This window comes from Desulfoluna butyratoxydans, from assembly GCF_900699765.1.
GTDB classification, from domain to species: domain Bacteria; phylum Desulfobacterota; class Desulfobacteria; order Desulfobacterales; family Desulfolunaceae; genus Desulfoluna; species Desulfoluna butyratoxydans.
The window spans coordinates 172,829-230,499 of the sequence record NZ_CAADHO010000007.1 but is presented as its reverse complement, the minus strand read 5'-3'; the positions used below and the strand labels follow the sequence as shown (position 1 = coordinate 230,499).

General features: G+C 58.9%; 48 protein-coding genes (2 of these 48 running past the window's edge). 28 read left to right on the top strand and 20 right to left on the bottom strand.

The window, feature by feature from the left end; genetic code table 11:
* The 11 genes from MSL71_RS19005 to MSL71_RS18955 all read left to right on the top strand — a co-directional run.
* Positions 1-52, top strand: partial view of an AAA family ATPase gene (locus tag MSL71_RS19005; protein WP_180143432.1) — the end only. It extends 1,736 nt beyond the left edge of the window; the window shows 52 of its 1,788 coding nt (coding positions 1,737-1,788); its start codon lies off the left edge, out of view; its stop codon occupies positions 50-52.
* A 115-nt stretch (positions 53-167) separates the two neighbouring features.
* The gene (gene ahbC / locus MSL71_RS19000; protein ID WP_180143430.1) at positions 168-1,355 is read left to right on the top strand and encodes a 12,18-didecarboxysiroheme deacetylase; all 1,188 of its coding nucleotides are present in this window, start codon (positions 168-170) and stop codon (positions 1,353-1,355) included.
* A 159-nt stretch (positions 1,356-1,514) separates the two neighbouring features.
* Positions 1,515-2,492 (top strand): porphobilinogen synthase, encoded by a 978-nt coding sequence (gene hemB / locus MSL71_RS18995; RefSeq protein WP_180143428.1) that lies wholly within the window; start codon positions 1,515-1,517, stop codon positions 2,490-2,492.
* 243 nt (positions 2,493-2,735) lie between these two features.
* Positions 2,736-3,860 (top strand): heme b synthase, encoded by a 1,125-nt coding sequence (ahbD, locus tag MSL71_RS18990; protein WP_425484445.1) that lies wholly within the window; start codon positions 2,736-2,738, stop codon positions 3,858-3,860.
* Positions 3,861-4,352: 492 nt separating this feature from the next.
* Positions 4,353-5,729 carry a heme anaerobic degradation radical SAM methyltransferase ChuW/HutW gene (gene hutW / locus MSL71_RS18985; RefSeq protein ID WP_180143426.1) on the top strand — a complete coding sequence of 459 codons (1,377 nt, stop codon included), beginning with the start codon at positions 4,353-4,355 and terminating at the stop codon, positions 5,727-5,729.
* On the top strand, positions 5,726-7,831 hold the full coding sequence (locus MSL71_RS18980) for a TonB-dependent receptor plug domain-containing protein (RefSeq protein ID WP_180143424.1): 2,106 nt from the start codon (positions 5,726-5,728) through the stop codon (positions 7,829-7,831). The genes hutW and MSL71_RS18980 overlap by 4 nt, the downstream gene beginning before the upstream one ends.
* A 59-nt stretch (positions 7,832-7,890) precedes the next feature.
* Positions 7,891-8,430: an MptD family putative ECF transporter S component gene (locus MSL71_RS18975; RefSeq protein ID WP_180143422.1), complete on the top strand. Its 540-nt coding sequence runs from the start codon at positions 7,891-7,893 to the stop codon at positions 8,428-8,430.
* Complete coding sequence (locus tag MSL71_RS18970) at positions 8,408-9,187, top strand: energy-coupling factor transporter transmembrane component T family protein (protein WP_180143420.1); 780 nt, start codon at positions 8,408-8,410, stop codon at positions 9,185-9,187. The genes MSL71_RS18975 and MSL71_RS18970 overlap by 23 nt, the downstream gene beginning before the upstream one ends.
* Entirely contained in the window at positions 9,184-10,617 is a 1,434-nt protein-coding gene (locus MSL71_RS18965) for an ABC transporter ATP-binding protein (RefSeq protein ID WP_180143418.1), read from the top strand. The genes MSL71_RS18970 and MSL71_RS18965 overlap by 4 nt, the downstream gene beginning before the upstream one ends.
* Entirely contained in the window at positions 10,599-11,123 is a 525-nt protein-coding gene (hutX, locus tag MSL71_RS18960; RefSeq protein WP_180143416.1) for a heme utilization cystosolic carrier protein HutX, read from the top strand. Before MSL71_RS18965 ends, hutX begins: the two co-directional genes overlap by 19 nt.
* Positions 11,124-11,128: 5 nt before the next feature.
* Positions 11,129-11,626 (top strand): flavodoxin family protein, encoded by a 498-nt coding sequence (locus tag MSL71_RS18955; RefSeq protein WP_180143414.1) that lies wholly within the window; start codon positions 11,129-11,131, stop codon positions 11,624-11,626.
* 428 nt (positions 11,627-12,054) lie between these two features.
* Here the strand turns inward: MSL71_RS18955 and MSL71_RS18950 are convergent, their stop codons facing one another.
* Positions 12,055-12,513 (bottom strand): metal-dependent transcriptional regulator, encoded by a 459-nt coding sequence (locus MSL71_RS18950; RefSeq protein ID WP_092212086.1) that lies wholly within the window; start codon positions 12,511-12,513, stop codon positions 12,055-12,057.
* A gap of 163 nt (positions 12,514-12,676) precedes the next feature.
* Here MSL71_RS18950 and MSL71_RS18945 point away from each other — a divergent pair, with 163 nt between their 5' ends.
* From MSL71_RS18945 to MSL71_RS18935, 3 genes are all read left to right on the top strand, one after another.
* The gene (locus tag MSL71_RS18945) at positions 12,677-14,428 is read left to right on the top strand and encodes an ABC transporter ATP-binding protein (protein WP_180143412.1); all 1,752 of its coding nucleotides are present in this window, start codon (positions 12,677-12,679) and stop codon (positions 14,426-14,428) included.
* 389 nt (positions 14,429-14,817) lie between these two features.
* Positions 14,818-15,954, top strand: coding sequence for a flavin monoamine oxidase family protein (locus MSL71_RS18940; protein WP_180143410.1), 1,137 nt, complete (start codon positions 14,818-14,820; stop codon positions 15,952-15,954).
* Positions 15,951-16,316 (top strand): hypothetical protein, encoded by a 366-nt coding sequence (locus MSL71_RS18935; RefSeq protein WP_180143408.1) that lies wholly within the window; start codon positions 15,951-15,953, stop codon positions 16,314-16,316. The genes MSL71_RS18940 and MSL71_RS18935 overlap by 4 nt, the downstream gene beginning before the upstream one ends.
* 132 nt (positions 16,317-16,448) lie before the next feature.
* On the opposite strand, the gene MSL71_RS18930 is transcribed toward MSL71_RS18935, so the two are convergent.
* Genes MSL71_RS18930 through MSL71_RS18910 form a run of 5 tightly spaced genes read right to left on the bottom strand, consistent with a single transcriptional unit; the run spans position 16,449 to position 19,101 of the window.
* Positions 16,449-16,952, bottom strand: coding sequence for a GNAT family N-acetyltransferase (locus MSL71_RS18930; RefSeq protein WP_180143406.1), 504 nt, complete (start codon positions 16,950-16,952; stop codon positions 16,449-16,451).
* A 36-nt stretch (positions 16,953-16,988) separates the two neighbouring features.
* The gene (locus MSL71_RS18925) at positions 16,989-17,309 is read right to left on the bottom strand and encodes a DUF6916 family protein (protein ID WP_180143404.1); all 321 of its coding nucleotides are present in this window, start codon (positions 17,307-17,309) and stop codon (positions 16,989-16,991) included.
* A gap of 11 nt (positions 17,310-17,320) precedes the next feature.
* On the bottom strand, positions 17,321-17,896 hold the full coding sequence (locus tag MSL71_RS18920; protein ID WP_180143402.1) for a phage tail protein: 576 nt from the start codon (positions 17,894-17,896) through the stop codon (positions 17,321-17,323).
* An 11-nt stretch (positions 17,897-17,907) separates the two neighbouring features.
* Positions 17,908-18,492 (bottom strand): phage tail protein, encoded by a 585-nt coding sequence (locus MSL71_RS18915; protein WP_180143400.1) that lies wholly within the window; start codon positions 18,490-18,492, stop codon positions 17,908-17,910.
* Positions 18,493-18,504: 12 nt separating this feature from the next.
* Positions 18,505-19,101: a phage tail protein gene (locus tag MSL71_RS18910; RefSeq protein ID WP_180143398.1), complete on the bottom strand. Its 597-nt coding sequence runs from the start codon at positions 19,099-19,101 to the stop codon at positions 18,505-18,507.
* Between the two features lie 679 nt (positions 19,102-19,780).
* Between MSL71_RS18910 and MSL71_RS18905 the strand changes: the two genes are divergently transcribed.
* The 7 genes from MSL71_RS18905 to MSL71_RS18875 all read left to right on the top strand — a co-directional run bounded on the left by MSL71_RS18905 (position 19,781) and on the right by MSL71_RS18875 (position 28,080).
* Positions 19,781-20,038, top strand: a complete 258-nt coding sequence (locus tag MSL71_RS18905; RefSeq protein ID WP_180143396.1) for a hypothetical protein — start codon at positions 19,781-19,783, stop codon at positions 20,036-20,038.
* A 489-nt stretch (positions 20,039-20,527) separates the two neighbouring features.
* Positions 20,528-22,315: a fatty acyl-AMP ligase gene (locus tag MSL71_RS18900; RefSeq protein WP_180143394.1), complete on the top strand. Its 1,788-nt coding sequence runs from the start codon at positions 20,528-20,530 to the stop codon at positions 22,313-22,315.
* Positions 22,254-23,327, top strand: a complete 1,074-nt coding sequence (locus tag MSL71_RS18895; protein ID WP_180143393.1) for a radical SAM family protein — start codon at positions 22,254-22,256, stop codon at positions 23,325-23,327. The genes MSL71_RS18900 and MSL71_RS18895 overlap by 62 nt, the downstream gene beginning before the upstream one ends.
* 83 nt (positions 23,328-23,410) lie before the next feature.
* On the top strand, positions 23,411-23,659 hold the full coding sequence (locus MSL71_RS18890) for an acyl carrier protein (protein ID WP_180143391.1): 249 nt from the start codon (positions 23,411-23,413) through the stop codon (positions 23,657-23,659).
* A gap of 2 nt (positions 23,660-23,661) precedes the next feature.
* Entirely contained in the window at positions 23,662-25,371 is a 1,710-nt protein-coding gene (locus MSL71_RS18885; protein WP_180143389.1) for a carbamoyltransferase family protein, read from the top strand.
* The gene (locus tag MSL71_RS18880; protein WP_180143387.1) at positions 25,371-26,954 is read left to right on the top strand and encodes an MBOAT family O-acyltransferase; all 1,584 of its coding nucleotides are present in this window, start codon (positions 25,371-25,373) and stop codon (positions 26,952-26,954) included. The genes MSL71_RS18885 and MSL71_RS18880 overlap by 1 nt, the downstream gene beginning before the upstream one ends.
* Positions 26,955-26,967: 13 nt before the next feature.
* Positions 26,968-28,080, top strand: coding sequence for a hypothetical protein (locus tag MSL71_RS18875; protein ID WP_180143385.1), 1,113 nt, complete (start codon positions 26,968-26,970; stop codon positions 28,078-28,080).
* Between the two features lie 82 nt (positions 28,081-28,162).
* Here MSL71_RS18875 and MSL71_RS18870 read toward each other — a convergent pair whose 3' ends face one another.
* The 7 genes from MSL71_RS18870 to MSL71_RS18840 form a co-directional block, all read right to left on the bottom strand.
* Positions 28,163-29,452 carry a TRAP transporter large permease gene (locus tag MSL71_RS18870; protein ID WP_246317830.1) on the bottom strand — a complete coding sequence of 430 codons (1,290 nt, stop codon included), beginning with the start codon at positions 29,450-29,452 and terminating at the stop codon, positions 28,163-28,165.
* Between the two features lie 26 nt (positions 29,453-29,478).
* Positions 29,479-29,970, bottom strand: a complete 492-nt coding sequence (locus MSL71_RS18865) for a TRAP transporter small permease subunit (RefSeq protein ID WP_180143383.1) — start codon at positions 29,968-29,970, stop codon at positions 29,479-29,481.
* A gap of 3 nt (positions 29,971-29,973) precedes the next feature.
* Positions 29,974-30,954 (bottom strand): TRAP transporter substrate-binding protein, encoded by a 981-nt coding sequence (locus MSL71_RS18860; RefSeq protein ID WP_180143381.1) that lies wholly within the window; start codon positions 30,952-30,954, stop codon positions 29,974-29,976.
* 127 nt (positions 30,955-31,081) lie between these two features.
* Complete coding sequence (locus tag MSL71_RS18855) at positions 31,082-32,041, bottom strand: 5-oxoprolinase subunit C family protein (protein WP_180143379.1); 960 nt, start codon at positions 32,039-32,041, stop codon at positions 31,082-31,084.
* Complete coding sequence (gene pxpB, locus MSL71_RS18850) at positions 32,038-32,769, bottom strand: 5-oxoprolinase subunit PxpB (RefSeq protein WP_180143377.1); 732 nt, start codon at positions 32,767-32,769, stop codon at positions 32,038-32,040. The genes MSL71_RS18855 and pxpB overlap by 4 nt, the downstream gene beginning before the upstream one ends.
* Positions 32,766-33,530 carry a LamB/YcsF family protein gene (locus MSL71_RS18845; protein ID WP_180143375.1) on the bottom strand — a complete coding sequence of 255 codons (765 nt, stop codon included), beginning with the start codon at positions 33,528-33,530 and terminating at the stop codon, positions 32,766-32,768. Before MSL71_RS18845 ends, pxpB begins: the two co-directional genes overlap by 4 nt.
* A gap of 617 nt (positions 33,531-34,147) precedes the next feature.
* Complete coding sequence (locus tag MSL71_RS18840; RefSeq protein WP_180143373.1) at positions 34,148-36,226, bottom strand: 6-phosphofructokinase; 2,079 nt, start codon at positions 36,224-36,226, stop codon at positions 34,148-34,150.
* Between the two features lie 411 nt (positions 36,227-36,637).
* Between MSL71_RS18840 and smc the strand changes: the two genes are divergently transcribed.
* The 3 genes from smc to MSL71_RS18825 all read left to right on the top strand — a co-directional run bounded on the left by smc (position 36,638) and on the right by MSL71_RS18825 (position 42,744).
* Positions 36,638-40,246: a chromosome segregation protein SMC gene (gene smc, locus MSL71_RS18835; RefSeq protein ID WP_180143371.1), complete on the top strand. Its 3,609-nt coding sequence runs from the start codon at positions 36,638-36,640 to the stop codon at positions 40,244-40,246.
* 187 nt (positions 40,247-40,433) lie between these two features.
* Entirely contained in the window at positions 40,434-41,678 is a 1,245-nt protein-coding gene (ftsY, locus tag MSL71_RS18830) for a signal recognition particle-docking protein FtsY (RefSeq protein ID WP_246317829.1), read from the top strand.
* 199 nt (positions 41,679-41,877) lie between these two features.
* Complete coding sequence (locus MSL71_RS18825; protein WP_180143369.1) at positions 41,878-42,744, top strand: glutamate cyclase domain-containing protein; 867 nt, start codon at positions 41,878-41,880, stop codon at positions 42,742-42,744.
* A 539-nt stretch (positions 42,745-43,283) separates the two neighbouring features.
* On the opposite strand, the gene lipA is transcribed toward MSL71_RS18825, so the two are convergent.
* From lipA to MSL71_RS18790, 7 genes are all read right to left on the bottom strand, one after another.
* Entirely contained in the window at positions 43,284-44,180 is an 897-nt protein-coding gene (lipA, locus tag MSL71_RS18820) for a lipoyl synthase (RefSeq protein ID WP_180143367.1), read from the bottom strand.
* A gap of 198 nt (positions 44,181-44,378) precedes the next feature.
* A complete protein-coding gene (gene lipB / locus MSL71_RS18815) occupies positions 44,379-45,080 on the bottom strand; it encodes a lipoyl(octanoyl) transferase LipB (protein ID WP_246317828.1) in 702 nt (233 codons plus the stop codon).
* Positions 45,081-45,465: 385 nt separating this feature from the next.
* On the bottom strand, positions 45,466-46,926 hold the full coding sequence (gcvPB, locus tag MSL71_RS18810; RefSeq protein ID WP_180143363.1) for an aminomethyl-transferring glycine dehydrogenase subunit GcvPB: 1,461 nt from the start codon (positions 46,924-46,926) through the stop codon (positions 45,466-45,468).
* Positions 46,923-48,254 carry an aminomethyl-transferring glycine dehydrogenase subunit GcvPA gene (gene gcvPA, locus MSL71_RS18805; protein ID WP_180143361.1) on the bottom strand — a complete coding sequence of 444 codons (1,332 nt, stop codon included), beginning with the start codon at positions 48,252-48,254 and terminating at the stop codon, positions 46,923-46,925. Before gcvPA ends, gcvPB begins: the two co-directional genes overlap by 4 nt.
* A 118-nt stretch (positions 48,255-48,372) precedes the next feature.
* Positions 48,373-48,771 (bottom strand): glycine cleavage system protein GcvH, encoded by a 399-nt coding sequence (gene gcvH, locus MSL71_RS18800; protein ID WP_180143359.1) that lies wholly within the window; start codon positions 48,769-48,771, stop codon positions 48,373-48,375.
* 149 nt (positions 48,772-48,920) lie between these two features.
* The gene (locus tag MSL71_RS18795; protein ID WP_180143357.1) at positions 48,921-50,195 is read right to left on the bottom strand and encodes an aminomethyl transferase family protein; all 1,275 of its coding nucleotides are present in this window, start codon (positions 50,193-50,195) and stop codon (positions 48,921-48,923) included.
* Between the two features lie 335 nt (positions 50,196-50,530).
* Complete coding sequence (locus MSL71_RS18790; protein WP_246317827.1) at positions 50,531-51,019, bottom strand: Lrp/AsnC family transcriptional regulator; 489 nt, start codon at positions 51,017-51,019, stop codon at positions 50,531-50,533.
* A 227-nt stretch (positions 51,020-51,246) separates the two neighbouring features.
* Between MSL71_RS18790 and lpdA the strand changes: the two genes are divergently transcribed.
* The 4 genes from lpdA to MSL71_RS18770 all read left to right on the top strand — a co-directional run.
* Positions 51,247-52,680 (top strand): dihydrolipoyl dehydrogenase, encoded by a 1,434-nt coding sequence (gene lpdA, locus MSL71_RS18785; protein ID WP_180143355.1) that lies wholly within the window; start codon positions 51,247-51,249, stop codon positions 52,678-52,680.
* Between the two features lie 635 nt (positions 52,681-53,315).
* On the top strand, positions 53,316-54,938 hold the full coding sequence (locus MSL71_RS26735) for a sigma 54-interacting transcriptional regulator (protein ID WP_180143353.1): 1,623 nt from the start codon (positions 53,316-53,318) through the stop codon (positions 54,936-54,938).
* Between the two features lie 390 nt (positions 54,939-55,328).
* The gene (ald, locus tag MSL71_RS18775) at positions 55,329-56,444 is read left to right on the top strand and encodes an alanine dehydrogenase (protein WP_180143351.1); all 1,116 of its coding nucleotides are present in this window, start codon (positions 55,329-55,331) and stop codon (positions 56,442-56,444) included.
* Positions 56,445-56,930: 486 nt separating this feature from the next.
* Positions 56,931-57,671: the 5' portion of an alanine/glycine:cation symporter family protein gene (locus MSL71_RS18770; protein WP_180143349.1), read on the top strand. 606 nt of this gene lie beyond the right edge of the window; only the first 741 of its 1,347 coding nucleotides appear in the window; its start codon is at positions 56,931-56,933; its stop codon lies beyond the right edge, outside the window.

Sequence of the window (57,671 nt, the reverse complement as noted above, 5' to 3'; positions counted from 1 at the left end):
GCTCGTGGGAAAAACCGACGCCATCCGCCTTCCCGACAACACTAAGACATAACGAGTCCCTGTCGGCAGCCCTCGTTTCGCCCTGGGATTCGACACCATTCAAACGAGATACCAACAAAGGCCCCGTTTTGAGGGCCTTTGCTGTCACAACCGGAGAGTATACGTAGATGATCGGAATATCCAAACTCTACTGCGGAACCGTGGAACCCTCAGACGCCCTGCGCTACGGACGCCATTCCGGGAGCCTTCCTTCCCACCTGCTTCAGTTTTCCAAAGACAAAAAGCCTGTGGTGGTCTGGAACTGCACCCGGGCATGCAACCTCAAATGCATCCACTGTTACGCCCAGGCCAAGGCAACCGGCGAAGACAACGAAATGACCACCGAAGAGGGTAAAGCCCTCATCGACGACCTGGCGGCCTTCGGTGCCCCGGTGATCCTCTTCTCCGGCGGCGAGCCCCTCATGCGCAAGGACATGCCTGAGCTGGCCGAGTACGCCGTCTCCAAAGGAATGCGCGCCGTCATCTCCACCAACGGCACCCTCATCACAAAAGAGGTGGCCCAGAACCTCAAGCGCATCGGCCTCTCCTACGTGGGCATCAGCATGGACGGCATGGAAGCCACCCATGACCACTTCCGCGGAGAAAAAGGTGCGTTCCAGGCAAGCCTCGAGGGCATCCGCAACTGCCAGGAGGCGGGCATCAAAGTGGGCCTGCGCTTCACCATGAACCGCATGAACGTCCGTGACATCCCCGAGGTTTTTAAACTCCTCGAAGAGATGGACATCCCCCGCATCTGCTTCTACCACCTGGTCTACGCCGGGCGTGGCGTCAAGATCGGCGACGAGGTGCTCTCCCACGAAGAGACCCGCAAAGCCGTTGACCTCATCGCCACCGAAGCCAAGCGCCTCCACGACGCGGGCAAGCCCAAGGAAGTCCTCACCGTGGACAACCATGCCGACGGTCCCCACATCTACCTGCGCATGCTCGAAGAAGACCCCGAGCGCGCCAAGGAAGTGCTGGAACTTCTCCAGATGAACGAAGGCAACAGCTCCGGCCACGGCATCGGCTGCGTCAGCTGGGACGGCTCCGTCTACGCCGACCAGTTCTGGCGTCACCACAGCTTCGGCAACGTGCGCCAGCGCCCCTTCTCCGAAATCTGGACCAAGCCCGAGGACGATCTTCTCCTGAAACTCAAAGAGAAGAAAAAGCACGTCACCGGCAGGTGCGCCAAGTGCAAATGGCTCGATATCTGCGCCGGCAACTTCCGCGTCCGCGCCGAAGCCGCCACCGGCGATGTCTGGGCCCCGGATCCCGAATGCTACTTAACCGATGAAGAGATCGGCTTGACCGAATAACCATAAGGGCCCGGTCAGAGACGCGGTATACACCTGCCGCCTCCGGACCGGCAGCCCATGTCGAAGGCGACGGCAAGCACGCGGCGGCCACTTCCGGTGAGCCGCCGTCACCTTAAAAGCCGGACCACCGGCCCTCGCCTTCACTGTAAGGAGTACCCGATGCTGTTCCCCCAATACCGAGGACGGCGCCTGAGAGCGTCTTCCAGCCTGCGCCGCATGATCCGCGAAACCTCCCTCTCCGTCGACGACCTGATCCTGCCCCTCTTCGCCATCGGCGGAAAAGGCGTGAAAAACCCCATCGACTCCATGCCCGGACACTACCAGTTCTCCGTGGACAACCTCGTCAAGGTTGCCAAAGAGGCCTCTGACCTTGGGATCCCCGCGGTGATGATCTTCGGCATCCCCGACAAGAAAGACCCCCTTGGCACCTCGGCCTACGCCAAAAACGGCATCGTCCAGAAGGCGGTGCGCGAGGTGAAGAACAAGGTCCCCGAGCTCACCGTCATCACCGACGTCTGCCTCTGCCAGTACACGGACCACGGCCACTGCGGCGTGGTGGAAAAGGGAAAGATCGACAACGACATGAGCCTCGATCTCCTTGCCCGTATCGCCGTCTCCCACGCCAAGGCCGGTGCCGACATGGTGGCCCCCTCGGACATGATGGACGGCCGTGTGGGTGAAATCCGGGACGCCCTGGATCAGGAAGACATGGGCGAGACCCCCATCATGAGCTACGCCGTAAAGTACTGCTCCGCCTACTACGGTCCCTTCCGGGCCGCCGCCCACTCCGCCCCCACCTTCGGCGACCGGCGCACCTACCAGATGGATCCGGCCAACGTTCTGGAAGGCATCCGGGAGGCCACCATGGACGTGCAGGAAGGCGCGGACATCATCATGGTAAAACCGGCCCTCTCCTACCTGGACGTCATCTCCAAAGTCAGGGACGAGGTGGACCTGCCCATGGCCGCCTACAACGTCAGCGGCGAATACGCCATGATCAAGGCAGCGGACCAGCTCGGCTGGATCGACGGCACCAAGGTGATGATGGAGACCCTTACCTCCATCAAACGGGCAGGCGCGGACATCATCCTCACCTACCACGCCCTGGAAGCCGCCCGGGAGCTTGGCGGGAAATAGAAGCCTGAAAACGCGCCTCCGGCGGCCCTGCCGGGGGCCAAACTTTTGAAAAGTTTGACAAACAGGACTTAAGCGCGCGCGATGCCGACTGTTTACCTATGCCGGTACACTGCGCGCATCAGACTTGCTTACTTCGCAACAGCGAAGTCTCCCTGCCGAAAGGCAGGGAGGCTTCGGTGTTGCAACCGGAATGTTTTTGCGGAGCTTTTTTCAAAAAGCGACCCGCCGGAGGCACGATACGACATGGACACGACGAAGATGCATGAGCATATGAAGCACGGAGCCCCCCACGGCCACGGCGGCGGGCACGGAAAAAAAGAGGCTGAGTTGAGGCTGGTGGCGTGGGAGACAACCCGGCGCTGCAACCTGACCTGCGTGCACTGTCGCGCGGCAGCCGAAAACGGCCCCTACCCCGGGGAGCTGGACACCGAAGCCGCCTTCAGGCTTTTGGACCAGATCGCCGAGGTGAGCAAGCCCATCATCATCCTGACCGGCGGCGAGCCCCTCATGCGCGAGGACATCTTTGACATCGCCGCTTACGGTAACAAACTCGGCATGCGCATGACCATGGCCCCCAACGGCACCCTGGTCACCGCGGAAAACGCCAAAAAGATGGTGGAGTCGGGCATTGTGCGCATCAGCCTGAGCCTGGACGGCGCCACCAAGGAGTTCCACGACGGATTCCGCGGCGTGGACGGCGCCTACGACAGCGTCATGCAGGCAGTGGAATACGCCAAGGCGGCCGGCCTGGAATTCCAGATCAACACCACCATCACCAAGGACAACCTCTCCCAGATCCCGGACATCCTGGCCAAGGCCGAGGAGATCGGGGCCGTGGCCCACCACATCTTCCTTCTGGTGCCCACGGGCAGGGGGAAATACATCGCCGACAGCGAGATCAACGCCAAAGAGTACGAGGAGACCCTCAACTGGTTCTACGACCAGCGGAACAAGACCTCCCTCCAGCTCAAGGCCACCTGCGCCCCCCACTACTACCGGATCCTTCGTCAGCGGGCCAAGGAGGACGGCGAAAAGGTCACCTTCGAGACCCACGGCCTGGACGCGGTGACCCGTGGCTGCCTGGGCGGCATCGGCTTCTGCTTTGTCTCCCACACCGGCACGGTGCAGCCCTGCGGATTCCTCCACACCGACTGCGGAAACGTCAAGGAGCAATCCTTCGGCGAGATCTGGAAAAACTCCAAGGTTTTTAAAGAGCTCCGGGACTACGACCTCCTGGAAGGCAAATGCGGCCCCTGCGAATACAAGCGGGTCTGCGGCGGGTGCCGGGCCAGGGCCTTCGAGGCCACGGGCAGCTACCTCACCGAAGAGCCCCTCTGCAGCTACAAGCCGCCGCGCATGGAGAAATAGCGTCCCACACAAAGGTCCTTGCCGGTTGCAAGTGCCGCCAGGTACCCCCAAAATAAAAAACCCTGCACGCTTAGCGTGCGGGGTTTTTTGTTTATGACACACCCCACGGTGGTCTCTCGAAAGAGCTGAAACACGACCCCGGCTGAATAATCCGAACACCTCGAAATACCACGGACCGTTGGGTGTACTCCGTGCACCAGAATGTCACCGCCCAATCCCCCATACCCCCGGCAACACCAACGCCCTTGGTATCCGAACATGGTGCACAGAGTACACCCCACAGACAAGAGGCATCTCGAAAGGAGTCAACCGTTCAAGACGTGATGAAACCAACCTGTGAACCTTTTTACACAAAATGTTAGTCTCGCCGTAAATTTTTACAAATGACGCAAATTTCTTCTTGACAGACATTCACATCCTCTGTAGGCTCCCTTCCAAAAAGTTTGAATACTCTAACTCGCAATCACAAAGAAGCCTTCAGGGAAACCCGCCATGACACCACTTGTCCAATCATCCCCGTTCGGGACCGCACTGCCCGACATCGACAGCTACCACGCCAACGAAACCGGCAATCCCCTTACCGATGCGTTTTCAACGAGCACCACCGTCCACCCCGGAGGCAAGGCAACCCCCGTGGCAGAGGAAGAAATTGCAGCCACCTATGCGTCACTCACGCAAAAACCCCGGCACGGCAAAACCGCTGCCTACATCCATGTGCCGTTCTGTGAAAGCCACTGCCTCTACTGCGGTTTCTACCGAAAACGCTACGACGAAGGCCAGAGCAGGGCCTACGCGGATGCCCTCATCGCCGAACTCCGAGCTGGGGCCGAGAGCCCCCTCCAGGCAAGCGCCCCCATCCATGCCGTGTACATCGGCGGGGGCACCCCCACCTCCCTGGAAGCCCCGGATCTCAAGCGCATCCTTGATGCCATCCGGGAAAACCTTCCCCTTGCAAACGATTATGAACTCACCGTTGAGGGGCGCATCTGGAACTTCGGGCCGGACAAAATGGAGGCTTGCCTTGAAGGCGGGGCCAACCGATTCTCCATCGGGGTCCAGACCTTTGACACAGAGCTGCGGCAGTCCATGCACCGCCTGGCCGACCGGGAGACGGTCCTCACCTCCCTTGCACGGCTGAGGGACTACGACCAGGCCGCCGTCATCATCGACCTGATCTACGGATTTCCCAACCAGACCATGGAGATGTGGGAAGAGGACATCCGCATCTTCCAGGGCCTGGGGCTCGACGGCGTGGACCTTTACCAGCTCAAGGTCTTTCCCGGCACCCCCTTGAGCAAAGCCATCGACAAAGGACGCTTCCCCCCGGGGGCGGACCTGGCCACCCGGGCGCACATGTACGCCCGGGGCACGGAACTCATGGCCGACGCCCAGTACACCCGGCTCTCCGTCAACCACTGGGGCCGCACCCCACGGGAGCGGAACATCTACAACCACATGATGAAAAGCCCCTCCTGCTGCCTGCCCTTCGGCCCCGGTGCCGGAGGCAGCGCCCACGGCCATTTTTTCTTCATTGAAACGGATTATGACGCATGGCGCAGATCAGTGCTCGACAACGGACGAAAGCCCCTTGTCACCATGCAGCGCCAGACGGCCCACGCCGAGCTTGAGAAGACCATCACCAGTGAGCTTGAACTCTGCAGGATCAACCTCGGAGACCTCGGGAAACGGTTCGGGCTCCCCCTGGCTGAAACCCTGGGCACCCTTTACGAGCAGTGGGAACGTGCCGGGCTCCTCACCCACCGAAACGGATGGTGTAGCCTGACGACCGCCGGGCAGTTCTGGCAGGTCACCATGGCACAGCTAACCATCAATTACCTGTACGACACGATTTTTACGGAGGAATCATGATGCGATTGTTTTCAGCCTTGCGTTCTCCCCTGATAACCGGTGCCTTGAGCGCATCTCTTATCCTGGGAACCGCAGTTTCCACCTTTGCCGAGCCTGTGGAGACCACCTCGGAGATGAAGGTCACGGCCACCCGAACCGAACGAGAATTAAGCGAAATTCCCTCATCATTAAGCGTGGTCACGGAAGAAGAGATCATCCGCCACGGCTACACCTCCGTCGCGGATATCCTCCAGGATGTCCCGGGGGTTGAGATCTACGACCAGAGCCTGTCCGGGGCCAAGCGCATCAACATCCGGGGCGAATCCGGGTCGCGGGTGCTCATCATGGTTGACGGCCAGAAGATCACCGAACAGAAATCCATGGACGGAGCGCCCCTTCTCATCGACCCCAACCAGATTGAGCGCATTGAGGTGATGAAGGGGCCGGCCTCGGTTCTTTACGGTTCTGAAGCCATCGGCGGGGCCGTCAACATCATCACTAAAAAGGGAGGAGACAAACCGCTTCAAGCATCTGCCAACCTTACCTACAACTCCTCCACCGACGGTTTTCAGGAGAACCTGGCCCTGTACGGAGGAGCAAAGGGTTTCTCCTATCGTCTCAACGGAACCCGCTCCGATCAGGGTGACCGGGAAACACCTAGCGGCACCCTTGAAGACTCCGGGTCCGAAACCACCGCCGGGAGCGCCTTCTTAGGCTATGAAACCGGCAAGCTGGCCATGGGACTGAATGTGGAGGGCTACTCAAGTGAGATCGAATCCCCGCCCACGGTGGTAGACGGGTACCCCTTTGACCTGGACCTTCCCGAATGGTCCAGAAAAAAAGCAGGCGTCACCTTTGATATCAAAGAACTCTCAACCGCCATTGCCAATATCCATCTGGATGCCTACACCCAGAAAACGGAAAAAGAGTTCGAGCAGCGCATGCTGATCGACATGGGACCCATGGGCACCTACAAACAGGCCCTCGACACCTATAATGACCAGAAGACATACGGGGCCACCGCCCAGGTCGACATCGTGCCTGCGGCAAACCACTACCTCATCGCCGGGTATGCATATACCCACGATTCCCTGGACGCCGAGAGCACCCTGGACTTTGATGACCTGGGCGGACGCATCCTTCCCCCGCCTCCCATGGGACGTCCCGGACCTTCCACGGACCCCGTCACCACCACCAACGACGCCAACATGACGACCCATGCCCTCTTCCTTCAGGATGAGTGGCTCTTGCCCAGCGATTTTATCCTCACCCTGGGTGGCCGCCAGACCTGGGTGAAGTCGGAGTTGGAAGAAAGCAACGCTCCCAAAGCCAAAATCGGGAGCACCAGGGACAGCCACCCGGTCTTCAGCGGTGGCCTGACCTGGAACGGTATCAAAGGCCTGACCCTGAGAGGCAACGTCTCCCAGGGGTACCGGTTCCCAGGCATTGACAAGCTCTTCATAGGCACCAACCACGGCGGCCAAACCACCACCCTGGCCAACCCCGACCTCTCTCCAGAGACCTCCATCAACTACGAAATCGGGGCTCGGTTAGACACCAATACCTGGGGCATGGACCTCACGGCCTTTTACAACATTGCCGATGATTACATCCACTCAACCCTCATCAGCGGTAACACCTACATCTACAACAACGTGGACAAGGCCGAAACCCACGGCGTCGAAGCCTCCATTAATTACGCCATCCGGCCGCTCCATCTGACCCCGTACCTTTCGGGCGCCTGGATGAAACGAAAATTCGACACCGAGGAGCTCTCCACATGGAAAACCGACACCCCCGAGTTTTCCGGACGCTTCGGCATGCGCTACGAAACAAACCTCGCCACCCGCCCTGCCACCGTCTGGGCCGATCTCTGGATGCGCGCGGCAACGGAGTCCGAGCTGGAACAAACAGACGAGGACAACCCCGGAAAAACGGACATTAAAACCAAAGGCTCCTGGCAGACCCTCAACATCGCCTTTGGCAGCGAGTTCGGAAAAGACCGGCAGTACCATGTCTCCCTGAACCTCAACAACCTGTTGGACGAGTCGTACCAGACGGCCCGCAACACCCTTGAAGAGGCCGGGTTCCACGCCGTGGCCCGGGTGGGCGTCTCCTTCTGATAACCTTCAAACACCACCTCCCGGCTCTGTCAAAAAGCCGGGAGGCTTTAAGGACACCCATGGAAAAAACACCCTACTGGGAGATGCGGGACCTCGTGACCATCGGTATCTTTGCCGCCGTCACCAAGGTGACGAGCCTGCTGGTGGCCCTTGTGGGCGGAGGGATGAACCCCATCACCCTGATTCTCAAAAACCTGTTGTTCACCACGCTGGCCATCGTCCTTCTCTACAAGGTCCGGAAATTCGGTGCACTCACCCTGTTCCTCCTGGTCAACATCCTGGTCTCCCTTTTGCTCATGGGCGGCTCCCTGGTGCTCATCCCCGCCATGGTCCTGGCAGGGATCGTGGCCGAAGCCGTCATCATGATCTTAGGAGGATACGCCAGAAGCGCCAATCTCATCATCGGGGTGGGGCTCTACGACATCGTCTTCAAGGTGAGTTCCGTGGGGGCTTCCTGGCTCTACATGCGAGAGCAGCAGGAGATGGTCATCATGTCCGCCATCATTGTCGGTATCGGGTATATCGGGGCCTTCCTGGGCCTCTTCTCCGGTGCCTTTTTCGTCAAGGAGCTGCGCCATGCGTGCATTATTCGCAGCTGATGCCGTGCAGGAGAGGAGCCATGTCCACAGGCTCGACGTCCGCACCAAGATCCTCATCAGCCTGGTGGCCTCGATGGCCGTCATCTTTATCAAATCACCCCTTGCCATGGGCTTCCTCGCCCTGGCAAGCGCCCTTTACGTGCTGGAGCTGGGCCGGTATGGGCTCGTGGCCGTCTGCTACATGGCCATCGGCCTCATGTGGGTGATGGCCCTGGGATTCATGGCCCTTATTCACCGCATGGCCCCCACGATTCCCGCCTCCGGGGTCGGTGCCATGGCGGTGCCGTTCCTGCGAACGGTCATCATGATCAATACGGTGCTGGCCCTGGCCCTCTCCTCACGTATCCAGACGGTTCTCACGGCCCTGAAGAGCTTCCGGCTTCCCATCTGGATCTATATCCCGGCGGCGGTGATGATCCGTTTTGTCCCCACCTTTATCCGGGACGTGCAGCAGATCCACGAATCCATGCGCATCCGTGGCTACAACCTGAGGCCGCTTTTTATCGTCCGGCACCCGGTCCTTTCCGTCCGGCTCCTGGTGGCCCCCATTCTCTTCCGGGCCCTGCGCAGCTCCGACGACCTGGGCATCGCCGCCGAGCTCAAGGGCGTCTCCCGGACCAACACCATGGTGAGCTACAAAACCCAGGCCTTTTCCCGGGCAGATGCCGTGGCGTTTATCGGCCTTGTCCTTATCCTTCTCACCGGTGCGTACATTCAGCTTCACTGGGGAACAGCCACCACAGGATTCATGCCATGATCGAACTGCAACACGTCACCTACACCTACCCGTTCCAAAAGACACCCGCCGTACAGGACCTCTCCCTTACGGTCAAACCCGGCGAGGTGACCCTGGTCACGGGAGCCAGCGGCTGCGGAAAATCGACCCTCATCCGCCTGGTCAACGGGCTCTGCCCGCACTTCTTCCAGGGCACACTGGAAGGAGAAATCCGTCTCAACGGGGTATCAAGCACAGGGAAAAGCCTGGCCCAACTCTCCGCTGAGGTGGGTACCGTCTTCCAGGACCCGGAGATGCAGTTCTTTGCCCTTAACGTGGACGACGAGATCGCCTTTGCCCATGAGTGGCTCGGCAAGCCACGGGAAGAGATCGAAGAGGTTGTGAAACAAACCGCTGAGCAGCTCAACATCACCCGCATCCTGGGCTCCTCCATCCACGAGCTCTCCGAGGGCCAGAAACAGAAAGTGGCCCTGGCCGACATCCTCTCCCTGTCCCCCTCCATGGTGGTGCTGGACGAACCCTCGGCTAACCTGGACCCCGAGAGCACCGACGCCCTGGCCCGGTTGATCCGCGATCTTAAAAACAGGAAAATCGCCGTGCTGGTGGTGGACCACCGACTCTACTGGCTGGAAGGTGTGGCCGATCACGTGGTGGTGATGGACGATGGAAAAATCGTTGCCCGGGGAGAATTTAACATGCTGGGGGACGCTGCACTGCGTGCCCGCTACGGCCTGCGCGCACATCATGTCCCCGATACCAGACAGACCCTCCCCCCCCTTCCGAAAAACGGCCACCTGGAGGTCGAAGGGCTCACCTTCGGCCATGGAAACGGACCCACCCTCTACAGCAACGCATCCTTTGCCCTGCCCCAGGGAGTCACGGGGATCATCGGAGACAACGGCACCGGGAAGACCACCCTTGCCCGGCTTCTCACGGGCCTCACCAAGCCCCAAAGCGGAAAGATCGCCATCGGCGGAGACAAAATTAAACAAAAACACCTGCTAAACCACGCGGGCATTGTCCTTCAGAACACGGATCACCAGCTCCACATGAACTCGGTGCTCCAGGAGGTGGCCATGGCTTCGGGCATCCACCGGGTCCGCAAAGAAAATCGCGACACGCTCCTCGCCTTTCTGGACCGCTTCGGCCTCGCCCCTTTAGCCAATCGCCACCCCCAGTCCCTTTCCGGTGGAGAAAAACAGCGCCTGGTCATTGCCTGCGGCCTGGCCCAAAAACCGGATATTTTTATCTTGGACGAGCCCACCAGCGGGCTGGACGGCCACAACATGGAGCGCATCGCAACCATGATGCGCGATGCGGCAGACAGCGGCACCAGCGTGGTGGTCATCACCCACGATCTGGAGCTTCTCCACCTCGCCTGCGATGTGGCCCTGCGCCTTCCCTTTTCACAAGACCAACAGGAGTCCTCACCATGTTTGAAGACAGCGTAACCCCGGACATCAAAGCCCGGATTCAGGAAATGATCGACGAAAACCCCAGCACCATGCCCGGCCAGATGGCAGCCCAGCTCCACATCTCCGAGGCGGCAGTGGTCTCGGCCCTCCCCAATCCCATGGCGACCTTTGTGGATGCCGCACACTTTAACACCGTCTGGGAGGCCATGACCGGCTGGGAAAAAGTCACCTTTCTCCGCCAGAGCCCCACATCCGTCATCGAGGTAAAGGGAAAGCTCCCCAAGGGCACCCACGGCCACGGGTATTTCAACCTCATGGATAGGGAGAACCCCCTGGGCGGCCACCTTAAAGTGGACAAACTCGGGGCCATCTGCTTTCTCGAAAAACCCTTCTTCGGCCTGGAGAGCCTCTCCGTCCAGTTCTACGACACCAACGGCGACCACATGTTCGCCGTCTACGCAGGAAGGGAGAAACGCACCCTCATCCCTTCTGTAAAAGCCGGGTTCCACGCCCTTCGCAACCAACTGACCAGCAAGGAGTAAACACCATGAAATCACTCATCGTCTATTCATCCCGAACCGGAAACACCCGAGCCGTTGCCGAAGCCGTCAAAGAGGCATTTCCCGAGCCCTGCACCCTGGCCCCCGTTGAAGAGGCACCCGCCGTGGACGACTACGATGTCATCGCCATCGGCTACTGGGTGGACAAAGGCATGCCAGATGCCAGGGCCAAGGCGTTCATGGAGAAAATAAAAGGAAAAAAGGTGGGACTCTTCGGAACCCTGGGGGCCTACCCGGACTCGGAACACGCAAACGACTGCCGGGCCAAGGCCGAAGCCCTCATGGAAGGAAACGAGGTGATAGGGCAATTTCTCTGCCAGGGCCGCGTGGACCCCAAGGTGCTGGAGATGATGGCCAAGGTGGCCTCAGACCACCACCCCATGACAGACGAGCGCAAGGCGCGCATCGAAGAAGCGAAGAAACACCCCAACAAAGAGGATTTTGAACAGGCCAAAGCGTTTTTTCGAGAGTGCTTGAAGAGATAAAAACCAAAAAAAACGCCTCCGGAGGCCCTGCCGGGGGCCAAACTTTTGAAAAGTTTGACAAACAGGTTTTAAGTGCTATTTCGGTTTATTCGAGTACCTTGGTTTACCGGCGGCTTTAGGCTTAATGAATAAGAGACCGGAACGTTTTTGCGGAGCTTTATTCAAAAAGCGACCCGCCGGAGTTATTCCGTGTGAAGTCAAGACAGATTCAAGGACGTTCTTTCGTTCCCAGGCTCCGCCTGGGAATGATGCACGGAGGCTCTGCCTCCGCGATTGGAATCGCTTCACTCTGCACGTTTTATCCATTATGACGCGATGCTTCACACCGGCAAGGCAGAGCCTTGCAGCCGACACCCCCAGGCAGAGCCTGGTAGCGAACAAAAGGTGGCACACCTTGCCGCCGGAGGCGTTTCTTGTTTTTAAATCCTTCAGGAAGACTTGGACGCGTGATTTTCCGGCAGGGTGAATTTTTCCTGCCACGTGTCGATGTCGCAGCCTGCCTCCTTTAAATAGAGGATAAAGCGGCCAAGCTGGAGTACCACGTCGTCGGTGACGGCATGCTCCACCCGACATGCTGTGGCCTCGGCCTCCTCGTCGGGGAGTTGCAGGACGCGCCCGAAAAAGTCGCGGAGGATCACGTTACGGTGGGCGATGCGTTTGCCCAGCTCCCAGCCGGAGGGGGTGAGTGTGATGGGGCTGTAGGGCCTGTACTCGATCAGCTCACGGGCGGCAAGGGATTTCAGGGCCGTTGTCACGGTGGACCGGGTGACCCCCAGGTCGTCTGCGATGGCGTTGGAGCGGGCGTCCCCGTTTTTCTGGACCAGTCTGAAAATGGCGGCAAGGTAATCTTCGAGGGTGGATGTCAGCGGGGTCTCTTTTGTGATCATGATCTCTCCTTGGGGTTGGTACTCCGCAATGGTGATTAGTCAATCCGCCACCATTTGACAACATGTAATATCAAAATACAGATAACGGTTCAGTTTATTGATGCCTCCGGCGCCCCTGCCGAGACCAACCTTTTGAACCATAGGACACACAGGTTTTCACGTTATGCGCCTCTTCTCTCTTCCGCCCTGGCTGCGCCTTCTTGCCGGGTACGCCTCCATGTATCGAACCCGTGTTGCCGTCGGTATCGGCTGCAGCACGGCTGCCCGCGTCTGCGACCTTCTACCCATGATTATAGCAGGATACGCGGTCAATCACATCACGTCGAGCCCCGACGGCTCAACCGGCTTTCTGGCATACGGGCTGGCAGTCTTCTGCGCCTTTGGCGGCCTGGCCATCTTTCAAAGCTCAAGTGATTACCTTTTGGCTGCCGTGGCCCAGTGCATCCGCCATGACATCAGGATGAAGCTCTTTGCCAAGATCCTTGCCGTGGACACCGAGTTCATCGAGGCACGCAGCAAGGGGGACCTCCTCTCGGTGGTCACCAACGACGTGGACGTGCTCAACGTGTTTTTCTCAGAGACCATCGCCAACCTGGTGCGCGTGGTTATCTCCTTTGCGGGCACCTACGGCTACCTTTTCTGGCTCGACGCCCGGCTGGCCCTGATCCTGGCCTTTCCCCTCCCCTTGGCCTTTCTGGCCATGCGTCTCTTTTCGCGCAGAGTTCAGCCCCAGTACCTTACATCACGACGGGCCGTGGGCCGCTTTGCCGGGACCCTTGAAAACAGCCTCCAGGGCATTCCCGTGCTCCGGGCCTACTGCGCCGAGCAGGCAGAAACGGACCGCCTGAAAAAAGAGTCCGCTTTCTATCGAGACACGGCGGTGGCCGCGGCAAAAACCAGGCGAAACTTCATCCCGATCATCTACGGCATCGCCGGGCTCTCCTTTGCCCTTCTCATCGGCGGAGGTGGCTGGCTCACGCAGCAGCCCGGCGGGCCCAGCCTCGGAGCCTACACAACCTGCGTCCTCATGGGCATGCGCCTTGTAGTTCCCATCTTTACCCTTACCTTTCTCATCAACCAGCTTCAGCAGGCCAAAGCCGCGGCCACAAGGGTCCGTGAGCTTCTTTTCGTTACACCCCGCCTTGCGGACCCGGCCGACGCCACGGACCTTCAGGGCATCCCCGAGACCGTCCGTTTCCACAAGATCCGGTTCCGCTACCCCAACCATCCGGAGCTCTTCTCCGACCTCTCCTTTACCATCAATAAAGGCGAATTCATTGGCATTGCAGGGCCCACCGGTGCAGGCAAAAGCAGCCTCATCAAGCTGCTGCTCCGCTTCTACGGCCCAAATTCAGGCCAAATCGCCATCAATGGACAGAACCTGGAAGAACTTGCCGCCGCCAGCTTTCGCAAACATGTGGGCTACGTCTCCCAGCACCCCTTTCTCTTTCACGGAACGGTCCTGGACAACCTCTGCCTGGGAAGCCCCGAAGCCACAGACGCGGAGATCCAACAGGCCCTTCGGCAGGCCGGAGCCGAAGAGATGGTCCGCGCCCTTCCCCAGGGGCTCCACACCATCCTGGGAGATCAGGGAGACACCCTTTCCGGGGGACAGAAACAGCGTCTCTCCCTGGCACGGGCCCTGCTCAGGGACCCCGAGGTGCTCATCCTCGATGAGGCCACCTCGGCCGTGGACCCGGCAACCGAGAGCATCATCCACACGAACCTGATGGGCCTTCGGAAAAACCGAATCATCATTGCCGTTGCCCACAGACTCTCCACCCTCACGTCATGCGACCGAATCCTCGTCATGGACCAAGGGGGCATTGTCCAGGAGGGGCCCCATCGCCAGCTGGTGTCCCAGGAGGGCGTCTACCAAACCCTGTGGCAGGCCCTTCAGGAGACTCCCTGCTGAAAACCGGCCACCAGTGCCACGGCCCAGGGAACAAAGCCCCTTTTTTCCACTTAGAGATGTTACCACCCGTCAGCATGTGTTACGCAGGAACCTGGCGATTAAGGGATGATCCTCTGGAACGCCGCACTCCTGTACGGCACGGGCAACCACGGCCAAAAAAGCCGCACCGGAGTGCGGCGCTCCGGCTCAGTCGATTTTTCTCGATTTCTTTGAAGATCAAGGCCCAAACGTTATCCAAGGCAAACCATCAAGACCTGTTTGTTTAACTTTTCAAAAGCTTGCCCCCGCAAGGGGCGCCGGAAGCATAAGCTGAAATGATCTATTATTACTTTGGCTCCATCGTTTCTTCATGAACATCCGGTCTACGTCACTATCAAAGAGCTGCTCCCATGGTCATTGAGAAAAAAAACGTCATAGAAGAAACAGACACCCTCATCATCGGCGGAGGGTTAAGCGGACTCTACGCAGCCAGTATCCTGGCTGCCGAGAAGAAAGAGGTGCTTCTGCTGGAAGCCCGGGACCGTATCGGGGGGCGAATCCTCTGCACCGGACCAAACGGTTTCTCGGCGGACCTCGGCCCCTCGTGGTACTGGCCCGCCCTCAACCCGAGGGTCTGTGCCCTCATCAACGCCCTTCACCTTACGGGCTACCCCCAGTTTGAAACAGGGTACTGCCGTTTCCAGACCCGGGACGGCAAGGTCGTCACCATGGAGGGACAGCCCATGGATCCTCCGGGCTGGCGACTTCACGGCGGCATGAGCGCCCTTGTGGAGGGATTGTATAAACGCCTTCCCCAAGGGACGGTAAGGCTAAGCCATCCGGTATGCGACATCGAAAGGCAGGAAGACGGCATCCTTGTGAGCGTGGGCGTGCTTGATGAGCCGCCTGAGTGCCGCATCAAAGCCTCCCGCGTCATTCTGGCCATGCCGCCCCGGCTGGCCGCACGGTCCATCCTCTTTACACCGGATCTGCCCCACGACCTCACCCAATCCATGCTCCGGGCCAACACCTGGATGGCCGGCCACGCCAAATTCTTTGCCCTGTATGACGAAGCCGCCTGGCGACAACTGGGTCTCTCCGGCCAGGGGTTCAGTTATCATGGCCCGTTGGGCGAAATCCACGACGGTTCCATTGAAACGGGGGCACCCTTCGGCCTCACCGGTTTCCTTGCCACGCCCGCCCTTCGGAGAAAAGAGAAGGAGGCCATGGTGCCCGCCATGCTGGCTCAGTTAGGCACACTCTTCGGAGAGGAGGCAGCACACCCCACCGCCTTTTACTATCAGGATTGGTCCAGGGAGCCCTTTACAGCCACCGAATACGACCTCAGAGCCGCCCACAACCACCCTGAGTTTCATCTGCCGTCTGGGAAAACCACCACCTGGGACAACCGGTTCCACTTTGCCGGCACCGAAACCGCCCACCACCTGGCCGGGTACTTGGAAGGGGCCCTGGCAAGCGGCGAGAGGGCAGCCCGCGCGGTGAACCAGGCCCCTTTGACATGCAACCAGAAAGCAACACACGTATGATTGTCCTCTTCTTTATCTACTTTTCCGCATTGTACTGGCTTATCAGGCGCTCTCCCCGGGACATCGCGACACAGGCCTTTCGCGTACTCCTTCTCGTGCCGTGCATCGTTCCGCTGATTCTCTTTTTCATGCTTGTCCGGACCCCGCTGATGCAAATCGGCGGCAAGGTCTCCGGTCTGTTCCGCATCCGGGAAGAGGAGATCTTCGGCATGGCCTTTTCTGTCCTTCTGTTCCTCTTCTCTGCCCTTGCCATGCATTTTGCTTTTGATCACTTCCACATGGCCTACACACACTTGTGGATAAAACTGATCTGTACCATCGTACTTTTTATGGGCGTAGTGGAATGTGTCTCCAGGAAGTGACAGGTTTGACTCAGCGCTCACGGCATCGCCAAGGGTGTGAAAAAAAGAAGCGGCCCCCAGGGTTGAACCGGGAGACCGCTTTCACGTGGTACAATGCCATTCAGAACAGAAAAACAGCCGGCAAAATGTCACCTATCGTGCTGCACGAGCCTTGGGAACCCGTTCCAGATAAAGATAGACGCCAAGATCCTTTCTGGTTTCGAACCCCAGCCGGTGATACCAGGCCAGAATGGGGTTATGCCGTTCCACATGCAGGCTCAGCCCAAGAGCCTCCCCGTCTGCCCGGGCGATAAGATCTTGAAAAATCCGGGTGCCGATGCCCTGTTTCCTGAACCGGGGCAGAAGGGCGATGTCCATGATCCGAATCCCGTCCCTGGAAGCATCCAGGTACAAGCGCCCCACAGGGGCTTTATCCAGAAGGATAACGGAAAAATCCCCTTCGGCATGGTGGCGGGAATAGTGGGCATGCTGGAGAGCGAACTGGTCACGCAAAAAGGCATGGATCTCCGGTTCGCCCCACCCGGTTGAAGACATCTCTTCCAACCGGGTGGAGGCGTAGACCTGAAAAAGGAATTCCGTATCCTTTTTGTCCACCGGACGAAAGGAAAGGACCTGTGAGGGCATGGTACGCATCATGATCTTTTTCAGCACCTGTGTTTGATTGTTTATAGATCAGTTAAACACAGCTTCGTAAAACATGTACGGGCTGTCTTCTTCTCCCTGGACAGGGGTGATCATCACATGCTCCAGACAGAACTCGCCGAGGTTCAGCTGGACTGTGGCCTGATACGCAGGGGAGGCCTTGTCACATTGAAAAAGAAGTGAAAAAGGCTGCTTCCTTCCCGGTGACTCTTCCGAGCACCGCAACGGGTTGATCTCTTTTAACACCCCTTGAATAAGGCCGTTGGGATGGTGAATAGACACCTCCACGCCCTCCGCGAAATCCGTATGGGCCAGTTCGGCCAGTTCCTTCACTGTTTTTGAAGAGTTCATATCACCTCCCATTAGTTGGCCCGGGGCGGAAAAGTACCCTGGACCGCAATGATATACATCATGCTCAAACAGGGTTGAATGTTGTGATGCTTCTGGGACGCACCGGATGAACTCAGCACGGAAGTAACAGAAGCATCGATGCCTCCCAGGGAAACGTCTTCCGTGGCCCCTGAGTTCAGGTAATTTTCCAGATCCAAGTTAAAAGTTGAACTCCAACCGGCTGCGAGCCGTGAATTCGAGGTTGGAACGGCCTTGCCGCCCTTTTTGGTGGTTGCCTGGATGCTTGCCACGGTCTGCTCTGTGACGCCGTGGTTATGGGGAGGCAGATTGTTTTGGGTCAGTTGAACGAACTCCTGCCCCCTTGCCAGCCCCAGGTAGTAGACATCTCCGCACCCCACGGGAAGTCGGCCCCTCAAATCCGGCAAGGCAAAGTTCGTCCTTCCGTCACCGCCGTAGCGCGTCCCCAGAATCGCGAACAACGCTGGAAATTCAGATATCGTCACCAGGCTTCCATCACACCAGGCATAGCCCCTGGGAGCAAAATTGCCTGAGAACATGCGTATTTCACCAAGAAATGGATCAGCCATACCGACCTCCTTTACGACCTAGTGGGAAAAATACCTTCCAGGGCGATGATAAAGTTCACTCCAAGCCCAGGCTGCTCATTGATATGGGCCAGACCACCGCCAGTATTCAAGACCGTTGTGCTTCCCGAAGTCTTTACGCCGCCAAGCTGCACAAGGTCATCATCGGTCTCCGAGTACCAGTTCACCTGTGTTCCGGTTTCGTCTCCAAAGCTTACGGCGATGTAGTTCCCCTCCTCGGGTTCGTGGTTTACGCCGTTTTCCGTTCCCGCATGGAACAGGATTCCGGCGTTGACGTCCACATCATGCGAATGGAGAGGCATTTGGTTCTGGGCGATGCCCGCGGTGAACTGCCCTCCAGTAAACCCGATCCGTCGGTCACTGAGCCCGGGCCCCATGCCCGTGCCAATAACCGCCCTGTCTTTCATGTCGGGCAACGCGAAGGTTGTCCGGCCATTTCCTCCAAAATAGCTGCCCAGCACGGCAAAAAGGCTGGTGTGCTGACTGACGCTGAGGATGGCACCGTTGCATAGGGCCCAGTATCTCGGCGCATAATTGCCTGTGAACAAACGTATTTCACCAATAAACGGTTCGGACATGGGGCCTCCTTTCTAAGATCTGGGTGGATAGATGCCATCCCAGCAAATGATATAGGTTGTTGCTACCCACGGTTGCATATTCTGATGCGCGGTGCTTCCACCGGTATCCGACGCCACAACCTGGCTGTTGATCGCTGCCCCCTTCAATGCCACCTGCTTGTCCTGGCCGGGGGGTGAGATGTAGTTTTCAATGCTGTGGGCCGGGGATGTTTCCACGTTATCGCCTGCTGCCAAAAAGCTGCCGTTATCAGGGGCAGTGTCCTGCCCTTTTAACCTGGTTGCCTTCAAGGCCACTGAAATGGAATTTTGGGTGCTGTGGCCGTGGGACGGCATGGTTGCCTGGTTCAAGGTGACCGCTTCCTGGCCGGCACTCATGCCCATGGTCCAATAGATGGAAAGGCCCGGCCCCTGGCCCAGGCCCACCGGAGTCCTGCCCCTCAAATCCGGAAGGGCAAAGTTACTCACACCATCACCACCGTACGCGTTACCAATAATCGAAAACAAAGAGACGTACTGTGACACCGCAAGGAGTCTCCCGTCGCACAGAAACCAGTTCCTGGGCGCGAAGTTCCCTCCGAAAAGTCGAATTTCTCCTATGTAAGGATCCATGCATTCCCCCCCTTTTGAAAAAACCTGATTCATTCGTTGTTTTTGTCAGGAAGACAGACCATTGGGCCCATCTTCGGCGGGACGCGAACCCGGATATTTCATGAGAAAAGTTAAGACGCGTGAAACATGCAACATGGCGTTCATCGTTTCCTGGTCAATTTTCCCACCCTTCGGGCGAGCCGGGTGCACCCATCCTTTGCGGTATCAGAGCGTTAAGATAAACCACGGGATCTCATGCTCTGATGCCTTGAATAAGGGAGCACTCGACCCGTGAAGCATCCGGGTCAAGTAAAGTAACAGAATCATGACGATTTCATACGCGGCCTCTTCAAAGAAAAAAGCAAAAGAGACACACCGTAAAAAAACCGCAGGATTTGGACGCACCGGTTCTATCGGCTCAGTTTAGCTTAATTTTTTCTTGAGGGCTGTTTGTCTAACATTTCAAAGGTGTGACTTACAGAAGGTTCACCTGAGGCAACCCTGCGAGTGAAGGTTTCACCATTAAAGAGAAGCGGCCTTCGTTAGCAGACACTGAAGAACTGGGTTGCATCACATCGTCACCTTTGAAGAGACGAATAAGGAGGGCATAAATCGTGTTCCGTCCGCATAATGAAAGGGTTCAAAAGCTACGGAACGAGGGTTGCTTGGCATTTACTCGAAAAGTATTTTTATGTTCTCCATGAAAGCACACAACACAAAAAAAATCAACAAAAAAAGAAAATTACCATTAGAGATGCCGAGCAAAAAAGCTGGAGATTTTCACGTATTAACAAGCCTCCAGGCAAAGGCAGAAACGGATGGAGTATTTCTATTTCCTCAGGCCATTCAAGGGTGGAAGAAGCAATTCAGAAGAATACTTGATTTCAAACAAACGATTCCTGTCACCCTGTTACCCCGACGCCTTTTTCCTCATGGGCAGACAGGGATTTTTCCTTGACAACACAAAACTACATTTGCTTTGATAGCCATACGTTAACAATGACTCGCAAATCCGGAAAATATTCTCCATACCCTTCGCATGTCCCGGATATATTCACGTAAGCGAGTTGCTTCCTTGTTCTCTTTTCGACCCGTAGCACGCAGCGAATCAATTCACCTCAGGCGACGATATGGTAAGCCATACAGACGTTCCGACCGCTGACCTCCTTCCTTCAACTCTGTCGGATCCAAGTAAAAAGAAGCTGCAGGCCCGTTACGCCCAGGACAGATGAACTGTCCACAACGCCAGAACGGACATAGTTTTCTACACATCGTAAACCACATATTTTTCAACAGCGCGCGCCGGCCATCTCCGGAGCTGTAGATATACGCTGGTAAGGATTGTTTTCTCATCCTCCCGTAAAGCCATGGGGCCATAACCTACGCCTCATGTTTATCGCTGGCAGAAGGTTTCCTTTCATCAACTGAATATGTGATGAGGTAAAAGGTGAGTAACCTGATCCGGGCACTTCAGGAAAAGGCCGTCTCCATGCCGGAGAAAAAGGCTTTTGTATCCCTTGGCAGAGACGGCAGTGAGCTGGCATCCATTTCCTTCAGGGAACTGGATGCCCAGGCACGCTGCGTTGCCTTCAGGTTGCAGTCCATGGGCCTGTCCGGTCGCCCCATGGTCATGCTGATGGAAAACAGGATCAGCCTCGTCGTGGGCTTTTTGGGATGTATCTATGCCGGTGTGATCCCCGTGCCAATGCCAGTACCCCGCCATGGAAGGTCCTGGCAGAGGGTCCGGGCAGTGGCCGGCGACTCCGGGGCAGATCACCTCCTTGCCGACCGTCATATCGTGGACCGGATTGCCCGGAGTAAAAAGGAGAGCCTTTTTTCCCCAGAAACTTATCGCTGGATATCGGTGGAGGACCTTGCATCGGAAGGAACTGGCCAATGGACGCACATCGCCCCTGACCCCCATGACCTGGCCTTCCTCCAGTATACGTCCGGCAGCACAGGCACCCCCAAGGGGGTGATGATCAGCCACGGCAACCTTTTGGAAAACACCCTGGCCTTTTCCCGCCATTTCGGGCTGTCCCGCCAAAGCGTCAGCGTCTCCTGGCTGCCCCTGTTCCATGACATGGGGCTTGTGGCCCATGTTGTCCAGCCTGTGGTCCTGGGCTGCACGTCGGTACTTCTCGACCCCTTGTCCTTTATCATGAAGCCGGTGTCCTGGCTTCGGGCCATGTCAACCCATGGCGGCACGTTTTCCGGGGCGCCGAATTTCGCCTACGAACTCTGCGCACGGGAAATCCCGGACCGGGATGTTGCCGGACTGGATCTAAGCTCCTGGAGCACTGCCTATTCCGGATCCGAACCGGTGAGGCGCTCCACCCTTGAGCTCTTTTATGCCAGATTCAAGTCGGCAGGGTTCAGACGCACCGCCTTTTCTCCAGGTTACGGCCTGGCCGAGGCGACCTTGATTGTCTCGGTTAAACCCGCAGGAAAAACCTACGTATCACGTGGGCATTCCAAAGTCCGCAAAGCACCCGGGAAGGGGCACCTGTTCCTTTCCGGGGACATGATAAGCTGCGGATCTGCCACGGGAGATCACCAGATCAGGATCGTCGACCCCGACTCCGGAGTCGATTTGAACGATGGCGAGATTGGAGAGATCTGGGTCAGCGGAAGCAGTGTTGCCAAAGGATACTGGAAGAATCCGGGGCTTACGGCGCAATTCTTCGTCCGGGGGGACAACTCGGCACGCCTCTGGTTTCGCACCGGCGATCTTGGGTTGCTCGAAGACGGAGAACTCTATGTTGCAGGGCGGCTCAAGGATGTTCTCATCATCAACGGGGAAAACTATTTTGCCGAAGACATGGAACACACGATTTCCATGTGCCATGAAGGGTTCCGGTCGGGGGGATGCGCCCTGTTCCCGGTCGAGACAGGCCATGGCGAGCACCCGGTGGCGGCCTGTGAAATCGCATCGGAGGCATCACCGGAGACACGGCAGGACATGGTTGAAGCAGCCTGCCGCGCCGTCATGGAAACCCACGAAATCCCCTTATATGACCTGGTATTCAGCTTGCGAGGAAAGTTACCCAGGACAACCAGCGGAAAAATCAAAAGGCACCGGTGCCGCCAGCAGTACATGGATCGCCGCCTGGCCCTGCCCTTTGGCCCATCGTCCCACCCCAGCCTTATAAGAAACCGAATGGAGGAAAGCCATGACTGCCCCAAAAGCCTTTCATCCGAAAGGTCTTTACACGATTCCCTGGTCGGGTCGTAACAATGCAAACGGATGGATCGAACCGACAACCCAGTGCCAGCTCCGCTGTCCCGGCTGCTATCGGGGCGTTTCGGAAAACGGGTATGCCCCCTCCCATGCGGATCTTGACGACCTCAAGGAGCAGGTTGCGTTCCTCATAAAGAAACGAAACGTCCAGACCATCTCCATTGCAGGGGGAGAACCCCTGCTCTACCCGGAGCTGGATGCCTTGGTGGCCCATATCAAAAGCCAGGATGTGAAGGTCGGGCTTTTGACCAACGGGTTGCTTTTGGATGAAGCGAAGCTGAACCACTTAAAGAAGATCGGAGTGGATTGCATTCAGCTCCATGTGGACAAATTCCAGGGACGGGGAGAGGACGAAGCCCAGGTCAATCAGCTCCGAGCCGACTTCTGCCGAATGTTTCGAAAGGTCTCCGATATTCATCTTGGGTTCATCATGCCCGTTTCCGAACAAACCGTCTCCGACCTGGAGGTGTTGGCACCGTTTTTCAGAGAACATTCCGACATCATCGATACGGTCACCCTGACCGTCTACAGGGAGGAGATCCTGAGCCCCGACAAGGAGCGTCACCAGGAGAACCTGCATGGCCTTCTGGAAAAGATCCGTAAGGAGCTTTGCCTTACCTGGTGTGCCTGGATCCCCAAACTGTACAACGATGACTTCGGGTGGCTGTATGCATCCACGGTTTTCCGAAACGGGAAACCATGGAAAACCGTGACGCCAAGCATGTTTCAGTCCATTCAGGAGAACCATTTTCAAACCCGGGGCCGGTACAAATTTACCCCATTTGATAAGCGTTCCCCCATACTCGATCACCAGGGTGTATCCATTCAGACCGTGATTGTGGTGAATCTTCCCGTCCGGCTTTCCCAGGGATGGAACCTGTGCCGGGGCTGCCCCGATGCCATGGTGTACCAGGGCAAGCTGGTGCCGTCGTGCCTTCTTGAACACGTCAAAAAAGGAGAAGATATCACGGTATTTGAAGCGTGTTGCGAAGACTGCTGTGGTTAGAAAGCCTTTGAGACCGCTGCCGTAAAGGGTCTCTGCGGTGCCTTGGGAATTCATTGCCAGACACAGTTCACATGGGAGGAGAGATGAAAACAGAGCCGGAAATCCTGCAGTTCCTCAAAAATCGACTGTCAGCACAATTGCGAATGACACCGGATGAAATCCTTGTTGACGTCCCTTTGGACACCCATTACGGACTGAGCTCCATGGATCTTTTAGCCCTTGGAGGCTGGCTGGAAGACTGGCTGGGGCTGGAGCTGGACCCCACGGTCCTGTTCGAAACCAGAACCCTTCGGGGAATGGTGCTGGCCGTCCCTCAAAGAGAAGAGGCCTGACCATGCCCTATTACATCGGCCTTGCCAACACCTGCCACGACCCTGCCGTTGCCGTTGTCTCGCCGGAAGGAGACCTGGTCTTTGCCCAGGCCCTGGAGCGCTATTTCCAACAGAAAAGGGCCTGGGACCTGCCCCCGGATCACGGGGGATACCTCCGGGATGTCCTCCGGGCCCATTGCGCCCCCCGTGAAGGCGTGGTCGTCGCCACCTGCTGGCGTACCCCGGGGTTGTTGGGCAAACCGTTTGATGCGCCCCCTTCCCTCAGCCCGGGCAACCGACAAGGCGAGTCTCTGCTCCGGGAATCAGACGGCCAATGGCTGATGTGGTCCCAGAAAAAAGCCTATGAAGGCTGCGGCACTCACCTGTCCTATCTTCTGTCCCACTATTTCGATTGTGACAAAATCGAGATCCGTTCCTATGACCATCACCTGACCCATGCGGCCAATGCCTGCTTCACCTCCCCCTTTAACCGGGCCCTATGCGTGATCGCCGATGGTGAAGGGGAGATCGGGTCGGTTTCCAGCTACCTTTACGACCAGGAGGCCTTAACCCCCCTGGGACGGTCCTGGGGACCGGGAAGCCTCGGAGCCTATTACGCCAAACTGACAGAATGGTGCGGGTTTGACTGGCGCAAGGGCGAAGAGGGTAAGGTCATGGGGCTGGCCGCCTACGGTCAACACCGCGCCCAGCTGGAAAAGGAGCTGGCCTCCCTGGTACGCTACGACAACGGGCAACTGCTCCAGGGCAGGAAACGGGACCTGGCTCAAGTGCTCCGTCGCCTTGAAGGCGGGGGCGGATTTACAAGGGAAGATATGGCCTGTACCGGCCAGCAGGTGTTTGAAGAGCGGATGCTGGCGCTACTCCAGGGGGTGTATCACCGTGGCGGATCGACAAACCTGGTGTTGGGGGGCGGCTGCGCGCTGAACTCCTCCTTCAACGGCAAAATCCTTCGGAAGACCGGGTTCGAAGCCGTCCATGTTCCCTGTTCGCCGGCAGACGACGGCAATGCCGCCGGTGCCGCCATGCTGGCCTTTATGAGCGATCGCCGCGAACACAAAGCACAAATAAACCATGGTCCCTGGGCCTCCCCCTACCTTGGCTCCGAGATGGACCCAAAAGCCATGACACGGCTGACACGCTCTTTCCCCCCCGGCAGGATCTCCCACCACCCCGGCACCATCCATGAAAAAGCAGCCCAACGCCTCTCCCGGGGCCAGATCCTGGGCTGGGTCCAGGGCCGGGCCGAGTATGGCCCAAGGGCCCTGGGGAACAGATCCATCCTGGCGGATCCCCGCAACGGCACCCTCAAGGACCGCATCAACCGGGAGGTCAAGTTTCGGGAGGATTTCAGGCCCTTTGCTCCGGCAGTGCTGGCGTCCGAAACCCATCGCTGGTTTCAGTTCGGAATGGAATCCCCCTACATGTCCTTTACCCTGCCCTTCCAATCGAGCAAGGTCGACGATGTTCCAGCCGTGGTCCATAAAGACGGCACCGGAAGATTGCAGACGGTCCATGGGGAGGCCAACCCGGCATTCCATGGCCTCATCACCCACTTCCATCAATTGACCGGCATCCCCCTGGTCCTGAACACCAGCATGAACATCATGGGAAAGCCCCTGGTTCACAGCCTGGAAGATGCCGTGGGCCTGTTCTTCACCACGGGCCTGGATGCCCTGGTGATCGGTGATTACCTCATCCGAAAAGAGGCGTGATGCTGTTTTACGCTCCTGAATTCATCTTTCTCTTTTTGCCTGTGGCCCTAACCGGCTATTTTCTCCTCGGCCGGAAAAGCGCTGGATATGCCCGAGGCTGGCTGCTTGCCTCTTCCCTCGTCTTTTATGCCCTGGGTACGTCCGCCAACCTGGTCCTTCTCCTTATATCCATCGGGGCCAACTTCTACCTGGCCAGGACCTTTGCAGAAGAAAGGGTCGGGTCCAAGGTCAAAAAAGGACTTCTGTGGTCAGGGATCGTGCTGAACCTGGGTGTTCTGGTCTATTACAAGTGCCAGGGGCTGCTCTTCGTTGAGATCCCTTCGGGCAGCCAGAACGCCTTTATGGACATCCTTATTCCATTGGGCCTGTCGTTTTTTACCCTTCAGCAGATCGCCTTTCTCGTGGACACGTACAAGGGAAAGATCAAAGAGACGCGGCTGTTTCGTTACGCCCTGTTCGTCAGTTTTTTCCCCCAGCTCATTGCCGGCCCCATCGTCCGGTACCAGGAGCTGGTTCCTCAGCTGAAACGGAAAGAGACCTTCAGGTTTCATGTCGAGCACCTTGCCGTGGGCTCCTTTGTCTTTACCCTTGGGGTGCTGAAAAAAGTGCTCATTGCAGACAGCCTGGCCCCCATGGTGGGATCCATTTTTCACGCAGCAGCCCAGGGGCAGGAGGTGTCCATGGCCGCCGCCTGGCTGGGCAGCGTGGGGTTTTACCTCCAGCTCTACTTTGACTTCAGCGCCTATTCGGACATGGCCCTGGGCATTGCGCGGATGTTCGGCCTGGTCCTTCCCGTGAATTTTGACTCCCCCTACCGCAGCCGGAACCTGCCCCAGCTTTTTTTGCGGTGGCACATAAGCCTCTATCGCTTCCTCGCCGATTACCTGATGCTTCCCATGATGGCAGCCATGAAAAAAATGCCCCTGGGCAGCCCGGTGGCCAGGACGCGGTGGTCCGTGTGCACGGCAACCCTTCTGACTTTCAGCCTTTCCGGGCTCTGGCACGGCGCCTCCTGGAATTTTCTTCTGTGGGGGGTTCTCAACGGGGTGATGATGGTTCTGTTTTTCCTCCACGGATCGTTTTTCCCAAAAAAGAAAGCTGCGAAGACTCATAAATACTGGGGAACGGCCGCAACGGCTTTTTTTTGCCTTTTTGTATCCGTGGTATTCCGGTGCCAGAGCCTGGACCAGGCCAAGGTCCTCTTCAAAGCCATGGCAGGGTGTGGCCTTGTGTCCCTGCCCAGAGCCCTGGAGCCTGCCCTGGGATGGCTCTCGGTTTTCGGGATCAAATTCCACGGGGTTTTTGACGGCATCGTCCTGGCCCAGTCCAAATGGGTTTTCTCCGGCACCCTGATTATGGCCCTGGGGATAGCCTTTGCCTGCCCCAATGTCTATGCCCTTTCCACCCGCATCGGCTCCGGCATCCCCCCCCAAACGCATGACGAATCTTCATGGAGCCGGTGGTACAGGGAACCCTCTGCAGCCGTGCTCGTTGGGATGGCTCTTGGCCTGGCGCTGATGATCAGCCAGGTGGTGGATCCGGGTGGCTGCGGCAGTGGTGATTTTATCTATTTCCATTTTTGAAACGAGGGACCCCATGTTCACCTCCTACCTGACACGCCTGTGCCTGCTCACCGCCCTTTTTCTCGGGGGCATCGGAGCCGTTAACTTCCGGGCAGATCCCAATGAAGTGTTTATGGGTATAAAAGGAGCTGATGAGAAGCGGCTGGTGGTGTTCCCATCCCGAAGGACCTGGGCCAACGTCACCATCAACCGGGTGCGCCATGGGGGCTATCAGACATTGGTCATGGGAAATTCCAGGGCCTGGATGGGTATTGACCCAGACTACCCCGCACCGGACGGCAACATCTACAATGCTTCCTTTTCCGGGTGCAGCCTGGAAAACATGCACACGGTGCTGCGGTTCATGTGGGACAAAAACACACTGTCCACCATCATCATCGGCCTGGACTTTACCATGGAACGAAAAGTAAACGATTTAACCAACGATGATTTTACACCGGTCAGTGCCCTGCAAAGCGCCCTGGGCTTCCAGACCCTGAAAGATTCCCTGGCGACCCACAAAGAAAAATGGTCTCAATCTCACCGCGTCCTGTCCAACGGCTTCAGGCCAACCCCACCCAAACAACAGCCACCTGAAAAGTACCGATCTTATCTGGACCAGGCCGAGCGCTCCTTTCGAGAGGTGTCAACCGTCCCCGTGGACCAGGGCAGGGGCTGGTTCTATCTGGAGCGCATCGTCAACGAATGCCGGACCCGGAATATCCGGCTCATCCTCTTTGTGTCCCCTTTTCACGCAGAGATTCTGGATCGCATGGCGGCATGCGGCGTCTACGACGACTTTGAGACCTGGATGCGAAAAGTGGTGGACATCGCCCATGGGGGCCCCAGCGCAAACCGATCCGATGTGGCGGTATGGCAGTTCTGCGGATACAACCCCATCACAACGGAGCCGTTTCCCGACACAACCTCGGTGGATGGCATGCGGTGGTATTTTGAAGCCAGCCACTACAAACCCGAGGTGGGGAACCTGATCCTGGACAGGATCTTTGAAAGGCCCTCCCCTTCCATGCCGGAAGGGTTCGGCATCAGGCTCACCCGGAAGAATATCGACCTCTGCTGTGAGAAAATCCGGACTGACCTCATGGTTCGGACCTCAACCTGCCTGAATACCCCCTCAAAGCACTGACACAAAAAAAGGGAGCGCCCCCAGGTTTGAAAACCAGGAACGCTCCCTTTTGATTTCTTAAAGAGCCAGACTGCCTTTGCGGTTAGTCCACCATCTGGTTGGGCAGGTAGAAGACAATGTCCGGGAAGGCCGTAATGGCGATCACCATAAGGATCATGATGACGAAAAAGGGGAAGGTGGCCTTGAGGATGTCCCCCACCTTCTCGCCTGAGATCCCTTCGATGACAAAGATGCTGAAGCCCACCGGGGGCGTGATCTGGGAGAGTTCCACCATGAAAACGAGAAAAATCCCGAACCACAGGGGGTGAAACCCTGCGGCCACCACAATGGGCAGCACGATGGGAAGGGTCATCACCACAATGGAGATCCCGTCCAGGATCATGCCCAGGAAGAGGTACATGATGGCGATGACAAAGATCAGCACATAGGGAGAGAGCCCCAGACCCGTGATGTAAAGACTCAAGGCACGGGCAATGCCCACAAACCCCACCACCTGGGAGAGAAAGGCCGCTCCCACGATGATAAAAGAGATCATGGAGGTGGTCTTCACGGCGGAGAGCACCGCCTCCCGAAAGTTTTCCACGGTCAGGTTCTTAAACCACACCGCAAGGATCAGGGCCCCCACCACACCGATGGCAGCCGCCTCCGTGGGGGTGGTGATCCCCATGTAGATTCCGCCTAACACCACGATGATGAGCAGAAGCACGGGAAACAGCTCCCGGGAGGCCGCGATCTTCTCTTTGAAGGTGTGGCTCTCCTCTTCTTTCGGCATGACGTTGGGGTCCATCATGGCGCGCACCATGATATAGGCGGCGTAGGCCGATGCCAGGCACAGGCCGGGAATGACCCCGGCAATGAAGAGCTTGCCGATGGAGGTATCTGAAAGGATCCCGTAGATAATCATGATCAGGCTGGGCGGGATGAGAAACCCCAGGGTCCCGGCCCCTGCCAGAGAGCCGATGGCGATGCTGCGGTCGTAGCCCCTCTTGGAGAGCTCATCCAGGGTGATCTTCCCCACGGTGGCCGTGGTGGCGGCACTGGACCCAGACACCGCGGCAAATAAGGAGCAGGCCACCACGTTGATGTGGAGCAGGCGGCCGGGAATCCCTGCCAGCCAGGGCTGAAGGCCGTTCAGCAGCCGGGTGGAGATCTGGGTACGGTAAAGAATCTCCCCCATGAGGATAAAAAGCGGCAGGGCCGTCAGGGACCAGGAGTTGGTGCTGTTCCAGATGGAGTTGGCCAGAAGGCCGCCGATCTTGTCCCAGACTGAAATGGTGGGGGGCAGGTTGAGTTTGAACATCAACATCCCCATCACCCCGGCCCCCATAAGGGAAAAGCCGATCCAGAGGCCGGACAACAGGAGCAGAAACATCACCCCGAACAGCAAAAAGGTTAGAATTAGCGGATCTGAAACGATGACAACCTCCTCAAAAAATCACCGGTAAGCTGCAGGATCAGCTGCAAAAGGCCCACCGGGATGACCAGCTGGGGAATATAAATGGGGGTTTCGGAGATGGAGTCGGCCGTCATGCCCAGGTCCCAGACGTCATAGGTCATGAGAACGGCATGGTAAAGCGCAAAACCGGTAAGGGCAATGGCCCCGGCCAGAACCGCCAGGTCCAGCACCGTAAGGGCCGGCTCGGGCAGTTTACCCCGCAACAGGGAGATCCGGATGTGGGCCCCCTCTTTCATGGAAAAAGAGAGCCCCATCATGACCACCACAACAAAAAAGTAGGCACTGTACTCGTCACCGATGAGGGTGGAGGCGTCAAAAAGGGTCCTCGCACAGATCTCCACGGTAATCAGCGCCACGATGAGAAGCATGAACAGGCCGGAGACATAGCCCCCGGCCTTGGAGCACGCATCACTGAGTGAGATGAGTTTTTTCATGGTCTACTTTATGTAAGTGTTTAAAAGGGCCTTCTCGGCTTTTTTGGCCTTCTTGAGAAACTTCTTCTGGATGGCCAGGGCGGCGGCATCCAGCTCGGCGGTAAGCTCGGGGCTCTCGGGGGTCACGGTGATGCCCTCGGCGGCAATGGCCTTCAGGGCCTCTTCGCTTCGTGCCTGAGAGGCCGCCCACTGGGCTGCTTCGGTTTCGGACGCGGCTTTCAGCATGGCTGCCTGCTGGTCCTTGGACAGGGCGTTCCAGTAGTCGAGGTTGATGGTGACCATGTTCAGGGGGTAGGCGTAGTTGATGGGCTCAAAGTGGCTGAGGACTTCCCAGAATTTACCATTCTTGGCGGATTCGGAAGATGTCAGGACCGAGTCGATCATGCCGGTACGAAGGGAGGCGTACACCTCGCCCCAGGGCATGGACAGGGGCATGGCACCCAGGGCGCGGAGGAACTCGGCGCCGTTCTTGTCGTAAGTCCGGGTCTTGATGCCGTCAATATCGGCGCGGGTGACAATGGCTTTTTTGGTGACCAGGCCGCTGGGGGGCCAGGGCGCGGCATAGAGGAGCTTCTGGTTCCACCTGCGGGCGGATTTTTCATAGAGGGGCTTGCAGTCTGCATACAGGGCCTTGGCTTCGTCATAGGACTTGACCAGACGGGGCAGGGAGCTGACGCCGAACACATGGGCGCTGCCGGCCACGACACCCATGAGGATGTCGGACATGGGAACCTGGCCGTCCTTGACCACCTTCAAAAGCTCGGGTCCCTTAAAACCAAGGCTGCCGCCGGGATGAACCGTGATGAGAACAGAACCGTTGGAGTGGGCTTCAACACGCTTGGCAAAATCCATGGCACCCTGGGTATGGAAGCTGGTGGCGCCGTAGACGGCGTTTAAATCCAGCTTCATGGCTTCGGCCATGGCAGCGCTGCCGGTAAAAAGGACGAGAATCGTCACAACAAACAGTGTCTTTATACTCTTCATGAATCAAACACTCCTTAAATGCTCAGTTTAATGGGTTCATTCTTCCCGATGCACTGCCTTGGCTTATGCATCGACTACGGTCACACAGGGCTCGGGGCTTGTTATCGCCTGTCCCGAGCCCGCCCCGTTACAGGGCCAAATCCATTCCCTTGAGGGTCAAGAGCTTCTCGTGGCGAGCCACGGTGATTCTGTGGGCCTCCTCCACGAAAACTCTCTGAAATCGGATGGTCTGTCCGGGCAGCGCCTGGGCCACCCGGGAAATGTCGTCGGAGATCACCGAAGCGATCTTGGCGTACCCCCCCACGGTCTGCTCCCGGAGCAGGATAATGGGGTCGCCCCCTTCGGGCACCTGGACGCCACCCGGAAGGCTGGGCTCGGAGATGATGCTCTTGGGCATCCCCTCCTTTCGGATCACCTTGGGGCCTTCCAGTCGATACCCCATGCGGTTTGCCTGGTTGGTGACGGTAAACTCCCGGCTGAAAAACAGGGACAGCCCCTCATCAAAAAAGTCGTCCTGGGGCCCGGCCACCGCCCGAAGTTCAATGGAGGAGCCGTATACGGGTCTGAAGGCCTCGGGAATCTGCCGCAGGGGCACCTTCGCCCCGGGAACAAACCCGCAGATCATGTCCCCATGGGCCAGGACCCGGCCTTCGTATCCCCCGAACTTGCCCCCCACATAGCAGCTGCGGCTGCCCATGACCTCAGGCACGTCAATACCCCCGGAGACAGCCAGGTACCCCCGGCAGCCCGAAGAGGCCATGCCCACAGCCACCACATCGCCGGACGAAACAGCAAAGGATCGCCAGCAGGGCACGGAGGCACCGTTGACCTTCACGTCCATGGTGGCCCCGCACAGGGCCAGGGTGCAGGGAGAAAGAATCTCCAGGGTGGCACCGCAGAAGGTCATCTCCAAAAGAGCGGCACCGTCCGGGTTGCCCACCAGAAGGTTGGCCAACACCGCCGCGCGGGTGTCCAGAGCCCCTGAAGGCGGCACGCCGAAGCGCTGATATCCGTATCGCCCCAGATCCTGAACCGTGGTCATGGGACCGGGCTCCTTGACGCGGAAAACTTCAACGGAAGTACTCATGCCCTCACCTCCCCGGCTTCCATGGCCGCAAATGCCTCTGCGGAGACAGGGACAAACCGCAACAGGTCCCCCGCTTTGATGTAAAAGGGGTCCCTCCGGTTCGGGTCAAAGAGACGAATGGGGCACCGGCCGATGAGCTGCCACCCCCCGGGGCTCTCCATGGGGTAGATCCCGGTCTGGTTGTTGGCGATCCCCACGGACCCTGCCGGTACCCTGGTGCGGGGCGTGGCCAGGCGCGGTGTGTGGATCGTCTCGGAAAGCCCCCCCAGATAGGGAAACCCCGGCGTAAACCCCAGCATGTAGACAGGGTAGAGAGGCTCGGCGTGAATCCGGATCACCTCCTCCTCGGAAAGCCCGTTGTGGGATGCCACGTAGGCAAGGTCCTCCCCGAAATCACCGCCGTAACACACCGGAACCTCCACCACTCTGGGCTCAAGGGTTTCGGTTTCCCCCATCCGTTCATCAAGGGCCCTGAGGTATCTCTCAAGGAGCTCAGGGCCTGTTTTCACAGGGTCATAAGAGACGATCAGCGATCGGTAGGTGGGAATCACCTCCACCACGCCCACCGGCGCACAGATGGCAAGGGACCCGCACAGGGCCCGGATCTTCTGGCTGGCCTCCGGGTTGATGGTGGCGGAGAGCTCCATGAGAAGCCCCCGGTCCCCCACGCACCGGATAATCGGTTCCTTCAGCAGCCCGTCGGGCTGGGTATCTTCACACGTACTCATACTGCTTTTACGATCACTCCGGATGTTTCAAGGGTGCTGCGAATGGAGCGCACCAGGGTTGCCGCTTCGGGCGTGTCCCCGTGAAGGCAGAGGGTCTCTGCTTCAATCTCGATGGTGTTGCCGTCGGTGTCCACCACCCGCTGCTCCTCGGCCATCATCAGGGCCCGCTCGGCGATCTCCGAAGGATCGGTCTTCACCGCCCCTTCCATACTACGCGGCGCCAGGTTCCCTTCCGGGGTGTACGCCCTGTCGGGAAAGGCTTCAAAAACCACGCGCAGACCGTTCTCGCGGCAGATGCGGGCCATGTTCTGCCCCTTTTTTCCGGCCAGGACAAAAACGGGAATGGCCGTATCAATGGAGGCCACGCCCTCGGCAATGCCCCGGGCCACGGTCTCGTCGACCATGGCGTTGTTGTAAAGGGCGCCGTGGGGTTTCACATGGCTGATATCGATTCCGTGGGTGGAGCAAAAGCCCCGTAACGCACCCACCTGATAGACAATGGCGTTGCGAAGTTCCTCAAAGGAAAGCTCCATAAAACGCCGCCCGAACCCCATGGGGTCGGGATACCCGGGGTGGGCTCCGGTCTTGACGCCCTGTTCCACAGCCATCCGGACGGTTCGTTCCATGACGGACGGGTCCCCGGCGTGCCAGCCGCAAGCGATGTTTGCCGATGTAATATGGGGCATGACCGCTTCGTCGGCCCCGATGCGATACGAGCCAAAGCTCTCGCCCATGTCGCAGTTCAGATCAATGGATTTCATGGGGGTGTCGCTCCTGCCTGCCCACCCGGCAGAACCGGATCAGACAGCACAATATAGTGAAATCATGAAAAACAGCAGGCCCCACCCGAGCGGGATCAGAATGCCTTATTTCGCACGACAAACGCACAAAACCCATGCCAGCACGTTAAAACAGATCAAACAATGCGAAAGCACGGGATAAGGAATCGTCTACTGTTTTTATATATATTTATCGATTTTAGTAAGACGGAATCTATAAAGCCCCCGGAAAAATGTCAAGAATAAAGCTCGGACCCGGGCTGCTTTCGTATTGTTAAACATCCTGCCGCTCCATTTTCCGAAACCAACACCCCCTTTGCAAAACCAGGGCCGCGCCTCCGTGCTCTCCCCCGTGGAAAGCGACGATCCCCCGGTAACAATTCCCTTGACTCAGTCAGGAATTCCAGGAACAAAACCCAAGGAAAACCGACATCGTCCTTTATCTTCCCAAAGCGTTGGAGAAAGCAATTCTCCGCCATACAAAAAAAGCCCCTGAAACCAAACCGGCTCCAGGGGCTTTCTTATCATTCATACAGGCCATGCCACCGACACCCCGCAGGGCCGCCGAAGGCATCGTTCTTCTATGGCAACGCCCCGGGCTACAGGGAGTTCAGGCTGAGGGTCATGGGCTTGTCTTCTTCCAGCTCCCCCCTGAACCGAATGGCCCCGGGCTTTCGGTACGGATCCGGACCGGTGCTGGCGGCCATCCATTTCTCCCGCATGGCCTTGACCAGGCGAAAGGCATTGGAGTCCAGCTCCACCACGCTCTTTTCCAGTACCAGCTTCATTTTTCCGCCACGCTCCTCCAGGTGCATGAGGGGAGCAACGGGGATCCCGATGGGCTCCCACTCCTCAAAGGGCTTCTCCAGGTTCCGGATGCCCACCATCTGCCCGGTGCTGCCCCCGGCAATGAGGCTGAAGGCGGTCATGCCCAGGTTATAGGTATAGGTGCAGTCGAACTTGGTGGGATCCGAGCCCCGGCCGTCGTAGCCGTAAAAATGGGTCTGGACCTTGAGCTTGGGAACGGATTTTTCGTAGATCTTCACGATGGCTGCGGGTACCGGATCTTCTTCCTCCAGAAGTTCCGCCCTCACCAGGGCCTGCTTCAGGGTCTTCAGGGAGATCAGCTCCTCCTTAACGAGGAGGAAATGCCCCACCCCGTAGTTTCGGAACAGCACGGGCCCGTAGGATTCATCGCTGAGGCCGGCACGGGCAAGCGTATTGCTGAAATAGGAGTCTTCAATGCCCACCTTGTAGCGCCCCTTCTCCTTGAGGATGCCCAGGTAGTCCTTGACAAGCTCCAGGATCACCCGGTCGGTCTCCACCTGGGAGAACTGGAAGTTGCCGTGGCTGTCCCGCTCCATGAGGAGACCGGCCTTGAAAAACTCGGGGATATCGCTGAAAAGCTCGTCGTCCCGGGCGTTCCAGATAGTCGCGGGGCCGGTCTTGCGGATCCCCCTCACCAGACGCCTCAGGTATTCAAGCTTGGCGTCCAGGCTGATGAAATCCGAATGGAAGTCGGTGTCGTGGACGTCGTTGTATTCGGAGATGATGGTGTTGAGCTTGATGATAAAGACCTGGACCTCGTTGATGAACTCCAGGACCCCTTCGGGGATCACCACCACCCCGTAGTTTTTCCCCACGGCAGCGCGGCGGACAATGGCGTCGCACACCACGCGGGAAAGATGGCGAAGGGTCATGCCGTAGGCGGTGTAATCCACGGTGCCTTCGGCGCGTGCTTTTTCAACACGGTCGTGATCCACGTACTCGGCCAGGTCCTCACCGATGAGGGTCAGGTTGGCGTGGGTCTGAAGGGCCACCTCCAGAGCAAGATGACTGGCCACACGGCCCATGACCTTGCAGAAGTGCCAGTACTTGACATCGGAGCTGCCGTCGGTGCAGAGATCACCGATGTTCCGGGCAAAGGAGCGGGCCGCGCTGTGGAAGCCGAAGGAGATGGCGCACAGGCTCTTGCCGTCGGCATCTTTAACCTGGATGTCACCGTCAATGGTCTTGGGCACCCCGATCACCTGGATGCCTTCATCGATCATGGCCTCGGCCATGAAGGCAGCATTGGTGTTGGAGTCGTCGCCCCCCACCACCACCAGGGCATCAAGGCCCAGCTTCTTGCAGGTGGCGATGGACAGGCGCATCTTGGTGCGGGTGTCGATCTTGGTACGGCCGGTCTTGATCATGCAGAAGCCGCCCAGGTTCCGATACTTGTTCACCCTCTCGTCGGTAAGCTCGCAGACATTGCCCTCAATGATCCCGTCCTGTCCGAGGATGAAGCCGTAAACCCGGTTTTCGGGGTTCGCTTTTTTGGCGGCGTCGTACAGCCCGGCAATGACGTTGTGGCCCCCGGGGGCCGGCCCACCGGAAAAGACAATACCGATGGTCCTGGGACGGGCGTACCCTTCAACCTCGCCACCGGATGCCGGCACCACCTTCTCCACGCGGTTGTCAATCAGGTGCGGCAACTGCTCACTCGCCGCCTTGTTGATGTCAAACCGGTACTGGTTCTGGGGTTCCAGGGCGGTGGGCCCGTTTTCAAACACCTCGCACCGGGGCGGGGTGTAGGCTCGTCGTTCCATGACATCCAGGCTGTCTCCGTCAATGATCTGTCTTGCGCAGTCGTTTATAAGGAGGTCATCCAGGCTCATCACAGGTTTTTCAGACATAAGTGTCTCCGTATAATCGCTCGATTCGGCGGGTACAGGCCGATCCGTATAAAGGGACGATGCATCATCGCCCCTGTGGACATCATAAAGTAAAAACCCGCACACGATCGAGCCGTGTGGGGGCCAGTCTTATGGCAGGCACAATACATTCCGGCCTGCTTTATTAAGTATTGCTATAGCAGACAGTTAAAACAGGATGCAAGAAGCAATCCATCAAATTGGCCTGTCACCGGGGCCGAGGCCAGGCGCTTTAAAATAAATCATCGAAGAGATTCAGGCGGTTCCGCCAGCTTTACATCCCCACAGGGGAATGGTATGTGATAGCTGACGTAACGGCAGCAACCCTTCGGCTCGCCCGGCCCCTTGAGCCGAGCCGCTCATTTCACCAACCCCACGGAAACATCACCACCAATGAAACTCAAAAAACTCGAGATCACCGGGTTCAAATCGTTCATGGGAAAAACACGCATTGTGTTCCCTCCCGGAACCACCGGGGTGGTAGGACCCAACGGGTGCGGTAAGAGCAACGTGGTGGATGCCCTGAGGTGGGTCATGGGCGAACAGAACGTCCGAAAGCTCCGGGGGAAAACCTCCGAAGACATCATCTTTGCCGGATCTGCCGGAAACGCCCCCATGAACATGGCCGAGGTCTCCCTCACCATCGACAACGAAGACGGCAGCGTGGTGGGCCCCTTCAACGAATACAGCGAGATCACCGTCACCCGGCGCATCTTTCGCACCGGGGAGAGCAACTACCTCATCAACCGGCAACCCGCCCGGCTCAAAGACATCCAGACCCTCTTTCTGGGCACCGGCACCGGTAAAAACGCCTTTGCCGTGATCCAGCAGGGCAACATCGGCGCCCTCACCGACGCCAGCCCCGAGGAGCGCCGGGTCTTCATCGAAGAGGCGGCGGACGTCACCAAATACAAGGCGCGCAAAAGGGACACCGAATCCAAGATCAAGTCCACCCGTGAAAATCTGGAGCGCGTGGGCGATATCCTCGCAGAGCTTACAAACCAGCTCGCCTCCCTCAAACGGCAGGCCAAAAAAGCCCTGCTCTTCAAAGAACTCCAGCAAAGCATCCGGGACCTGGACCTTACCCTTGCCGGGGTGGAGTACCTCCAGCTGGGCCAGCGGGCCAAGGAGCTGGTCTCCTCCACGGAGCGAACCAAAGAGCGCACCAAGGCCGCGGTGACCAAACGGGATGCCCTGGCAAACGCCATGTCCCGCCTGAAACTCCACGCCCAGGAGACCACCGACACCATTGAGGCCACAAACCGAAAGATCTATGAGTTAAAGCGCCTTGCCGACCGGGACGAAACCGAAATCGGCCATCAGAAAGACAAGGCCGCCGCCCTCAAAACCGAAGTGGAAGAGGACACCCGCCTCCTGGCCGAGTCCGGGCGGAAAACCCGCGAACTCACCGAAGAGATCCGGTCCCTGCGCCTTGCCCACGGAGACCTCGATCAGGTGGTCACCGGCCTGGACAAGGAGATGGAGGAAGCCGAGCACCGGAAAAGCACGGCACGCTCCCGCCTCTCCGACCTTGAGCAGGAGAGCCACAAGGCCTCATCTCGCCACATGGCCCTGGTGGCCCGTGAAGCCTCGGTGCGCCACGCCTTCACCTCCGCGCAGAAACTCCACGAAAACGCCGACCGAAAGCTCAAACGGCGAGACGAAGACATGGCCTCGGCACGGGCCGCCCTGGCCACGGCCACGGAAAAAGGCCGAACCCTTGAAGCTGAAATGGCCGAATTCAAAGGCCAGACCGCAGAGCTGCGGGAACACATGGACGACCTCCGGGACGGCATCAACCTCCTGAAAAAAGAGGCAGACCAGGCCAACGAGACCATCAAGGCCAAAGAGATTGAAGAGAGCCGCGTCCGCTCCTACCTCGACACCATGGAAGCCATGGTTAAAAACTTCGACGGATACGGGGACGGCGTCAAAGAGGGCATGGATCGCCTGGAAGCCCTGGGATCAAGTTCCCAAGGCGTGGTGGCAAATCTCCTCCAGGTGGAAAAAGGGTACGAAGCCGCAGCCGAGGCCGCCCTGGGAAGCCTCCTCACCTATATTCTCGTGGATTCCCGGGACACCGCCCTCCACGGCGCCCACGCCATGGAAGAAAACGGCGGCAGCCGTTGCGGCTTTCTTCCCCCGGGCCATGACGCCATGTCCGCCTATGACGGCCCCGCCCTGCCGGGCTGCCGGCCCCTGACGGAACTCATGGTCGCAGACGGCCCCCTTTCAGCGCCCCTGCCCGCCCTTCTCTCCCGGCTCTTCGTGGCCGACGACCTGGCTGCTGCCGCCTCAGCCCGGGCCGCCTGCGACCACTGGGTGGCCGTGGCCACAACGGACGGCAGCCTCGTGGACTTTACCGGGGCGGTCATCGCCGGCACCCCCGGCACCTCGGCATCCCTCCTCAAGCGGCGCTCGGACATGGCCGAGGCCCGGGAAAAACTCTCTGCCGTGGGGGAGGAGCTAAACACGGCCCGCAACCTCCGAAGCGGACTCCAGACACAGCTTGATGCGCAAAAAGAGGCCCTGAAGCAGGCGGAATCCGAAATGGGCGGGCTGCTTCGCATGCGCTCTGAAAAAGAGCGGGAGTGCCTCCTGGCCGATGAACAGATCAAACAGGGCAAAAAGCACCTCACCCTCATGGACCTGGAGACCGAACAGCTCTCAGGCGACTTGGGGGAATTGGAAGAGGAGATGGACGAGGCCCGCCAAAAACTCGATGCCGTCCAGGGAGAGCTGGCTGCCCTTACCAAGGGAGAGGAGGCGGCAAAGGAAGACCTCGCCAAGGCCCGGGAACACCTTGCCCAGGCAGAACTGGCCATCGTGGAGCTGAAACTCTCCCTGGCCCGGGAAGAGGCCAAACACGAAAACCATCGGGCCACCTTAAAGCGCCTCACCGACTTCCTCAAGGAGGGCGAAGAGCGATCCCTCCGCCTCACCCAGGGAATCGAAAAAAAGACCAGGGAGTCCGCCGCTGCCCTGGAACGGGCCGCCAAACTGGAAGCGGGCCTTGAAAAGGCCTTCAAAAATGTCACCGCTGAAGAGGAAGCCCTTGCCGTCACCCGCCACCGCCTGGCCCGCATTGAAGCGGACATGGCCGAAAAAGAGAATGAGACCCGGGAACTGGCCGGGCTCCACGACGAGCTGGCCGAAGCCCTCCGCAAGGAAGAGGTGGAGCTGGCCGGGGTCCTTACCCGGGGAGATGAACTGAAAACGCGGGTCGCCGAACAGTACCGTGCCCCCATCGACCAGCTCATCCCCGCCTTTGAAGAGGCCATCCAGGACGTCCTCGACGGCACCTCCGACAAAAAAGACCTCGCAGACAAACTGGCCGGACTCAAACGAAAAATTGCCCGCCTCGGAGACGTTAACCCCGCTGCCGTGGCCCAGTACGACGAGGTCAACGAACGACACGGATTCCTTACGGAACAGCAGACGGACCTCAACGCCTCCCTGGACGACCTGGAAGCCATCATCCGCAAGATCAACCGCATCACCCAGGAGCGGTTCATCGACACCTTCCACCGCATCAACGAAAAGCTCGACGAGATCTTCCCCCGCCTTTTTGAAGGGGGCTCCGCCCGGCTGGTCCTCACCGAGCCCACCAAACCCATGGAGACCGGCGTGGAGCTCATGATCCAGCCCCCGGGCAAAAAACAGGCGCGCCTCTCCCTGCTCTCCGGCGGAGAAAAAGCCCTGTCCGCCATCGCCTTTGTCTTCTCCATTTTTCTCCTGAAGCCCTCCTCCTTCTGCGTCATGGACGAAATCGACGCCCCCCTGGACGACGCCAACGTCCAGCGGTTCAACAACCTGGTGACCATGATCGCCGAAAAATCCCAGATCCTGGTGATCACCCACAACAAGATCACCATGGAACACGCCGACATCCTCATCGGCGTCACCATGGAGAAAAAAGGGGTCTCCAAGGTGGTCTCCGTCAACCTCTGCGGCAAAGAACTCCCCACGGAATTCGAAGAGCTGGACACGGCGTCGGTTTAGTCCGGGATGTTTACAAGAGCCGCGTCCCCTGATACATTACCGTGATTTATGACAGGGTCCTGGAAATCAGCCGATCCGCCCCCATGGCCGTCGGCATCCCCGGCGCCCCGAGGGATGCGCCCGTGTGCTGCCATGTGTTTCCAAGCCCCTTTTTTTACGCCCCGAATCAGAACACAGGACGATGGATATGGATATGACGGTTCTTACGGAGACAGTGTCTCCTTATTTTGCCCCGGTAAAATCAGCCCTTGAACGCCTTGCCGAAACAGTTGCCGCGGCCATTCCCGCCCTTGCCCCCTATAAAGAGGCCCTCTGGTGGATGCTCCCCGCAAGCGCGGTGATTCTCATCCTCTTCCTCCTGGTGGTAAGAGCGGCCCTCAAGGCCCCGAAAAAACAGCCCGCCATGCCTGCGGAAGCCACCCCTTCCCCTGCCGAACCAGCAGCCACGGCAAAACCGGAACCCCAGGCAGCGCCCAAAGCCTCGGCCCCCAAACCCGCGCCCGCGACAGCTCCCGAGCCTGCCCCCGAGGGAACCGGGGTGATGAAGAGCCTCAAGAGCGGCCTGTCCAAAACCCGCAACGCCCTTTCAAGCGGCGTGGACGCCCTGTTTAAGGGAGGACGCGTCCTGGACGACGATCTCCTCGAAGAGTTGGAAGAGCTCCTCATCACCTCCGACGTGGGGGTTCGCACCACCATGGAGATCATTGAGACCCTCTCGGAAAAAGCCTCGGAGATCTCCAACTCCGCCGAGCTGAAAGCAGCCCTCAAGGCCCTGCTCCTGGAACGCATCTCCTTTGATGTGCCCCCTGAAGAGACCATGAAAAAACCCCACGTCATGATGGTCGTGGGGGTCAACGGCGTGGGCAAAACCACCACCATCGGCAAGCTGGCCACCCGCTTTGTCCGCGAAGGCAAAAAAGTGATCATCGTGGCAGGGGACACCTTCCGTGCCGCCGCCTCGGAGCAGCTCACCGTCTGGGCCGACCGCTCCGGCGCGGACATCGTTCGCCACAAGGACAACTCCGACCCGGCTGCCGTGGCCTTTGACGGGGTCCAGGCCGCCGTGTCACGAAACGCCGACATCGTCATCATCGATACCGCAGGGCGCCTCCACACCAAAAAGAACCTCATGGAAGAGCTCAAGAAAATCCGGCGCAGCGTCTCCAAAACCATTGAGGACGGCCCCCACGAGACCCTCATGGTGGTGGACGCCACCACCGGCCAGAACGCCCTCACCCAGGCCCAGCTCTTCCACGAAGCCGTGGGCATCGACGGCGTGGCCCTCACCAAACTCGACGGCACCGCCAAAGGCGGCATCGTCATCGGCATCACCAGTACCCTGGGCGTGCCCCTGAAGTACATCGGCATCGGGGAACAGGCCGACGACCTGCGCCCCTTTGACGCCGAAGAGTTTGCCGACGCCTTGCTGTAGCAAAAAATGCCTCCGGCGGCCCTGCCGGGGGCCAAACTTTTGAAAAGTTTGACAAACAGGTCAAAATAAATATTGAAAACGATGTTGATATATGAGACTTCGTGGGTTTGTTTTTAGCGCTGGATCAAAGGAATAAAGCGGCACGCTTTTTTCAAAAAGTGACCACAGGCGACATGAACAACCCAAACCCGGAGCTGGAATGACACCTCTGGACAACCTGTCGACACGCATGGAAGAAGAGCTCCTCAAAGGAGGGGCGCGGGGCATTGAGCAGGCAGCCCAAGCCCTTGACCCGGGCTATCTGCTCCGGGCCGCCCAGGGCATCCTGGACAGCCCCGGCCCGGTGCTCATCACCACCGGATTTCCCGTCTCCGGTACCTTTGAGACCGACGGGCCCGTAGGGGCCATTGCCCTCTACCGCGTGCTTGAGTATTTAAACGGATGCCCCGTCTTTGTCGGGGCGCCGCCCCTGTCCACCCTCCTCGGAAAACGCTTCCAGATCACCGAACTGCCCATTGCCACCCCGGAAGAGACCGCACCCCATATCGCAAAGCTCATGGACACCCACCGCCCCGGAGCCGTCGTCTCCGTGGAGCGCCCCGGTGCGTCCGCGCAGGGCAGCTACCACAACATGCGCGGCTCGGACATCACCGCCCATGCAGCCAAGGTGGACGGCCTCTTTAACAGAGACGACCTCTTCTCCGTGGCCTTTGGCGACGGCGGCAACGAGATCGGCATGGGCAACGTCCTTACCTCCCTTTCGTCCCTTCCCATCATTCCCTCGGTGACCCCCTGCCACGAGCTGGTGGTCTCCTCGGTCTCCAACTGGGGCGTCTACGGCGTCATCGCCATGATGGAAGCCCTCACCGGCGAGGAACTCCTCGACCTCTGCGACCCATCCCCCACCACCCACTGGCTGGTGGAAAACGGCTGCGTGGACGGCGTAACCGTCCGCCCGGAGCCCACGGAGGACGGATTCCCTTTAAGCCGAGGCGAAACCCTCATCAAACGATTCCAGTCCTGGGTCGCCCCCTTCAGCACCGAAAGCTATCCCAAAACAGCCTGATCCGCCCCCAAACCAAAATCCCCCTGCCGCTTGTGCGACAGGGGGATGCTTGCCTCCGGCGGCCCTGCCGGGGGCCCAACTTTTAAAAAGTTGGATAAACAGGTTTAATAAACGAATCCACACCTTCACAGTCCTTGTGACAATGCCTGTAGCGCCCCCAGCTTTGGTGGCGGGCGCAGCCCGCGGCGAACGCCATTGCGATTTGCCCTGAGGGACGAAGGGCGAAGCGAAATGGCAATCCGCTTTCGAGGTGGCTCACCTCGCCGCCGGAGGCATGCTTTTTATTCTCGCTCCCAGGCTCTGCCTGGGAGTGTCGGTTGCAAGGCTCCGCCTTGCCGGAGTGATGCATAGCGACGTACTGGCAGTATGTACAGGGAGGCGATCTCAAGCGTGGAGGCAGAGCCTCCGTATAGCATTCCCAGGCGGAGCCTGGGAACGAAAGAGCCATTGATCCAACGTATTGCCCCTTGGCCTCGATGCTCAACACGGGCAAAGCCCGTCAGCAAATGTGAAGGGGCGGAGCCCCGGAGCATTTGCGATCACCCGTTGCTTTGGAACAACTCCTTTGCCTTGTATGAGCTGCGCACAAAGGGCCCGCTGGCCACATCGGCAAAGCCCATGGCAAGGGCTTTTGTTTTCCATGCGTCAAAGGCTTCCGGGGTGACGTAGGTTTCCACGGGAAGATGAGCCTTTGAAGGCTGCAGGTACTGACCGATGGTGAGGATGGAGCACCCGGCGGCCAGAAGGTCGGACAAGGTGGCCTCCACCTCGGCGTCGGTCTCCCCCAGGCCCAGCATGATGCCCGACTTCAGCGGCATGGAGGGTGCCGCTTTGGCGGCATACCGAAACACATCCAGGGACCGCTGGTAGATGGCCTGGGGCCGAACCGTATCGTAAAGCCGGGGCACGGTCTCGATGTTGTGGTTAAGCACGTCCGGTTTTGCGTCGATGACGCACTGCAGGTCTTCTTCATTCCCTTGGAAATCGGGAATCAGCACCTCCACATACACCCCGTCAATGGCCTCCCGCAGGGCACGGATGGTTCCCGCAAAGGCCGAGGAACCGCCATCCTCCAGATCGTCGCGGGTCACGGAAGTCACCACCACATAGGAGAGGTTGAGCTCTTTGGCCGCCTCGGCAACGCGCCCGGGCTCCTCCGGGTCAGGCGGCAAAGGCTTGCCCCCTGCTACCGCACAAAACCGGCACCCCCGGGTACACACCTCCCCAAGGATCATGAAGGTGGCCGTACGGCTGGAAAAACACTCCCACTGATTTGGGCACTTGGCCTCCTGGCACACCGTATGAAGCGACGAATCTCCAATGAGCCGCCTCACCTTCTCGTACTCCGGCGAGGTGGGCAGGCTGCGCCGGAGCCACACCGGCTTTCTCTTACGCTGATACGCCTTTACACTATCCCGACACACATCCCTGTCCATACCCATCTCCCTTCATCGATAAAAAACCAGCCTCCGGCGGCGAGGGTGGCGAAGCCACAGTAACGAAAACACCTCGAAAGCGGATTGCCCTTGCGCTTTGTCCCTCGTTCCTCGGGCCAAAGCGCAAGGGCCTTCGGCTCGGGCTTCGCCCGACATAAAAGCTGACGGGTTGTGCGGACTGACTCACTAGCTTCCCTCTCAAGTCCAAGACCAACATAAAGCCGACGAGTAGCCATTCAACTCATTCAGAGTCATTTCCACCACCCCGCCGGAAAAAAGCGCCCCAAAAGCCCGCTTCATCTCACTCCGTGCAGCAGTCATGCTCACCTTGCAGCCCAGCTCCTGTTCGGCCGTGGTCATGGCAACGGAAAGCCCGCAAGGGTTGATCCAGGAAAAGAAGGTAAGGTCCGGGGCCACGTTGAGGGCCAGACCGTGGAAGGAGACCCCGTGATTCACCCGGATCCCCACGCTCCCGATCTTGGCGTCTCCCACCCAGACCCCACGGTTCACCGCATCGGACCGGGCAGAGACGCCCAAGGCATCCAGGGTCTCGATCATTACCTGCTCCAGGGACCCCACAAAATCGGCCACGCCCATGTGCGCCTCGTCCAGGTTCACGATGGGATAGGCCACGAGCTGCCCCGGACCGTGCCAGGTGATGTTGCCCCCCCGCTCGGTCTGGACCACGGAGATTCCCTGCTCGTTCAAAAACGCTTCGGAGACTACGATGTTCTCGCGCCCGCCCCGCTTTCCAAGGGTATACACCGGCGGGTGCTCCACCAGGATCACCACATCGTCATCAAGCTCTCCGGAAAGGCGCATGGACACCAACCGCTTTTGCAGGCCATGCACCTCTTCATAGGCGGTTAACGGCAACTCAAGGATTTTTGCGTTATTCATCACTCGCCCCTCCCACAACCGCATCAAGCCCCCCCCGGCCCCCTTATCCCCTGGAGCGCCGCACTCCGGTACGGCACGGGTCCCGACGGGCGAAAAAGCCGCACAGGAGTGCGGCGCTCCATTTCTATCGACCTTTCACCGTTTATTAGATCACACCGCCAAACTGAGCCGCGAGGCATAAGCGGGTTCGTTACGCATGCCATAAACATTCAGGATATCACCACCCTATGAGTCGGGCGTAGCCCGAGCCGAAGGCCGTTGCGATTTGGCCCGAGGAACGAGGGACAAAACGCAACGGCAATCAGCTTTCGAGGTGTTTTCGCTATCGTGGCTTCGCCACCCTCGCCGCCGGAGGCATGCTTTTCTGCAGTTCAACGCCTCTAAGCTATCCGCAAAGGCAGGGCTTTCGAGCCGCAGCGGTTTCGTCGAGGCGCCTGACTTTGCTTCGCGTGGGGGCGTTTTTAAGGAGTTCGGGGGACTCCTTGGCCTCTTTGGCGATGGCTTTCAGGGTGTCGATGAAGTTATCGATGTCCTCTTTGGTTTCTGTCTCCGTGGGCTCGATCATGAGGGCGCCATGCACCACCAGGGGAAAGTAGATGGTGGGGGGATGGAAGCCGTAGTCGATGAGCCGTTTGGCGATGTCCAGGGTGGTGACGCCGTGCTCTTCCTGGCGGGCATCGGAGAAGACGCATTCGTGCATGCAGGTCTTGTCGAAGGCCAGGTGGAAGGTGTCCTTGAGTCGCTCCTTGATGTAATTGGCGTTGAGGACGGCGTGGGCGCTGGCCTCTTTGAGCCCTTCGGCCCCCATGGAGAGGATGTAGCTGTAGGCTCTCACCATGACCCCGAAGTGGCCGTAGAAGGTCATCATGCGGCCGATGGAGTCGGGGTAGTCCGTCACCAGGCGGTAGGTGTCCTTGATTTTTTCCACCCGGGGAACGGGGAGGAAGGGTTCTAGGGTCTTGTTGACGGCCACGGGGCCGGAGCCGGGACCGCCGCCGCCGTGGGGCGTGGAAAAGGTCTTGTGGAGGTTGAAGTGCATGACGTCCACGCCGATTTCGCCCATCTTCACATAGCCCATGATGGCGTTCAGGTTGGCGCCGTCCCCGTAGACCAGGCCGCCTTTGTCATGGACGATCTCGCAGATCTCACGAATGTTCTCTTCAAAGAGCCCCAAGGTGTTGGGGTTGGTCACCATGATGCCTGCGGTGTCTTCGTCCATGAGTTCCCGGACGTCTTCCACCCGCATGATCCCCTCGCCGTTGACGGGAACCGCCACCGGGGTGTAGCCGCAGAGGGCGCCGCTGGCCGGGTTGGTGCCGTGGGCGGTATCGGGGACCAGCATTTTCGTTCGAACCTGCCCCTTCTTCTTGTGGTAGGCGTAGATCATGAGGATGCCGGTGAGCTCGCCGTGGGCACCGGCCGCGGGCTGGAGGGTCACCGCGTCCATGCCGGTGAGCTCCTTGAGAAAGTGCTCCAGGTCGTACATGAGCTTTAAAGCCCCTTGGGTCCGCACTTCCGGCAGGAGGGGGTGGGCGTCGGCAAAGCCGGTGAGGTTTGCCTGACGCTCATTCACCTTGGGGTTGTATTTCATGGTGCAGGAGCCCAGGGGGTACATGCCGGTATCCACGCCGAAGTTCCAGGTGGACAGGCGGGTGTAGTGGCGCACCACTTCCACCTCGGAGAGGTCGGGAAAGTCGGGGCCGTCCCCTGCCAGCTCCCCGTCAAAGGAGACCTCGTCCACATCGCACTCGGGCAGGGAAAACCCGCAGCGCCCTTTCTTCCCTTTTTCCCAGAGCAGGGGCTCGTTGAGTATCAGGCCGGAATCGCCTTGTCTGTAGCCGCTCATGCCGTCACCTCCTTGACCAGCTGGTCCAGATCGGTCTTCGAGAGGGTCTCCGTCACGCAGAGGAGATAGTGCCCTTGAAGTTCCGGGTAAAAACGTTCCAGGGGAAGGCCCGCCACCACCATCTTGGCCAGGAGGCGCTCGTAGGTGGCTTCAAACCCTTCCGGGAACTTCACCACAAACTCATTGAAGGTAGGTGATGCAAAGGGAATCTCTATTCCTGCCCCGGCCAGGGCCTTTTTCAGGTACTCGGCCTTGTTGTGGTTGATCTGGGCCAGGCGCCGGAAACCGCTGCCCCCCAGGGAGGCCATGTACATGGCTGCGTTCATGGCGCAGAGGCCGTTGTTGGAACAGATGTTGGAGGTGGCTTTCTCCCGCCTGATATGCTGCTCCCGGGCCGCCAGGGTGAGCACGAAGCCCCGTTTGCCGTCCAGGTCTGTGGTGGTCCCCACGAGCCGTCCGGGGAGCTGGCGCATATGGGCCTTGGTGCTGGCCAGAAGGCCCAGGCCGGGCCCGCCGAAGGATTTGGGAATCCCCAGGCTCTGGCCGTCTCCTGCCACGATGTCCACGCCCTGGCTGCCGGGATTTTTCATCAGGCCCCAGGCAATGGCCTCGGTAAAGGAGGCGATCATCACGCCTTTCTGGGCATGGATGACATCGGAAAAGCTCTTCAGGTCTTCCACCACCCCGAAGAAGTTGGGGGACTGAACGGCAACAGCGGCGACGTCATCCATGGCCTCAAGGGCTGCAAGGTCTGTGCGCCCTTCCGCTGTGTAGGGCACCTCCACCACCTCCACCCCGGCAGGATCCATGTAGGTGCGGATCACCTCCCGGTGAAAGGGATGGCAGAGGGTGGAGACGGCCACCTTCTTGCGTTTTGTCTTTTTCACGGCCATCAACAGGGCCTCGGAGAGTCCTGTAGCGCCGTCGTAGTGGGAGGCCGTGGCAACGTCCATGCCCAGGAGGCGGGTGACCAGGGTCTGGAACTCGTAGATTCCCTGGAGGGTCCCCTGGCTGATTTCAGGCTGGTAGGGGGTGTAGGCCGTTGCAAATTCAGAGCGGGAGAGAAGGTAGGGAACGGACGAAGGGATATGGTGGTTGTAGCTTCCCGCCCCGATGAACACGCGGTATTCACTGGAGGATGCCATGGTGGCGGCCAGGGAATCCATATGGGCATTCAGGTCCCACTCGCTCATGGCCGGGGGAAGGTCCATGGGTTTTGAACTCCTGCACGCGGCAGGAATGGTGTGGAAGAGGTCGTCCACGGTATCGACACCGATGACCTTGAGCATCTCGTGGATGTCTTCCGGGGTATGGGGCAAATAACGCATCGCAAAACTCCTCTTATGCTGAAAAAATCCGGGTAGGGGCACTCCCCCTTCCCATGCACGGCCCGAGCCACGGAATGGCCCGCGCCGTTCATGGGGATGACACGGTGTTGCCAGCCCCTCAGGCGTCGAAAAGCCCCAGGTACGCAGCTTTGTCGAGCAGCGCCTCCACCTCGGACAGGTCCGCCGGTTTCACGCGGATCAGCCACCCCTGGCCGTAAGGTTCGCCGTTGACCAGGGCCGGGTCGTCTTCAAGGGCTTCGTTGACGGCCACGATCTCACCGCCAATGGGCATGTACAGCTCGGAGACAGCCTTCACCGACTCCACGGTGCCGAACTCCTCGCCCTTGTCAAAGCTGTCCCCGACCTGGGGGAGCTCCACGAACACAATGTCGCCGAGCTGGTCCTGGGCGTAATCCGTGATCCCGATGACCACCTCATCGCCCTCGGTCCTGGTCCATTCGTGGTCGGTGGCGTACTTGACATCTTCCGGCAACACAAGCTGACTGATCTCTTTCATGGGGTCTCCTTTGCAGGGTTTGCGTCCTGCCCCGGGCCGACCGACGGGTGACACGGCCGGTCCGGCGAACGGGTTGTCTCATGTGGGTGATATATCCGAGCCAGGGGCCCGGGATCGAGACAGGGCTCCGGCGATCCGGAGTCCCGTCGTTACAGCATCTCGCGTATGGGGCGCCGTGCGGTGCGTCCGGGGCGAATGTCCGAGACAATCTCCACCGGCACCTTGCGTTTGCCGTGGGTAAGCACCACGGTGGTCCCGGGGGCCAGGGCCCGGGTAAGCTTTACGAATCCGCAGGAGAGCCCTCGGACTTTTGCACCTTCGGGCAACGAGCCCGAAACCGAGGACACGATGTTCCCTTGGTGGCGTCCCAGGGCCACATCTGTGGTGCAGGTAAGGATGGTACCGATGGCTTCTCCGTCCTCGGTGAGCACGCAGCTCTCCTCCCCGGCGGGGACCTTCCGTGGGTCAAAGCCTGCAAAGGCCGCGGTATAAAATACCTCCGTAGGGGAAAGCAGCGCGGTATCGCCCCGGAAGCCTTTCGTAAACGCCGTCTTTTCAGCGTCCCAGGGTAAGGCAAAATCCCAGGGGTGGTTGAGGAAGGCCCACCCTCCGATATCCTGATGGGAAAGGGGGAGCACGGCCCCGGTGCGCAACGAATCCCGGGAGGCGAGGCCACAGGGGCGAATGCCTGCGTCTTTTCCGGCTTTAAGCAGGGCCGTCCACACGGCCTCGGTTTTCTCCGGGATCACAAAGAGTTCAAATCCGAATTCACCGGTGTAACCGGTACGGGAAAGAAGAATGGGCGTGCCGTCGAGGAGCTTGACCTGCCCGGCACGGGGAGCGCGATCGTCAAAGTGACCTTTAAAAGAGAAGTAGGGCATGGAGTCAAAGACCGCTTCGGGGTCCTTGAGGACGGCCCCCAGGATTTTAGCGGCGCCCGGGCCCTGGATGTCGATTTTGCCCAGGCTGTCGGTAAGATCGGTGATGAGGCTCAGGCGCCCGTCTGAAAACCGCTCCAGCTCCATGGCGATGGCACCGCCCATGCCCGCGTTGACGCAGACCATGAAGCGATCGGACGCCATCTTGTAGACCAGGGCATCGTCGATGACATGGCCTTTTTCGTTTAAAAACGCACCGTACACGGCCCTGCCCGGCACCAGGGGCCCCGGATCCTTTCCGATGCAGCGGTCGAGGTCTTTGCTGAAGCACTCCTGGAGCAGGCCCCGAGCCCCCCCGCCGTCCACGAGGATCACGGCCATATGGCTGGTATCAAAGAGCCCGGCAGAAGTAAGCACGGCCATGTGCTCCTCCCGGGTTCCGCCTCCGTACCACAGAGGCATCTCGTAGCCGCCAAAATCGGCCATATTGGCACCATGGTCACAGTGCCAGGCGTGCAGGGGGGTCTTTTTCACCGTCGAATCCATACGCATCTCCTTTCCGGTTGACATCATCGTGACACGGAATCCACCCCGGACAAATGCAATGCAGGGTCAGTAACGAGGAGACATGCTGAGTCAATCGCTGAAACGCCGAGAGAGGAGAAAAATCGAGAGAGGGAAAGGATAAAAGCGTGAAAGGATACAGCGGTAAACCACCTGATGAAACCTGTCCTTTTCTTGAAAACCCGAGACATCATAACCACCTGCCAGAGTTCTCGAAGGCGGCACACCGGCTGAAGGGGAACCACCCTCCTTCCGCCGGAACGCCCCGGACCGCCCGGTGGGTCCGCCCCATGGCGGGCCACCACCTTCTGATTCATTTACAACAGATAGGGCACCTTTAAGTTGTACCCCTTGTACACCACAAAGGTTTCAACGGACTGGATATCCTTTACCTTGGAGAGCTCTTCGGTATAAAATTCGAGGAGCCCGTAGCCCTCCTTAAACAGAACCTGAACGATCAGATCGTATCGACCGGTGACAACGCTCACCGACACCACTCCTTTGAGGCGACTGATCTCTTCTCCCTTGTCCACGAGATTGACGTGGCTGATGTTCATCCCCACAATCACCACCCGGTGCCCCCGAAGGGATTCGGGGTTCACAAGGCCGGTTACATCAAGGACGCCCTCATCCTGAAGGCGCCTGACCCTTGCCCGGACCGTGTTTTCGGTGATGGAAAGTTCTTCGGCGATCTTCTTGAAAGAGCGCCGTCCGTCCCGAAGCAGCTTCATGATGGCGATGTGGGTCTCGTCGATGTTCATAGACTCTCGCTTGTCCGTTGTGTTCTTTCGCTCGTCAGTAAACATAATTTTTTCACTTTCTGTCAATAATTTTTTAGAACATTCATGTTTCCAGCAATGATATTGACTTTTTTTGATGTATTCCCTAATAACACTCAAAGCAACAAGTTCAGATTTCCTCAACCGATGCCCCGCGGGATGAGCCGCTTCCCACCGACCGTTCCCCTCCCCACAGCGGCCTGGACATCCCAGGGATGACAGGAAGCGGGGCATCCGCACCAAGGAGAAAAGGCATGGCAAAACGAATCATCGTTATCGGAGCCGGACCCGGCGGCTATGTGGCTGCCCTGAAAGCCGCGGCCTTAGGCGCCGAGGTTACTGTCGTTGAAAAAGAGGGCGCCGGCGGCACCTGTCTCAACTGGGGGTGCATCCCCTCGAAAATCATGAAAACCAGTGCCGACCTGATGGAGAAGATGGCCGAAAGCGAAACCTTCGGGCTTGAACAGGTGGGAGACGTCACCGTGAACATGGCGCGCCTCATGGAGCGCAAGCGCTCGATCATCGCCACCCAGCAGAAGGGCATTCTGGCGCTTTTCCAACGGGCCGGGGTCACCTGGGTCCGCGGTTCGGCCAGAATTACCGGAAAAGGGAGCCTCGCCGTAACCGAAGAAAACGGTGAAACCAGCGATCTGTACTGGGATAATCTTATCATCGCCACGGGTACCGTGCCAATGGCCTTGTCAGCCTTTCCCTTCGACGGCAAACGCGTGGTCTCCAGCAACGAGATCCTGAGCCTCTCCGAGGTCCCGGAAAGCATCGCCATCGTGGGTGGGGGCGTCATCGGCTGTGAGTTTGCCTTTATCCTGAACGCCCTGGGGGCCAAGGTGACCCTCATCGAAGGCATGGACCGGGTCCTGCCCATCGACTCTGTGGACGACGCATGTTCCAAACTCCTCACCCGGGAGATGAAAAAGAAAAAGATCACCCTGTACACCAACCGCACGGTGACCGGCGTGGACACCACGGGCGAAGGCGCCCGGGTCACCATCGGCCCCTCCCCCTTTGCCGACAACCCCACAGCCAAAGAGAAAGAGATCCTCACCGAAGAGGTTGCCATGGTGGCCTTCTGCGTGGGCCGCAGCCCCAACTCCTCGGACATCGGCCTGGAACACACCGGGGTCACCGTGGACGACCGCGGCTGGATCCGGGTGGACGACGGCATGCGCACCAGCGACCCGTCCATCTACGCCATCGGGGACATCACCGGGCCCGAACGCATCATGCTGGCCCACGTGGCCTCGGCCGAAGGGATGGTGGCCGCCGAAAACATCATGGGCGAGGACCGCACCATGGACTACACGGCCGTTCCCAACGCCATCTTTACCATGCCCGAGGTGGCCTGCACCGGCCTCACCGAAGCCCAGGCCAAAACACAAGGGCTTTCCGTGCGCACCGACACCGTCCTCTTCCGCGCCATCGGCAAGGCCCAGGTCCTGGGGGAAATCGCGGGCCAGGCCTCCATCGTCTCGGAAACAGGCACCGGACGGGTTCTGGGCGTCCACATCGCAGGTCCCCACGCCACCGATCTCATTGCCGAAGGGACCCTTGCCGTCAACAAACGGCTCACCGTCACGGACCTGGCCGAAACCATCCACGCCCACCCCACCCTGGCCGAGGCCATGCTGGAAACCGCGTTGAAGGCATCCGGCAATGCCCTGCACGGCTAAATGCGAAACAAAGCCTGCCTCCGGCGGCCAGGTGGGGGCACCTGGAAACCCTATGGCGAATGCATGAAGGCAGCCATTATGCCCACGTTATCGGGGCATTCGCGTGATGTGTAACATCTGGCAACCGTCTTTGCAGGAGAGGCCCATTTCACTCCTCTAAAAATACGATGAAGAACGTTGGGATTCGCTTGACTTTAACCGGAATAACTCCGGCGGCGAGGGTGGCGAAGCCACTATAGCGAAAAACACCTTGAAAGCTGATTGCCCTTGCGCTTTACCCTTCGTTCCTCAGGGCAAAGCGCAAGGGCCTTCGGCACGGGCTGCGCCCGATACAAAAGCCGGTGGTTTACGCGGGCAGACTCTCTCCCATCGAAGGTACTGGATACGTTATCGCAACTTGTCCATTCTCGGTTTAACCGGACAGTCTCCGGCATATGAGAGCCCAGATTTGGAAATGCTCGGAGCCCCCGCTCCTCAGGAGCCATCACATTCCCTGACGAACTCTGTCATCCAGAGCGTCTGCCCGTTTCATACCACACCAAAAGCTTGCGGCCCGGCCCTTCTGTGCTATAGTAAAAAAATCAGAATTTTACAGGACGCATGACGTCCCAACCCCTCAAACCAGACGGCGGCCCATGACTCACTCTGCTGAGAGTTTGAAACTGGAGCTCAAATTTTCCGACCGCATCGGCGTCGTGGCCGACCTCACGCGCGAAGTTACGGACAAAGGGCTCAACATCCTGTCCATGGAAGTCATCCAGGACGGAGAAGCCGCCATCGTCTACATCGAACTGACCCGTCCCACAGGCCCCCACCCGTCTCCGGCATCACTGGTCACCGCCTTCCACGGGCTGCCCGGAGCCCTGTCTGTCCGCCTTGTCCGCACCCTCCCCCGGGAGCGCAGGGAAAAGCACCACCAGGCCGTCTTTGACGGCGTCTCCGAAGGCATCATCGCCACCAACGAAAAGGGCCTCGTCACCACCATCAACCCCGTGGCCTGCCGCATCCTGGGCCACGACGCGGCCCAGCTCCTCGGCAAGAACATCCGGGACATCAAGCCCGACGGCAACATCCTGCTGGAGTGCATGGCCCAAAAACGCCCCTTGAGCCGGCGGGAGTCCGTGGTCACCCCCGACGGGCGTGTGGAGTTCTACGCCTCGGCCCAGCCCATCCACGATGCAGGGGGTCGCTCCGTGGGCACCGTGGTGCTCATGAAGGAACTCAGGGAGGTGCAGAAGATGGCAAGGGAGGTCGCCTCCCCCACCACCGCCAGCTTCAACTGCATTTTAGGAACCAGCCAGGGCATCAAAAACGCCGTGCTGCTGGCCCGGCGCATCGCCCCCACCGACGCCACGGTCTCGGTTCGGGGAGAAAGCGGCACGGGCAAAGAGCTCTTTGCCGGGGCCATCCACTTTGAAAGCGGCCGCACCGGGCCTTTCATCGCCATCAACTGCGCGGCCATGCCCGAGCCCCTTTTAGAGAGTGAACTCTTCGGTTACGCCGAAGGGGCCTTTACCGGGGCACGAAAAAAGGGCAAACCCGGACTTTTTGAGGTGGCCAGCGGGGGCACCCTTTTCCTGGATGAGATCGGTGAGATGCCCCCCGGCCCCCAGGCCAAGATCCTGCGGGTGCTGCAGGAGGGCCTGGTCCGGCGCATCGGGGGCACCCGGGAGATCCCCGTGGACACCCGCATCATCACCGCCACCAACAAAAATTTAGAGGAGATGGTCCAGAAGCGCCTCTTTCGCGAGGACCTCTACTACCGCATCAACGTGGTTCCCGTGCACATCCCTCCCCTGCGCGAACGCCGGGAGGACATCGGCATCCTTGCCCCCCATTTCCTCGACCTTCTCACCGAAAAACTCAACAACCCCCGCCAGACCATCTCCGAAGCGGCCATGGAAAAACTCATGGGCCACCACTGGCCGGGAAACGTCCGCGAATTAAAAAATGTCATGGAGCGGGGCGCCATTTTAGGGGACGGCCGCATCGTCAAGCACGCCAACATCCTTTTCAGCCATGAAGCCAACATCGTCCCCGCAGCCGGTGCCGACACTCCCGATCCCCGGGGGGGGCTTCGAGAGCTCACCGCCCAGTTTGAAACCGACCTGATCATCCGGGCCCTGAAAGAGGCCGGGAGCATCCGCAAGGCCGCCGCTCACCTCAACGTCACCCACACGGCCCTGCTCAACAGGATCAAAAAATACGGCATTCGAGTGGAAACAAAACGATCCATCGGAACGTATTCGTTCCAATAAGACAACACTCTGTTTTTACGTAACAACCCATAAAAACGGAGCCAATACGGTGCGATTTCAAACCATCTTAGCCCTGCGCCACCCCATCCCCCGCAACCCCTTTGCGCTTTTTTTCAGGGGCCCTCCCCTTTGGATGGATACCGTCTCAGCCCCCCTGTTTTCAGGCCTTCCAGCAACGTATTCCATGCAGGTTACCGGGCAACAACCCCGTTTTGCCGCACCTTTTTTTCCACCCTGCCCATTCGTGGCAGTGTTTTTGCTCTTCTTTGTTTCCATGGCCGGACGCCCCCCTCCCCCACGGGGCCGTCCTCACCCGACGTTCACAATCCCCGGCGGGGCTCATCCCCGCCGAACAACAGGCCGGCCGTGGCCGGTCCCATGGAGGTTTCAATGATCGTAGGTATCCTCAAAGAGATAAAGTCAGAGGAAAATCGTGTCGCCATGACCCCCTCCGGGGTTGAAGTGATGACCGCCAACGGGCACACCCTGCTCGTGGAGCAAAACGCCGGCGTGGGCAGCGGCTTCTCCGACGCCATGTACGTGGAAGCCGGGGCAGAGATCGTCGCCACCCCGGCCGAGGTGTTCGACCGGTCCGACATGGTCATGCACGTCAAGGAGCCCCAGCCATCCGAATACGCCATGGTAAAAAAAGATCAGATCGTCTTCACCTACATGCACTTTGCCGCGGACGAAGAGCTCACACGGGACTTTCTGAAAACCGACTCCGTGGCCATCGCGTACGAAACCATTGAAGACACCTCAGGGGGCCTTCCCCTTCTCACCCCCATGAGCGAGGTGGCCGGGCGCATGTCCGTGCAGGAGGCAGCAAAGTACCTGGAACGGGTCCATGGGGGGCGGGGGATCCTCCTGGGCGGGGTTACGGGCGTGCCCCCGGCCACGGTGGTGGTCATCGGCGGGGGAATCGTGGGCACCAACGCGGCCCAGATGGCCTGCGGACTCGGGGCCAAGGTCTACCTTCTGGACATGAACCTGGACCGCCTCCGCCACCTGGGCGAGGTGATGCCCAAAAACTGCTTCCCCATGATGAGCTCTCCGGCAACGGTGCGTGAACTGATCCGCGAGGCGGACGTGGTGGTGGGGGCCGTACTCATTCCCGGGGCCAAGGCGCCCAAGCTCATCACCCGCGAAATGCTCGGCACCATGAAACCCGGAGCCGTCATCGTGGACGTGGCCATCGACCAGGGAGGATGCTTCGAAACCTCCAAGCCCACCACCCACGGGGACCCCATCTACGAGGTGGACGGCATCATCCACTACTGCGTGGCCAACATGCCGGGCGCTGTCCCCATCACCAGCACCATCGCCCTGACCAACGCCACCCTGCCCTACGCGGTGGAGATCGCGAACAAAGGCTGGAAACAGGCGTGCAGGGACAACGACGGCATCAAACTCGGGCTCAACATGGCCAATGGCAAGATCACGTACAAAGGGGTCTCCGACGCCTTCGGCCTGGCGTACACCCCGGCCGATGATCTCCTGAAGTAACCAACCGACGTCCCCCCCCCAAGCAAACCGCAGGGCCGGGCCTCCCCACAGGGGGGCCCGCCCCTGCCACATACCGGGCTGTGCCAAGGCGAACATATCGTCATTCACTTCAGCGCACCCGACTTGCTCACAAAGACAAGCCATCTCCAGTCCGCGCCCCTGCCCCAATGGCAAATTTACCCATATTTAAAAGCGGATATTGATTATTTTTTCAAATCATGCTCTACTAACTTCCGTTTCCCTTAAGAACATCATCGCAACACAGTTCTTTCTCATATGGAGACGACAGGCTCTCCGCCCGCCCACCTCACATATTTCATTTCTCTATTCCATGCGAGAAGTTAACACTCCGGCCCCCTGCCTTCTGATAACTTCTTTTTCTCCCTGCGGGCTGTGAAGCCGCCATGGCTAAGGCACCATATATCCCGGACGGGAGGCACCGCCCGGTGCATATAGGCAATCTCACACCACCACTGGAGGAATTTTATGGAGAACTTTATCGGGTTACTGAACAAAATTGATAGCATTATCTGGGGCGTCCCCCTGCTTGTCCTGCTCGTGGGCACAGGGCTGTGGCTGACCATCTCCCTTCGGGGAATTCAGTTCACCACCCTGCTTCACTCCCTCTACCTGGCCCTTGTCAAACGCAGGGAAGAAGGAGATGAAGGCGACGGTGACATCTCCCACTTCCAGGCCCTGATGACGGCACTCTCCGCCACTGTGGGCACCGGTAACATCGCGGGTGTGGCCACGGCCATCGCCGTGGGCGGCCCCGGCGCCATGTTCTGGATGTGGGTTACCGGCCTGGTGGGCATGGCCACCAAATACGCCGAGGCCGTTCTCGCCGTGAAATACAGGGAAAAAGACGAAAACGGCAACATGTGCGGCGGCCCCATGTACTACATCTCCAACGGCCTCGGATGGAATTGGATGGGGGTTCTTTTTGCCCTGTTCGCCTCCATTGCCGCCTTCGGCATCGGCAACATGGTCCAGTCCAACTCGGTGGCCGATGCGGTGCACGCCACCTTTAACATCCCCGTAGGCGTCACCGGCGTTATCCTCATGATCTTCGTGGGCCTTGTGGTCATCGGCGGTATCAAGAGCATCGGCAAGGTCACCAGCGTGCTGGTTCCCATCATGATCGTCTTCTACATTGTCGGCTCCCTTATCATCCTCGTTCTCAACGCCAAGGCCATCCCCTCGGCCCTGACCCTGATCATCACCCAG

What these genes read in the sequence shown, in the direction of transcription:
- ahbC (WP_180143430.1), top strand. Translation starts at nt 168, where the DNA reads ATGATCGGAATATCCAAACTCTACTGCGGAACCGTGGAACCCTCAGAC.
- hemB (WP_180143428.1), top strand. Translation starts at nt 1,515, where the DNA reads ATGCTGTTCCCCCAATACCGAGGACGGCGCCTGAGAGCGTCTTCCAGC.
- ahbD (WP_425484445.1), top strand. Translation starts at nt 2,736, where the DNA reads ATGGACACGACGAAGATGCATGAGCATATGAAGCACGGAGCCCCCCAC.
- hutW (WP_180143426.1), top strand. Translation starts at nt 4,353, where the DNA reads ATGACACCACTTGTCCAATCATCCCCGTTCGGGACCGCACTGCCCGAC.
- MSL71_RS18980 (WP_180143424.1), top strand. Translation starts at nt 5,726, where the DNA reads ATGATGCGATTGTTTTCAGCCTTGCGTTCTCCCCTGATAACCGGTGCC.
- MSL71_RS18975 (WP_180143422.1), top strand. Translation starts at nt 7,891, where the DNA reads ATGGAAAAAACACCCTACTGGGAGATGCGGGACCTCGTGACCATCGGT.
- MSL71_RS18970 (WP_180143420.1), top strand. Translation starts at nt 8,408, where the DNA reads ATGCGTGCATTATTCGCAGCTGATGCCGTGCAGGAGAGGAGCCATGTC.
- MSL71_RS18965 (WP_180143418.1), top strand. Translation starts at nt 9,184, where the DNA reads ATGATCGAACTGCAACACGTCACCTACACCTACCCGTTCCAAAAGACA.
- hutX (WP_180143416.1), top strand. Translation starts at nt 10,599, where the DNA reads ATGTTTGAAGACAGCGTAACCCCGGACATCAAAGCCCGGATTCAGGAA.
- MSL71_RS18955 (WP_180143414.1), top strand. Translation starts at nt 11,129, where the DNA reads ATGAAATCACTCATCGTCTATTCATCCCGAACCGGAAACACCCGAGCC.
- MSL71_RS18950 (WP_092212086.1), bottom strand. Translation starts at nt 12,513, where the DNA reads ATGATCACAAAAGAGACCCCGCTGACATCCACCCTCGAAGATTACCTT.
- MSL71_RS18945 (WP_180143412.1), top strand. Translation starts at nt 12,677, where the DNA reads ATGCGCCTCTTCTCTCTTCCGCCCTGGCTGCGCCTTCTTGCCGGGTAC.
- MSL71_RS18940 (WP_180143410.1), top strand. Translation starts at nt 14,818, where the DNA reads ATGGTCATTGAGAAAAAAAACGTCATAGAAGAAACAGACACCCTCATC.
- MSL71_RS18935 (WP_180143408.1), top strand. Translation starts at nt 15,951, where the DNA reads ATGATTGTCCTCTTCTTTATCTACTTTTCCGCATTGTACTGGCTTATC.
- MSL71_RS18930 (WP_180143406.1), bottom strand. Translation starts at nt 16,952, where the DNA reads ATGATGCGTACCATGCCCTCACAGGTCCTTTCCTTTCGTCCGGTGGAC.
- MSL71_RS18925 (WP_180143404.1), bottom strand. Translation starts at nt 17,309, where the DNA reads ATGAACTCTTCAAAAACAGTGAAGGAACTGGCCGAACTGGCCCATACG.
- MSL71_RS18920 (WP_180143402.1), bottom strand. Translation starts at nt 17,896, where the DNA reads ATGGCTGATCCATTTCTTGGTGAAATACGCATGTTCTCAGGCAATTTT.
- MSL71_RS18915 (WP_180143400.1), bottom strand. Translation starts at nt 18,492, where the DNA reads ATGTCCGAACCGTTTATTGGTGAAATACGTTTGTTCACAGGCAATTAT.
- MSL71_RS18910 (WP_180143398.1), bottom strand. Translation starts at nt 19,101, where the DNA reads ATGGATCCTTACATAGGAGAAATTCGACTTTTCGGAGGGAACTTCGCG.
- MSL71_RS18905 (WP_180143396.1), top strand. Translation starts at nt 19,781, where the DNA reads ATGAAAGCACACAACACAAAAAAAATCAACAAAAAAAGAAAATTACCA.
- MSL71_RS18895 (WP_180143393.1), top strand. Translation starts at nt 22,254, where the DNA reads ATGACTGCCCCAAAAGCCTTTCATCCGAAAGGTCTTTACACGATTCCC.
- MSL71_RS18890 (WP_180143391.1), top strand. Translation starts at nt 23,411, where the DNA reads ATGAAAACAGAGCCGGAAATCCTGCAGTTCCTCAAAAATCGACTGTCA.
- MSL71_RS18885 (WP_180143389.1), top strand. Translation starts at nt 23,662, where the DNA reads ATGCCCTATTACATCGGCCTTGCCAACACCTGCCACGACCCTGCCGTT.
- MSL71_RS18880 (WP_180143387.1), top strand. Translation starts at nt 25,371, where the DNA reads ATGCTGTTTTACGCTCCTGAATTCATCTTTCTCTTTTTGCCTGTGGCC.
- MSL71_RS18875 (WP_180143385.1), top strand. Translation starts at nt 26,968, where the DNA reads ATGTTCACCTCCTACCTGACACGCCTGTGCCTGCTCACCGCCCTTTTT.
- MSL71_RS18870 (WP_246317830.1), bottom strand. Translation starts at nt 29,452, where the DNA reads ATGTTTCTGCTCCTGTTGTCCGGCCTCTGGATCGGCTTTTCCCTTATG.
- MSL71_RS18865 (WP_180143383.1), bottom strand. Translation starts at nt 29,970, where the DNA reads ATGAAAAAACTCATCTCACTCAGTGATGCGTGCTCCAAGGCCGGGGGC.
- MSL71_RS18860 (WP_180143381.1), bottom strand. Translation starts at nt 30,954, where the DNA reads ATGAAGAGTATAAAGACACTGTTTGTTGTGACGATTCTCGTCCTTTTT.
- MSL71_RS18855 (WP_180143379.1), bottom strand. Translation starts at nt 32,041, where the DNA reads ATGAGTACTTCCGTTGAAGTTTTCCGCGTCAAGGAGCCCGGTCCCATG.
- pxpB (WP_180143377.1), bottom strand. Translation starts at nt 32,769, where the DNA reads ATGAGTACGTGTGAAGATACCCAGCCCGACGGGCTGCTGAAGGAACCG.
- MSL71_RS18845 (WP_180143375.1), bottom strand. Translation starts at nt 33,530, where the DNA reads ATGAAATCCATTGATCTGAACTGCGACATGGGCGAGAGCTTTGGCTCG.
- MSL71_RS18840 (WP_180143373.1), bottom strand. Translation starts at nt 36,226, where the DNA reads ATGTCTGAAAAACCTGTGATGAGCCTGGATGACCTCCTTATAAACGAC.
- smc (WP_180143371.1), top strand. Translation starts at nt 36,638, where the DNA reads ATGAAACTCAAAAAACTCGAGATCACCGGGTTCAAATCGTTCATGGGA.
- ftsY (WP_246317829.1), top strand. Translation starts at nt 40,434, where the DNA reads ATGGATATGACGGTTCTTACGGAGACAGTGTCTCCTTATTTTGCCCCG.
- MSL71_RS18825 (WP_180143369.1), top strand. Translation starts at nt 41,878, where the DNA reads ATGACACCTCTGGACAACCTGTCGACACGCATGGAAGAAGAGCTCCTC.
- lipA (WP_180143367.1), bottom strand. Translation starts at nt 44,180, where the DNA reads ATGGACAGGGATGTGTGTCGGGATAGTGTAAAGGCGTATCAGCGTAAG.
- lipB (WP_246317828.1), bottom strand. Translation starts at nt 45,080, where the DNA reads ATGAATAACGCAAAAATCCTTGAGTTGCCGTTAACCGCCTATGAAGAG.
- gcvPB (WP_180143363.1), bottom strand. Translation starts at nt 46,926, where the DNA reads ATGAGCGGCTACAGACAAGGCGATTCCGGCCTGATACTCAACGAGCCC.
- gcvPA (WP_180143361.1), bottom strand. Translation starts at nt 48,254, where the DNA reads ATGCGTTATTTGCCCCATACCCCGGAAGACATCCACGAGATGCTCAAG.
- gcvH (WP_180143359.1), bottom strand. Translation starts at nt 48,771, where the DNA reads ATGAAAGAGATCAGTCAGCTTGTGTTGCCGGAAGATGTCAAGTACGCC.
- MSL71_RS18795 (WP_180143357.1), bottom strand. Translation starts at nt 50,195, where the DNA reads ATGGATTCGACGGTGAAAAAGACCCCCCTGCACGCCTGGCACTGTGAC.
- MSL71_RS18790 (WP_246317827.1), bottom strand. Translation starts at nt 51,019, where the DNA reads ATGTTTACTGACGAGCGAAAGAACACAACGGACAAGCGAGAGTCTATG.
- lpdA (WP_180143355.1), top strand. Translation starts at nt 51,247, where the DNA reads ATGGCAAAACGAATCATCGTTATCGGAGCCGGACCCGGCGGCTATGTG.
- MSL71_RS26735 (WP_180143353.1), top strand. Translation starts at nt 53,316, where the DNA reads ATGACTCACTCTGCTGAGAGTTTGAAACTGGAGCTCAAATTTTCCGAC.
- ald (WP_180143351.1), top strand. Translation starts at nt 55,329, where the DNA reads ATGATCGTAGGTATCCTCAAAGAGATAAAGTCAGAGGAAAATCGTGTC.